General features: G+C 35.3%; 35 protein-coding genes (1 of these 35 running past the window's edge). 10 read left to right on the top strand and 25 right to left on the bottom strand.

Annotated elements, in window-relative coordinates; genetic code table 11:
* The 3 genes in view from PQO00_RS19380 to PQO00_RS19370 are tightly spaced (at most 12 nt apart) and all read right to left on the bottom strand, a layout consistent with a single transcriptional unit that may run on beyond the window.
* Window positions 1–100: the 5' portion of an OmpA family protein gene (locus PQO00_RS19380; protein WP_274186511.1), read on the bottom strand. The gene continues 1,859 nt to the left of window position 1, outside the view; the window shows 100 of its 1,959 coding nt (coding positions 1–100); it begins with the start codon at window positions 98–100; the stop codon falls past the left edge of the window.
* A gap of 11 nt (window positions 101–111) precedes the next feature.
* A complete protein-coding gene (locus PQO00_RS19375; protein WP_274186510.1) occupies window positions 112–1,047 on the bottom strand; it encodes a type IX secretion system membrane protein PorP/SprF in 936 nt (311 codons plus the stop codon).
* Window positions 1,048–1,059: 12 nt separating this feature from the next.
* Window positions 1,060–6,240: a gliding motility-associated C-terminal domain-containing protein gene (locus PQO00_RS19370; RefSeq protein WP_274186509.1), complete on the bottom strand. Its 5,181-nt coding sequence runs from the start codon at window positions 6,238–6,240 to the stop codon at window positions 1,060–1,062.
* A 1,286-nt stretch (window positions 6,241–7,526) separates the two neighbouring features.
* On the opposite strand from PQO00_RS19370, the gene PQO00_RS19365 reads away from it, so the two are divergent.
* Window positions 7,527–9,881: a T9SS type A sorting domain-containing protein gene (locus PQO00_RS19365; protein WP_274186508.1), complete on the top strand. Its 2,355-nt coding sequence runs from the start codon at window positions 7,527–7,529 to the stop codon at window positions 9,879–9,881.
* A gap of 80 nt (window positions 9,882–9,961) precedes the next feature.
* Here the strand turns inward: PQO00_RS19365 and PQO00_RS19360 are convergent, their stop codons facing one another.
* The 10 genes from PQO00_RS19360 to PQO00_RS19315 form a co-directional block, all read right to left on the bottom strand.
* Window positions 9,962–10,273, bottom strand: coding sequence for a hypothetical protein (locus PQO00_RS19360; protein WP_274186507.1), 312 nt, complete (start codon window positions 10,271–10,273; stop codon window positions 9,962–9,964).
* Window positions 10,274–10,606: 333 nt separating this feature from the next.
* Window positions 10,607–12,769: a GH92 family glycosyl hydrolase gene (locus tag PQO00_RS19355; RefSeq protein ID WP_274186506.1), complete on the bottom strand. Its 2,163-nt coding sequence runs from the start codon at window positions 12,767–12,769 to the stop codon at window positions 10,607–10,609.
* A 13-nt stretch (window positions 12,770–12,782) separates the two neighbouring features.
* On the bottom strand, window positions 12,783–14,207 hold the full coding sequence (locus tag PQO00_RS19350; RefSeq protein ID WP_274186505.1) for a glycoside hydrolase family 125 protein: 1,425 nt from the start codon (window positions 14,205–14,207) through the stop codon (window positions 12,783–12,785).
* Between the two features lie 80 nt (window positions 14,208–14,287).
* Complete coding sequence (gene fucP, locus PQO00_RS19345; RefSeq protein ID WP_274186504.1) at window positions 14,288–15,604, bottom strand: L-fucose:H+ symporter permease; 1,317 nt, start codon at window positions 15,602–15,604, stop codon at window positions 14,288–14,290.
* Window positions 15,605–16,269: 665 nt separating this feature from the next.
* On the bottom strand, window positions 16,270–17,250 hold the full coding sequence (locus tag PQO00_RS19340; protein WP_274186503.1) for a LamG-like jellyroll fold domain-containing protein: 981 nt from the start codon (window positions 17,248–17,250) through the stop codon (window positions 16,270–16,272).
* A 358-nt stretch (window positions 17,251–17,608) separates the two neighbouring features.
* Window positions 17,609–18,766: a glycoside hydrolase family 76 protein gene (locus PQO00_RS19335; protein WP_274186502.1), complete on the bottom strand. Its 1,158-nt coding sequence runs from the start codon at window positions 18,764–18,766 to the stop codon at window positions 17,609–17,611.
* Between the two features lie 13 nt (window positions 18,767–18,779).
* A complete protein-coding gene (locus tag PQO00_RS19330) occupies window positions 18,780–19,904 on the bottom strand; it encodes a SusE domain-containing protein (protein ID WP_274186501.1) in 1,125 nt (374 codons plus the stop codon).
* A gap of 28 nt (window positions 19,905–19,932) precedes the next feature.
* Window positions 19,933–21,561: a RagB/SusD family nutrient uptake outer membrane protein gene (locus PQO00_RS19325; RefSeq protein WP_274186500.1), complete on the bottom strand. Its 1,629-nt coding sequence runs from the start codon at window positions 21,559–21,561 to the stop codon at window positions 19,933–19,935.
* Between the two features lie 10 nt (window positions 21,562–21,571).
* Complete coding sequence (locus PQO00_RS19320) at window positions 21,572–24,961, bottom strand: TonB-dependent receptor (RefSeq protein ID WP_274186499.1); 3,390 nt, start codon at window positions 24,959–24,961, stop codon at window positions 21,572–21,574.
* 154 nt (window positions 24,962–25,115) lie between these two features.
* Window positions 25,116–26,267, bottom strand: coding sequence for a FecR family protein (locus PQO00_RS19315; RefSeq protein ID WP_274186498.1), 1,152 nt, complete (start codon window positions 26,265–26,267; stop codon window positions 25,116–25,118).
* 124 nt (window positions 26,268–26,391) lie between these two features.
* On the opposite strand from PQO00_RS19315, the gene PQO00_RS19310 reads away from it, so the two are divergent.
* A complete protein-coding gene (locus tag PQO00_RS19310; protein ID WP_274186497.1) occupies window positions 26,392–26,967 on the top strand; it encodes an RNA polymerase sigma factor in 576 nt (191 codons plus the stop codon).
* Between the two features lie 101 nt (window positions 26,968–27,068).
* Here PQO00_RS19310 and PQO00_RS19305 read toward each other — a convergent pair whose 3' ends face one another.
* The 11 genes from PQO00_RS19305 to PQO00_RS19255 all read right to left on the bottom strand — a co-directional run bounded on the left by PQO00_RS19305 (window position 27,069) and on the right by PQO00_RS19255 (window position 45,915).
* Window positions 27,069–27,665 (bottom strand): TetR/AcrR family transcriptional regulator, encoded by a 597-nt coding sequence (locus PQO00_RS19305; RefSeq protein ID WP_274186496.1) that lies wholly within the window; start codon window positions 27,663–27,665, stop codon window positions 27,069–27,071.
* Between the two features lie 36 nt (window positions 27,666–27,701).
* A complete protein-coding gene (locus PQO00_RS19300; RefSeq protein WP_274186495.1) occupies window positions 27,702–28,517 on the bottom strand; it encodes a universal stress protein in 816 nt (271 codons plus the stop codon).
* Window positions 28,518–28,550: 33 nt separating this feature from the next.
* A complete protein-coding gene (locus PQO00_RS19295; protein WP_274186494.1) occupies window positions 28,551–29,969 on the bottom strand; it encodes an efflux transporter outer membrane subunit in 1,419 nt (472 codons plus the stop codon).
* Complete coding sequence (locus tag PQO00_RS19290) at window positions 29,969–33,106, bottom strand: efflux RND transporter permease subunit (protein ID WP_274186493.1); 3,138 nt, start codon at window positions 33,104–33,106, stop codon at window positions 29,969–29,971. Before PQO00_RS19290 ends, PQO00_RS19295 begins: the two co-directional genes overlap by 1 nt.
* Before the next feature lie 12 nt (window positions 33,107–33,118).
* Window positions 33,119–34,252: an efflux RND transporter periplasmic adaptor subunit gene (locus PQO00_RS19285; protein WP_274186492.1), complete on the bottom strand. Its 1,134-nt coding sequence runs from the start codon at window positions 34,250–34,252 to the stop codon at window positions 33,119–33,121.
* A 9-nt stretch (window positions 34,253–34,261) separates the two neighbouring features.
* Window positions 34,262–34,759, bottom strand: coding sequence for a GbsR/MarR family transcriptional regulator (locus tag PQO00_RS19280; protein WP_274186491.1), 498 nt, complete (start codon window positions 34,757–34,759; stop codon window positions 34,262–34,264).
* Window positions 34,760–35,606: 847 nt separating this feature from the next.
* A complete protein-coding gene (locus PQO00_RS19275; RefSeq protein WP_274186490.1) occupies window positions 35,607–38,417 on the bottom strand; it encodes a pitrilysin family protein in 2,811 nt (936 codons plus the stop codon).
* 41 nt (window positions 38,418–38,458) lie between these two features.
* A complete protein-coding gene (locus tag PQO00_RS19270) occupies window positions 38,459–39,613 on the bottom strand; it encodes a TlpA disulfide reductase family protein (RefSeq protein WP_274186489.1) in 1,155 nt (384 codons plus the stop codon).
* A gap of 95 nt (window positions 39,614–39,708) precedes the next feature.
* The gene (locus PQO00_RS19265; RefSeq protein WP_274186488.1) at window positions 39,709–41,088 is read right to left on the bottom strand and encodes a RagB/SusD family nutrient uptake outer membrane protein; all 1,380 of its coding nucleotides are present in this window, start codon (window positions 41,086–41,088) and stop codon (window positions 39,709–39,711) included.
* 20 nt (window positions 41,089–41,108) lie between these two features.
* Entirely contained in the window at window positions 41,109–44,501 is a 3,393-nt protein-coding gene (locus tag PQO00_RS19260) for a SusC/RagA family TonB-linked outer membrane protein (RefSeq protein WP_274186487.1), read from the bottom strand.
* Window positions 44,502–44,763: 262 nt separating this feature from the next.
* Window positions 44,764–45,915, bottom strand: a complete 1,152-nt coding sequence (locus tag PQO00_RS19255) for a FecR family protein (RefSeq protein ID WP_274186486.1) — start codon at window positions 45,913–45,915, stop codon at window positions 44,764–44,766.
* Between the two features lie 131 nt (window positions 45,916–46,046).
* On the opposite strand from PQO00_RS19255, the gene PQO00_RS19250 reads away from it, so the two are divergent.
* On the top strand, window positions 46,047–46,643 hold the full coding sequence (locus PQO00_RS19250; protein ID WP_274186485.1) for an RNA polymerase sigma factor: 597 nt from the start codon (window positions 46,047–46,049) through the stop codon (window positions 46,641–46,643).
* A 101-nt stretch (window positions 46,644–46,744) separates the two neighbouring features.
* Here PQO00_RS19250 and PQO00_RS19245 read toward each other — a convergent pair whose 3' ends face one another.
* Window positions 46,745–47,719, bottom strand: coding sequence for an AraC family transcriptional regulator (locus tag PQO00_RS19245; protein ID WP_274186484.1), 975 nt, complete (start codon window positions 47,717–47,719; stop codon window positions 46,745–46,747).
* Window positions 47,720–47,867: 148 nt separating this feature from the next.
* Between PQO00_RS19245 and PQO00_RS19240 the strand changes: the two genes are divergently transcribed.
* The 7 genes from PQO00_RS19240 (at window position 47,868) to PQO00_RS19205 (ending at window position 57,440) form a co-directional block, all read left to right on the top strand.
* On the top strand, window positions 47,868–48,212 hold the full coding sequence (locus PQO00_RS19240) for a hypothetical protein (protein WP_274186483.1): 345 nt from the start codon (window positions 47,868–47,870) through the stop codon (window positions 48,210–48,212).
* Between the two features lie 501 nt (window positions 48,213–48,713).
* Window positions 48,714–49,775 (top strand): NAD(P)/FAD-dependent oxidoreductase, encoded by a 1,062-nt coding sequence (locus PQO00_RS19235; RefSeq protein ID WP_274186482.1) that lies wholly within the window; start codon window positions 48,714–48,716, stop codon window positions 49,773–49,775.
* Between the two features lie 356 nt (window positions 49,776–50,131).
* A complete protein-coding gene (locus PQO00_RS19230) occupies window positions 50,132–50,416 on the top strand; it encodes a hypothetical protein (protein WP_274186481.1) in 285 nt (94 codons plus the stop codon).
* Window positions 50,417–50,430: 14 nt separating this feature from the next.
* Window positions 50,431–51,999 carry a PepSY domain-containing protein gene (locus tag PQO00_RS19225; RefSeq protein ID WP_274186480.1) on the top strand — a complete coding sequence of 523 codons (1,569 nt, stop codon included), beginning with the start codon at window positions 50,431–50,433 and terminating at the stop codon, window positions 51,997–51,999.
* 519 nt (window positions 52,000–52,518) lie between these two features.
* A complete protein-coding gene (locus PQO00_RS19215) occupies window positions 52,519–54,885 on the top strand; it encodes a TonB-dependent receptor (RefSeq protein ID WP_274186479.1) in 2,367 nt (788 codons plus the stop codon).
* A gap of 20 nt (window positions 54,886–54,905) precedes the next feature.
* Window positions 54,906–56,141 (top strand): DUF4374 domain-containing protein, encoded by a 1,236-nt coding sequence (locus PQO00_RS19210; protein WP_274186478.1) that lies wholly within the window; start codon window positions 54,906–54,908, stop codon window positions 56,139–56,141.
* Between the two features lie 36 nt (window positions 56,142–56,177).
* Window positions 56,178–57,440, top strand: a complete 1,263-nt coding sequence (locus tag PQO00_RS19205) for a DUF4374 domain-containing protein (protein WP_274186477.1) — start codon at window positions 56,178–56,180, stop codon at window positions 57,438–57,440.
* Window positions 57,441–57,671: the final 231 nt, after the last annotated feature.

Below are 57,671 nucleotides of genomic sequence, written 5' to 3'. Positions count from 1 at the left end.
ACTTAAAGTTCGCCTTTTCCAATTTGCCTACTTGAGCTAAAGTATTTATGTTAATACCAAAACTCAAAAGGCACAATATTATAACTGTATTTTTTTTCATGGTTTTTAAGTTTAGAAAAATCTTGGGGTTAGTATACGTTCGGTTTTATTAAAAACATCAAATCGTAAAATAATTTCGTATGAGCCATTACTTTGCTTCTCAATCTCGGTGGTCTGAAAATCATACCCCATACCAACAAAGAATTGATTGCTAATTTGAAATCCTGCCATGGCACTTACTGCGGCATCCCATCTATAAGCAGCACCAAGGGTAAACTTATCATTAAACAAAAAGTTAGCAGATACATCGGCTTGTAGCGGTGAACCATTAACCCATTTTAACATGGTTGCTGGTTTAAATTTCACATGATCGCTTATATTAAACACATAACCTGCAATGAAAAAATAGTGTAAGCGCTCAATAGCTATAGCGTCTTCATTTGTACTACTAACATCATTAGAGTTATAGTGTTTGGTATTTAAAAAATTTGGTACCGATAACCCTAAATACATTCTATCTGTATTATAATAAATCCCAACGCCTACTTGTGGTTGAATCTTTCTATCAATATTTTCTAAAAATTGCCAATCACTATTATCGTAGATATTTAATTTGTTATAATCTATATTGAAAATATTAATACCTCCTTTTACTCCAAACGATAGCTTTGAAACGTCTGAGAACAGTAAGGAATATGCATAATCTATCACAAAATTCGTCTCAACAGTTGGACCAATTTCATCGTTTACAATAGAAAGCCCGATGGCGCTTCTTTTTAATTCTCCCAATGGTAAATTAAAAGTAAGTGTTCCTGTATTTGGGGCACCTTCAAAACCTGCCCACTGTGTTCTATATAACAACCCAAAACCAAGAGCATCTTTAGACCCTATATAACCTGGGTTTACAACTTGCGTATTATACATGTATTGCGTGTATTGGGGATCTTGTTGTGAAAAACTTAAATTAACACTTACAAAAACTAATAAGAATAATAAATAATATTTCATGTGATTTTAGTTTTAATTTCTTTTTATGTACAAATACCCCTTATTAATCAATGGATCTTGATTAGTAGTGAATCGTGTTAATATGTAAAAATAAGTGCCTGTAGGTAGTGCTTCTTTTTTACTAACTGTTACACGTCCATCAGACATTCCTTTGAACGTTTTACTATTAACACCATAAGCATCTGTTTCATAAATTAAAACTCCCCATCGATTATATATTTTAAGATTATTATCTGGATAATTTTCGATACCATCAATTCTAAAGAAATCATTTAATCCGTCACCGTCTGGAGACATGGCATTGAATATCTCAAAAGGTGCATTCGAACTATCTGGTAGAATTGTTATTGTGGGATCATCAGGTTCTCCATCATTGTTAACATCAACATTATCTGGATTATTGGGATCATCTGATGTATCCGTAACTGGGTTTCCAAGAATATCTTCCGCTATTACAATAGCTTGATTGGTTACCATTCCATCACTAATATCTTGAGCTGTTACTGTATAAGTAGCTGTAAAAGTGGTGCTATCCGTTTCACCAGGTAATAATTCCATAATTGGACCTCCCTGAATTACAATGCCAGGAAGCGCATCTTGAATTGTAATATTATAAAGTATGTTCTCTCCTGTATTATAAACGGTAAACGTATAAGTAATTGTTTCGCCCACTTGAACTGCTCCACTGTTGTTTTCATCATTAAACACGCCTTCTTTTTCAAGTGAAATAGAATTTGAGATACATAAGATAGTTTCTGTTACATCGTCTTCCAATACACTATCATCATCAGATAGATCATTGACATCAACTCCATTAACACCAATCCCCATTACGGTAGCCTGGTTGCTCACCGATCCCCCATCGATATCCGCCTGGGTTATGGCATAGCTTGATGTGTAGGTCCACGTTTCCGTGACATCCAGTTCACTGTCCGAGTCCGTGTCGCCAGATGCCAGTGCGATGGCACCTCCCAACATCGGGTCGGTCAGTACCACATTGGTAATACTGCTGTTCCCCGTGTTGCTCACCGTAAAGGTGTACGTTAGGGTCTCGCCGGCATCGCTGCAGCCATCGGCGTTCTCATCGTTGAATACCCCAACCTTTATCAAAGCGATATCTGCCGATTGGCACAAGGCGGTCTCCGTAACATCGTCCTCCAGGGCACTGTCGTCGTCCGACAGGTCCGATACATCGGTACCGCCCGTGCTCGTTCCTGTTACCGTGGCCTGGTTGCTCACCGATCCCCCATCGATATCCGCCTGGGTTATGGCATAGCTCGATGTGTAGGTCCACGTTTCCGTGACATCCAGTTCACTATCCGAGTCCGTATCGCCAGATGCCAGTGCGATGGCACCTCCCAACATCGGGTCGGTCAATACCACATTGGTAATACTGCTGTTCCCCGTGTTGCTCACCGTAAAGGTGTACGTTAGGGTCTCGCCGGCATCGCTGCAGCCATCGGCGTCTTCATCGTTGAACGCCCCAACCTTTATCAAAGCGATACCTGCCGATTGGCACAAGGCGGTCTCCGTAACATCGTCCTCCAGGGCGCTGTCATCGTCCGACAGGTCCGTTACATCGGTACCGCCCGTGCTCGTCCCTGTTACCGTGGCCTGGTTGCTCACCGATCCCCCGTCGATGTCCGCCTGGGTTATGGCATAGCTCGATGTGTAGGTCCACGTTTCCGTGACATCCAGTTCACTGTCCGAGTCCGTGTCGCCAGATGCCAGTGCGATGGCACCTCCCAACATCGGGTCGGTCAGTACCACATTGGTAATACTGCTGTTCCCCGTGTTGCTCACCGTAAAGGTGTACGTTAGGGTCTCGCCGGCATCGCTACAGCCATCGGCGTCTTCATCGTTGAACACCCCAACCTTTATCAAAGCGATACCTGCAGATTGGCACAAGGCGGTCTCCGTAACATCGTCCTCCAGGGCACTGTCGTCGTCCGACAGGTCCGTTACATCGGTACCGCCCGTGCTCGTTCCTGTTACCGTGGCCTGGTTGCTCACCGATCCCCCATCGATATCCGCCTGGGTTATGGCATAGCTCGACGTGTAGGTCCACGTTTCCGTGACATCCAGTTCACTGTCCGAGTCCGTGTCGCCCGATGCCAGTGCAATGGCACCTCCCAACATCGGGTCGGTCAATACCACATTGGTAATGCTGCTGTTGCCCGTGTTGGTCACCGTAAAGGTGTACGTTAGGGTCTCGCCGGCATCGCTACAGCCATCGGCGTCTTCATCGTTGAACAGGGCTGTTTTTATTAAAGCGATACCTGCCGATTGGCACAAGGCGGTCTCCGTAACATCGTCCTCCAGGGCACTGTCGTCATCCGACAGGTCCGTTACATCGGTACCGCCCGTGCTCGTCCCTGTTACCGTGGCCTGGTTGCTCACCGATCCCCCGTCGATGTCCGCCTGGGTTATGGCATAGCTCGATGTGTAGGTCCACGTTTCCGTGACATCCAGTTCACTGTCCGAGTCCGTGTCGCCAGATGCCAGTGCGATGGCACCTCCCAACATCGGGTCGGTCAGTACCACATTGGTAATACTGCTGTTCCCCGTGTTGCTCACCGTAAAGGTGTACGTTAGGGTCTCGCCGGCATCGCTGCAGCCATCGGCGTCTTCATCGTTGAACGCCCCAACCTTTATCAAAGCGATACCTGCAGATTGGCACAAGGCGGTCTCCGTAACATCGTCCTCCAGGGCACTGTCGTCGTCCGACAGGTCCGTTACATCGGTACCGCCCGTGCTCGTTCCTGTTACCGTGGCCTGGTTGCTCACCGATCCCCCATCGATATCCGCCTGGGTTATGGCATAGCTCGATGTGTAGGTCCACGTTTCCGTGACATCCAGTTCACTGTCCGAGTCCGTGTCGCCAGATGCCAGTGCAATGGCACCTCCCAACATCGGGTCGGTCAGTACCACATTGGTAATGCTGCTGTTCCCCGTGTTGCTCACCGTAAAGGTGTACGTTAGGGTCTCGCCTACATCGCTGCAGCCATCGGCGTCTTCATCGTTGAACACCCCAACCTTTATCAAAGCGATACCTGCAGATTGGCACAAGGCGGTCTCCGTAACATCGTCCTCCAGGGCACTGTCGTCGTCCGACAGGTCCGATACATCGGTACCGCCCGTGCTCGTTCCTGTTACCGTGGCCTGGTTGCTCACCGATCCCCCATCGATATCCGCCTGGGTTATGGCATAGCTCGACGTGTAGGTCCACGTTTCCGTGACATCCAGTTCACTGTCCGAGTCCGTGTCGCCAGATGCCAGTGCAATGGCACCTCCCAACATCGGGTCGGTCAGTACCACATTGGTAATGCTGCTGTTGCCCGTGTTGGTCACCGTAAAGGTGTACGTTAGGGTCTCGCCTACATCACTGCAGCCATCGGCATCTTCATCGTTGAACACCCCGGTCTTTATTAAAGCGATATCTGCGACTTGACAAAAATCACTATTAGTTGCATCAATAAATTCACCGTATACTTCAATTGAATTGAGTACTCCTGCAAGTGATTCAACAGTAATTCTTACTTCATCAAAAGCTAATGTTGTATCAAAGCCAACAGCATAAAAATCGGTTGTAGATGTTGGTATTATATCAACTAAGCCTGATGGATCTATAGCCAATAGGTTTCCCGCTGTTTGTTGCTCTTGTTGAACATCATCTAAATAAGTTGTTATGATTATTGAACTTAACAAATTAATTTCCAATAAATTGTTTGTGTCCCTTAAAACGAATCCAGCAAACGTACCCACAGGATAATCAACAAGTACGTCCTTAACCGAAACAGATGCTGTTTCCGATACACCTACAGCAACATTAATTAATGCAAAATCCGAGTTACTCTCACTAATCACATTCGTAGCATTATCTACTTCACAACCTACACAAGCAATACCCTCTACGCCTGTACGACTGTTATTGATTATTACTGATTGGGAAGGATTGCTCAACACCGTTGGTGTATCACATTCAAGAGGGCCTTCACAAAAAGATTCCAATACTAAACCATAAATGCGCGTACTGCCTAAATTGATTGAGGTTTGCTCAATGCTTATTTGAACTTCGTCAAAAGGTAATGCTGTAACAAAACCGACTTGTGAACGCTCTGTTCCCGTAAACAACAAACCGCTATCAACCGATAATAATTCTGAACTACCTGTTTTACTTTCTTGTAAAACACCATCCAGATACGTTCTTAGCGTGATACCATTTAATAAATCTAGACTTAAAACTGAAGTATTTTCAATATCAAAACCAACATAAGTATTCGCTATATGGTTTGTCAACTCATCTTTTATAGCTAAATTTCCTGTTGCGCCCACTCCTAAATTAAAATTCATACTAGCATACGTATTACTATCTGAATCTATGGCTTCTATAGCATTTACAACACTTCCTGTACTTATTACACCTTCCATTCCTGTGTGTTCATTTACAATACGTGCTGGAAAATTTGGCTTTGCCAACATAGTAGGTGTATTGCACTCTAAAGCTGGTCCAACACAAAAACTATTCGTTACGGCATAATAAATATTAGTAGTAGATAAGGCTGATGCTAAACTTGAAATAGATATTTCAACCGCATCAAAATTTTGAGTCGTATAAAAACCAACATAATAGCTATTAGATCCTAATAGCGTACTATTTACAGCCAACAATGAAGTGCTAGAGTTCGACTCTTGTTCCACGCCATCCAAATAAGTTCTAACAACTATGGCATCTAGTAAATCATTCTGAACAACAGAGCTATTTTCTATTAAAAACCCTGCATAGTTTCCGGAACTATAATATTCATCTAAGGTATTATCTGTAACCCTTAAAGTGTGTGTAACTCCCACTCCTAATAGTGTGGTTGCCGATGCAAAATTTGTATGGTTAGAATCTACTAGGTTTGCAGCATCTTGTATACCGCATCCAATAACACATATTCCAGTTGTGGTAGATGTGGCAGTTAAATCTGTATAATCTGAATTTGTAATAGGTACGGGTAAATCTGTGTTACATGGTACCGTAACTGGAAGAAAATAATTACTTATCCTATTATATATATTATCACTCCAAACAGCAAATACACTAGTGAAAGATAAAAGCACAAACAATAATGTTATACCAAAAAGCTTAGGTTTTGTTCGGATACAAAATTTAGAAACAACTAAATACAAGTAGGTAATTTTTCTCATAATTATTATAGGGTTAAGGTTAAAAAACTCATATATAACTCGGTAAAACCAATGTTTTATTTGCTAACTATAACAACACATTATTTAAAATGATAGGAGTGTATCTCCTAGCTTTAAATATATTTTTTGTGAGAGAAAATCAATGTGTTTAAAGCCACCTCTTATAACAAACTAATAGACTAATTTACAGTATATTAACTGCATTTTTGCAATATAATTTAAAATAAATTTAACGCTTATTAACCTACAAAAACAAATAAATAGAAGTTTTTTCGACGAAATGCATAAAAAAAATCCTACTTATATAGTGTGTAAAATTCTATTAATGGGCTTCAATCTTTATTATATAAAATGATCACTTATACCAATTATTATTTAAAATGAGCTATAAATAATTTGAATTATATTTTGTTCAGATAAGATAGAAAATTCAATCATAGCCTTTGTTCAATGTCATTAAGTTAAGGAAATTTGCCCCTTTTTATCACATTGAGTACTTCGGCTATAGTTTATCTTGAGCGAAGTCGAAAGGCTCAGCATAAACTAAAGTCGAAATGCTAATAAAACTAGATCTCCTATTGGTCTTCGACTGCGCTCAGACTGACATTACTGCCTTAACTTAATGACATTGGCCTTTGTTATGGTGTTATACCCAGTCAAGCTGAGCTCATGTTTTATATTGAAATATGAGCGAAATTGTAATCGAAGATTCATGAACTCCTATTTATCAAATTAGATCTGTGAGCTAAACAAATTATAGGGGTTGTTTTGAGTCATAATTGGTATTAAAGCCATATTGGTTGTAAACTCCTTAAAGTTTATCTAAGTTCTATGACTCGTATTCGGGAAAGTAGATACCACTTACTTGCTTTGTTTTTTTGTAATATGCCCTGAATCGGATAGCACAATAACTTATAGCTAAATCAATATAAAATAACATGAAATATTTAGGTTTCTGGATGTAAAACAATAGTGGTGTCTCTGTTTGTCTGTTAGTTACAATCATGTCTTTGTTCTTGGTTCCAATAGCGAAGCGGTCTTACGTCTTTAGTCGGACACTAATGGTTTTAAATGTGTTATTAAATGATAAAAGTCAATAAACGGTAGCAACTTTATGTCATTATTATATGTTTTCATTTTCAAGTATAATGCTCCATGCCGTTAAAAAAACAAAAAAAATTTGTAAGGTATTTCTTTTTTTATTAAAATTACATAAGATTATTTTTACATTTTAAAATTAAGGTTTTGTCTTAAACACCTTTCCTATAATTAAATTTTAGATATAAATGAATACAATTACTAATTCAAAATGTCTGTTTAATTTTTTAATGATCACAGTACAATGTACTTTTGGCTTTGGGCAAAGCATTTATAATAATCCCATAACGGGTACTAACCCGAACACTTCAAATCCTTACACTATTGGAGAAACATTTGACAGTAACATTACCGTTTCTGGAATTGGTAGAGGTTCTGGTATCTCAGGTGCAAACGCAAATAACAGGTACAATGCTAATAATTGGAATCTCGCAGGGCTTAATACAAATGATTATTTTGAATTTACATTGACCCCAAACGCTTGTTATGAAATTGATTTTATAAGTTTTGTATATTCAGCAGAAAGTACTATTATTTTAGGTCCAGCTTCTTTTGCTTTTAGAAGCAGTATGGATGGCTATTCATCAAACATAGGCACTCCCAATGCTACGGGCACAACAATAGACCTATCGGCCTATCAAAATATTTCTGTACCTATTACGTTTAGGTTTTATGCTTGGGGAGGTCTTAATCTTTTAAACGGACATTTCAGTATTAACGATTTTACTTTTAACGGGCTTGTTTCTGCTATTACAACCACTTGGTCTTCTGGCACATGGTCTAACGGGTTGCCTTCCTTAGGAAAACATGTTATAATTGATGATGACTATGATACAAGTGTTGGAGGCATCCAAACAAGTTTTAGTGCTTGTTCGATAACCCTAAACCCCGGGTATAACTTAAATATAGCTAATGCTACTTATATAGAAGTAGATAATGATTTGGTTGTTGATACTGACTCTCATTTAACTGTACAGCCCTATGGTTCTTTTATACAAAACAATGATGCTGGGGCAATAACCGTTAACGGTGACATTAATGTTATAAAAAGAACCTCTTTTATAAATGCTTGGTATGAATATACCTATTGGAGCTCTCCCGTTTCTGGAGAAACCATTGGAACCGCATTAGCAGAATCTCAACCTGGAAGACGCTATTCATTTAATGCCTCCCAATTTAATGATGCATATGCAGAAACAAACAACAACAACGTTTTTGTGTTGGGACAGGATGATTTTGATGATGAAGGCAATGACTGGCAGTCTGTTGACAGCTCTACCCCTATGGTTCCTGGTGTTGGCTATGCTGCCATGCATAGCAAAACGGGATTTCCCCCGTTATTTCCACCTCCGTATCAATTTGATTATACGTTTGAAGGCCCTTTTAATAATGGTGTTATCAATGTGCCCGTTTATAGAAATGACGTCACTACTTTAGATTTTAACTGGAATTTAATTGGCAACCCATATCCTTCTGCGATTGATATAGATGCTTTTATGACACAAAATATGTATCCCGCTGGGCCTTTGGAGGGCGCTATATATTTTTGGTCTCAATACATGCCCCCTTCTAGTACTGCCAACGGAAATGAAGATCTTAATTTTTCAGCAGCAGATTATGCTGTGTATAATGTTGGTGTTGGTGGCATTCAAGGCGGTGATCCAACTACTCCAAATGGTTTTATTCCTTCTGGGCAAGCATTTTTAGTATCTTTTTCTGATACCTATCCTACCAGCACTGGAACTGTAGTTTTCAATAACTCCATGAGGAGCCTATCTTTGTCGCCTGATAACAGTCAATTCTTCAAAACCGCAAATTCTAAAAGCAAAAATAATTCGACCTCAAACAAACTTTGGATTGATTTAACTTCTGATAATGGTATATTTAATCAAATATTAATTGGCTATGTTGAAGGTGCCACAAATAATGATGATGGCTCTTTTTATGATGCCAATAAGATTGTTGCTCCAAAAACACCTGCTTCTCTTTATTCAACAATAAAAAATTCCGTTAAAAAATTTGTTATTCAAGGTAAGGCCGTAAATAGTTTGGATGCAGATGAAACCATTGCATTAGGTTTTACCACCAATATTGATGTAGCAACTTTATACACCTTATCCATTGCTCAATTACAAGGCGATTTTTTAACCAATAACACCATTTATTTAAAAGATAATGTACTAGATAAAGTGCATAATTTGAGTGAATCTGAGTATACTTTCACCTCAAATCCCGGTGAATTCAATAACCGCTTTACGGTGATGTTCAACAACAATGCCTTGACAACCAAAGAAACTGCTTTGGAAGCCAATGCGCTTAAAATTGTTGATTTAGATAACGAACTTGTAAGATTTACAACGTCTAAAAATTTAAAGATTAGAACCGTTTCTGTTTTTGATTTGTTAGGAAGATTATTATACAAATTTAAAGGACAAAATAGTACTGAAACTTATAACTTATCTAAGTTAAAAAACACCATTTATATTGCTAAAGTAACACTTTCCAATGATATGGTAATTACTAGAAAAAGTGTAAAAAAATAATGGTGTAAAGAAATTATTAACTCTTTTTTAGTTCAGAACTCTATCCAAAAAATATGGTAACGAATCATGATTGAATATATTTAATTAAAGAAAGGTTTCGAAGTATCCACTAATTTTAATACTTCTATACTTGGTAGATTCTCCAAACCACTCTCATCTCGTTGCTTTTGAAAAAACAAAAACGAAGGCACCTGAAGTAGTTCCTTTTGGATTTCTTCATTTATATAATGCGAGAGGTGTATAAATGTTTTACCATCTTCACAGAGGTACGATGTATAATTAAACCCATTCGTTTGCATTTTTTTAAAATCAGCCATAAAAAGATTGATGTTCTTTTGGTTTTCTTCTACGAATTCTGTTTTTGTTGTGTAAGTTACTTTTACTATTATCATTTTATTAGATGTTAAATAAGTTTTTTAAAAAATATAGATACAAAATTTAACATACGCCAGTGTGTTACCCGCTTGCTTTACCCTTAGCGTGCATTGTTAGTTATATATCTTATCATAGCTCCTAAAATGTATAACATATATTCTTTATGATAAATTTAAAAGGACTAACACATAAAATTGACAACCATTTTTTCTAAAAATAAAAGAATTTCTTGAAACTAACAATCCCTACCTAGTCGGTAGACAGGCTCGAGGCTTTACATTGGGTCTGCCTTTGCCGACAGGCAGGACCGACGCAAAGCCTCGAGGTATGCTTTTCGATTAAAAATTCGATTATTGGTTTTCTGTCTCAATATTTAGTACGCCTCCTGTTTCAAAAACCGAATAGGGTACAAAATGATCCTTTAATGTTTTCCCATTGATTTCTATTGATTTCAATTTACGGGACGTTCCTTTTTTTGAAATGGTTAATTCCTTACCATCATTCAATTGCCATTTAATCTCATCAAAAATTGGAATGGTTGTTATATACTCGTTATCTGCTGTAGATAGTGGATATAAGCCTAATGCTGAAAACACATACCATGATGACATTTCTCCTGCGTCATCCATCCCAGACAATGCAAGTCCATAGGCTCCAATACCGTAATAATCCTTTAGAAGTTTATCTATAACTGCTTGTGATTTTTCTGGTTTATCAACAAAATAATAGGCAAATGGCGACTCATGATCTGGTTGGTTTCCATGACAATATTGCCCTAAGAAACCAGACACGTTTCTTGCAATATGATTGGGGTTCCAAGGCATTGAAAATAAAGAATCCAATTTTTTTTCAAACGGTTCTTTGCCTCCGTATAAATTTACTAAGCTGGGCATATCATGAGGAACATAAAAAGACAGTTGCCATGCATTTGCCTCTCGATACATATATTCGTAATACGGGTATTGGGGATCAAAAGGTATTACCCAATCTCCATTATCAAATCGCCCCCTCATAAATTTAGTCTTTTTATCAAACATATACTTATAATTTTCAGACCGCTTCATCAAATCTTTCGCATGTACGGAATCTCCTAACTTTTCGGCCAAAAGACTTAAGGCATAATCATCATGGGCATACTCTAAAGTTTTAGAAACTCCAGCACGGCCTCGTGTTTCTACATGGGGTTTTTCAACAGCTAATTCCGATATATATCCCTTTGCTATATATTCTTCAATATGTGGTCTTGTACCCCCTCCTTTGTAAGCATTATTCAATAAGAGTTCATAAGCTTTCTGAACATCGAAGTTAGTAATCCCTTTAAAATAAGAACCTGCTATAAATGGTGCTGCATGGTCTCCATGAAAAAAAGTGGGTATAAACCCCGTAATCGTTCCCCTATCCACCATACTTTGAATCACATTTCCAGTAAGCTCAGGCCGTAACATTCCTAACAAAACTAATTTGTTCCTATAGGTGTCCCATAAAGAAGGTAAAGTGTAATAATCAAATTTTTCTTTTCTAATTTTTCCTGCCTCATCCGTAAATTCCCCGTTTAAATCGCTTCTTAAAGCTGGCCATAGAAAAGATCTGTATAAGGAACTATAAAAAATTCCTTTTTCTCTTTCAGATCCGCCTTCAACTTTTATTCGAGATAGTAAAGTATCCCATTCCTTAACACCTTCTGCATGAATTTCATCAAAAGACTTCATGCCAATTTCAGCATTTAAATTCTCTTTTGCATTTTTAATACTTACAAATGATAATCCAATCTTTAAAATTAACGGACCAGAATCACCATCTTTAAGACGAATCATCGCATAATTATCCTCTATATCCAACTGCTCAATCTCTTGACTTAAGGTTGCATAAAAGTAAACCTTATCCCTACCCATATTTTGCACACCTTCCAATTCTTTAGTGCCAATTTTATTGATTTCCCAATTAACGACTCTATTATTTGCTTTATTTAGGTCAAAGAGCACTCGCTTGTCATGGTTGTTTTCAAAAGTATATTCATGAATCCCACAACGCAGCGTTGAACTAAGTCTCACATCAACTTTAAAATCTTCTAAGTAAACTTGATAATAGGCAGGTGATGCTTTTTCCTTTTTATGCAAGAACTTTGATTTATAAGGATATGATTTTGATCCAGAGACTGGTAAAATGGGGATATTACAGTAATTCCAATGCCCTTTGTTTGTATGTGTGAAACCTAAAATTTCTGTATCTTCATATTCATAACCTGCTCCCGTACGATACTCGGTTATGGGACTCAACTGAACCATTGCATTAGGCAAGGAAGTCCCCGGAAATACAAGCCCCGCCCAAACTCTCCAATCCTTTGGAGGGGTATATCCAATTATATTAGTATCTGTTAAGGGTGCCGTGCCTAAAAAAGGGTCTACAAATGCTGTGAAGTTTTCATTGGAAACTTCTGCATTTTGGTTTTGACAAGATGAAATAATAAAACAAATTGACAGCAAAAAAATGGGGTAGATAAACTTATTGTTCATTACAAAATATAATTTAAGATAATAATTCAGGTGATTCTTTGTAGGTCTTCCATAAAAATTCACCAAACAAGGTGTTTGCCCATGCAAACCAAGATCTTGTAAAGTTTTTAGGATTATCTTTATGAAAGGTTTCATGCATAAAACCAGTTCCCGCATGGGTCGCTTTTAGCATGGCAATACATTTTTTAATTTCTGCGGGGCTATTGCTTGTTAAACCTTGCATGGTTATGGCCATTGGCCAAATCATATCCACACCTACATGAGGTCCTCCAATACCTTCTGCCGCTTTTCCTTTGTAGAAGAACGGGTTATCTAAAGACAGAACAAATTCCCTGGTATTTTTATATACCCAATCATCTTTATCAATAGCATCTAAATATGGCAAAGACAATAAACTAGGTACATTGGCATCATCCATCAACAAATGATTTCCGTAGCCATCCACTTCGAAAGCATAGATGTTCCCATATTTTGGGTGGTTTACAATGGCATGATCTTGCAAGGCCTGTTTTACCTCAGCACTTAATGCTCTTAATTCTTTAGACAGGGCAGCATCTCCAACAAGTGCATCTATCATTTCGGCTGCTTGGTTTAAACTCACTACAGCAAAAAAGTTTGATGGTACCAAAAATGAAAATACGGTAGAATCGTCACTGGGTCTAAAAGCCGAACAAATCAACCCTACAGGTTTTACTGGGTATCCATAACCTTTTAGATCTCTTGTATCTGTTCCAAATGGTGTGGTACGCTGAAAATGGTATGGGTTTGTACCATCCTTTTCTTGTTGGTCTTTAAAAACCTTTAAAATGGCTCTGATTGATTTTTGCCAATCTGCATCAAAAGGAGCCGTATCTCCAGTTGTTTTCCAATAATTGTAAGCTAATCGAATAGGATAACATAAAGAATCTATTTCATATTTACGTTCATGAACACCAGGTAACATATCTGTATGGTCTGTGGTCCACTCGCCCTTCTTATTAGGGTCGTTATAAAATGCATTCGCATACGGATCTTTTAAAATGTATTGTGTTTGGGTATTAATAACACCTGCAATCAAATCTTTTAAATCTTTATCTTTGTCTACAAATGCCATATAAGGCCATACTTGAGCAGAACTATCGCGCAACCACATGGCATCGATATCACCTGTGATAACATAGGTATGTGGTTTGCCATTTTTCTTGCTAAAGGTTACTGTAGTATCCAAAGTATTTGGGAAACAATTATTGAATAACCATGAAAGCTCTTCGTCTTTTACATTTTTTTTAAATTCCTTAATAGCATCTTCTATAAATTTGCTTTCAAAATGTCTTTTCTCTTTTGGGACACGCACTACTGGGAATTCTCTTGATAGTGTACTTGCCATAATATTGGTAGGTGCTACCATTGCTAAACTTCCAAAAAGTGCTGTGTTTTGAATAAATTTTCTTCTTTGCATGATTTTAATAACTGTTTGTTTGATAATAACAAGAGTAAACATTAATTACATGTTTAGCCCTTTTAAATTTTTATCTATGATTAAATTTTAACTATTTCGTATCTTTTGAAAACCCGAAGGCCATACCATCCTATATAAATAAAACTAATTAGGGGCAATACATAAGAAAAATTGATTTCTGGAACCCCTATAATTGTAGTATCTGCAACGCCATTTCCTCCTATATCAATGATAAGTGCCTGTACTTTTGGTAATAGGGCACCCCCTACAATAGACATAATCAATCCTGCTGAACCTACTTTTGATTGTTCTTCTGTTAAATCGCCCAATGCTATACCATAAATGGTTGGGAACATTAAGGACATACAAAAAGAAATACAAACCAAGCTGTACAGACCTACCATGCCATGTATTAAAATTGCTCCCAATGTAAATACCATTCCCAAAATAGCAAAGTACATTAACAGCTTACCTGAACTAATAAACCTTAATAAATAAGTACCCACAGCGCGACCTATAGTAAACAATATAAAGGCCGCCATTTGATAATAACCTGCTGTAACACTATCCATACCAATGGCTTCTGCATATTGGTAGATGTAAGTCCAACACATAATCAAACACCCTGTATGGAAAATTTGCGCCAAAACCCCTAAAACATATTTCGAGTTTTTACTCAAAACAGCAAAAGTTTCCCCTATTTTTGGCATACCGCCTTCATCTTTGGCTTGTGGCATTTTACTTACAAAGAAAATCACGAAAACTGCCACTAAAACCAATCCTAAAATCACATAAGGGTTTCGAATGACCATCAAATCTGATGTTCTAATCAATACTTTGGACGCTTCATCCAAAACACTAAAATCCTCTACATCATCTGACTTTAAGTTTTTTAAAACAAATTGTTGTGCAACAAACAACCCTACAATCAATCCAACAGGATTAAATGCCTGTGCTAAATTTAAACGTTGGGTAGCAGTTTCTTTATCACCCATTGCCAAGGCATAGGGGTTTGCTGCTGTTTCCAAAAATGCTAAGCCAAAAGTTAAAATATAGAGCCCCAAGCAAAAGAACCAAAATTGCTCGGTAACTGCAGCGGGATAAAATAATAAGGCTCCTGTAGCATACAATCCCAAACCTATTAATATCCCCACTTTATAAGAATACTTTCTCATAAACATGGCTGCGGGCAATGCCATACAAAAATAACCACCGTAAAATGCCATCTGCACCCAAGCGGCTTCTGAGTTTGAAAGTTCTAATACTTTTTTAAAGGCTTGTACCATGGGGTCTGTTACCGCATTGGCAAAGCCCCATAAGGCAAATAATGATGTTACTAAAATAAAAGGTACTAGAACCTTTTTTGATACTACTTTGGGAGCATCTTGATTTTTCATACTAAATTGATTGTTTAACTATAAATAAAAATATTCAGTCAATATATAAATAAAAATGCATACCACATATATCAAATTAACTTTGATTTTCTTTAAATTATTATTCAAAAAAAGATGCTTCAAATTTTATTTAAGGGACACTATATTATAATGATGTTTATAAATTTTGATTCTGCGCACTTTCTTCTTTTAAACAATCAATAAAAAACTGGTTTTCATTTAAAAAAGTACGGTATTATATAGCTTCTTCCTATGAAAAAAGCCTAAGTCCATAAGTTCGTAATTTAATTGACCTATGAACTTAAAAGCTTCTAACAACTAACTATAAACTAACTTTTTTGTTTATATTATTTTATACTTTTTTAATTTACTATCATCCTTTTAACGAAATGTTTTCCTTCTAAAGTTCCTTTTAACATATATAAACATTAGATTTAAATATTAATACTATAATTAGTTTATAAAATTAGGTTCAGCATACTTTCTTCTTTTAAACAATCAATAAAAAACTGGTTTTCATTTTAAAAAAGTACGGTATTATATAGCTTCTCCCCTATGAAAAAAGCTTAAGTCCATAAGTACATAATTTAATTGACCTATGAACTTAAAAGCTTCTATCAACTAACTACAAACTAACTTTTTTGTTTATATCATTTTATACTTTTTTAATTTACTATCATCCTTTTAACGAAATGCTTTCCTTCTAAAGTTCCTTTTAACATATATAAACCATTAGATTTATCAGACAAATCAATTGAATCAACGATTTTAGATAATGAGCCTGTTTTTACCAATTGTCCTGTAATGGTATATATATTATATGATACTATTTCATTAATGGCTGATTTTACCTTAAAGACACCCCTTGATGGATTTGGATAGATACTGAATGACTTTTGAAGTAATTCATCATGGATGCTTAAACTTGTATTTAACTGCCAAGTTGTACCGGCCCCTAATGTGGCACTGGTAAGGTTTACTTGTTCCTCGGCGGTAGTCCCCGATCCTTCGTCTAGTTTCCAATTTGCTACCAAACCAGTTTCCGAGCCTGATAAAAATGCATCCATTGAGGCTTGAATTTCTCCTGCCGTACGGGCCACATTCCAAATACGCACATCACTTAACTGTCCTGATAAGCGTCTATCTGGCCAAGTAGGATGTTCTCCTAAATAAAAATTCAGTTGGGAGACCAATATAGGATTACTTCCATTTTCGGACCCTTCTGATATTCCATTATAAAATATCTCTGCATTACTGCCATCATACACTACGGCCACATGGGTCCATGTATTTAGAGGCAAATCGTTGTTGGCTGTGACTTCAAACCAATTATTACCGGGACCGACTTCCCCTATACCCATATTAAATTGAGCCTTTTGCCCACTTAATCGAATTGTAAAGCCTCTGGAACCGATATTTCCACCAACCCATTCCACATTAGACATAATAGTCCCCTCCCCAGCGTAAATATTTACCCAGGCTTCTGCGGTAAAAACTGCAGGTGAATAACTTGCTGAAGTACCGCAATCTACAAGACTAGCGGCGTTAGTTGCATCAAACTCTAGTGTGTTTCTTGTTTGTGCATTAATAGTTGTGAATCCAGCACTTAATAGGAAACACAAAAATATGTTAGTAATTTTTTTCATAATACTTTAAATTTAAATAGTTAATACCATAACTAGTTTATAAAATGTAGGTTCAGCGCACGCTCTTCTTTTTAACAATCTATAAAAAAGTGGTTTTTATTTTTAAAAAGTGCGGTATTACCAATTTATTAATTGAAATGAGCTACAGAAAACGACATTGCTTATTTGTTTTAGCCTGCTGCAAGTTATTTGCATAGCCTAAGCTATGGAAATGATGAGTAAAGTGATAAAACGAATTAATGAATGTGTTTGAATAGCATATTTCAATTCATAATTGGTATTATATAGCTTCTCCCCCTATGAAAAAAACAGGGAGAGATAGCTTATATATTTTAGTTTTAATGTTTACTCATTTTATCTATAACAGATCTGCTGCTTCTAATCTAGCAGCAGCTTCAATGAGCATAACCCCACTAAGTTGGGTTGTTAAATCAACTTTTCCAGTGGGAGCCACTTTCCAGTTATGACCAGACATCATATTTGGCTTACTCAATCCTTTTGCATGAAATGTTTCTACATTGAATTTAAAAAATTTCAAAAAAGCATTGCGATCGTTTGTATTAAGATCTGGCAACAAAATCAATTCTGTGAAATAACGCACTAAAATACCTTTAAAAAGGCCTCCATCCCCTTCTCCTTCATCTCTCAATAGTCCTTCTGTTGTTAATTTAGAACTTGTCATAAGGCTTTTGGCAGATTTAAGCGCATTAAAAAGATAGTCTTCTTCTCCCGTTTCTTGATAGAGCCTTATTCCTGCACCAATCCATGTACCCATATTATAGGTAAATATCCAATCTTTATTGGTGGTCACAACACCATCGGTTTCTGAAATGTTATCCCATACCAATCCTGTTGCCGGATCAACCAATGTGTTTTTTTGCCATTCATATATATTTTTAGCCCAATCTAGATATTCCGTATTTCCTTCTAAATCATATAAACGCATTGCTAAAACGATAGTTGGGCCATTTGATACGGCGTTTTTCGATTTTGGTGTATCTTTTTTCCAAGTGATACCTCCACCAAACACATCGCTATGGCTTTTTAGAATTTCAGTCCATAAAAATTCTGCAACATCTTTGTATTCAGAGTCATTTGTGGCAACATATGCTCTAACACAAGCATTAGCCAACCACAACATATCATCATTGAAGACATTTACATAGGTGTTACCATTTTTACTTTTAATACCATTTAACAATGCTTTCATTTTTGATACATATGAAGCGTCTCCGGTTCTAACATAGCCATCTACCAAAATATGAAGCGCATGACCGTTTGGCCAATAGTGAAATGTATTATCTCCAGCATTATTTGCTGTAAAAGTACCTTGAGAACCTAAAAATTGGGTATACGTTGCATCTTGGATGGAATCTGCCGTTGCTGACCAATCATATTGAAATTGATCATCGTTATTATTTACATCGCGAAGCGGACGCGGGTCAACAGAACAAGAGACCACAAAAAGCAATCCTAGAATTACAAGTATAGGGTTATCTATTTTTCTTTTATTCATAATATCCTTGTTTTTAAAGTATCGTTACTGAATGCGTGTATGCTGGAGCGGTTGCACTAAAAATAATATCGATATCAGTATTAGCTTCATCTGCATTTCCATTGAACTTAAAGCTATTTGCCCAATAATCATCACTTACAGGAACCATATACCAATATTCAGACCCCGTGTTATCATCGGGCCTTTGATTATCTCCATTGGTACTTCCATACCACTCTTCAACAGTATTTCCTTCATCATTAATCGTAAATTTGAATTTATAGCGCTCATCTCTACCCCAAGATTCTTGTTTAAACTCAACAAACACATTGGCAGCTCTCCACGTGCCATCACCCACATAATCGAAATCAAATAAATATTCACCTAATGGAGGAAACCATAATTCTGTTTTTTCTACTTCTACTATTTTAACCGAAGCATCACTAAAATCTATTCTAATTCTAAATACTTTTTCTGTATCCGAATAGGTAGTGCTGCTATCTGCTTCAAGATTTGCCCCATTAATAAAATACACTTCGGGCGTACCTTCTTTTCTAGTTATAAAATGATAATCTCCTGGTTTTAAAGAAGTGTATATTTCATAAGTTGTGGCTCCTGTCTTTTTTAAGGACATGGCATTTTCAATAGCTTCACCAGCTTCAGTAGCGCTACCAGTTATAAAAAGTTCATCAGGTGTTGGAAATCCAGCTGGTCTTTCAACTTCAATAATTCTAGAAACACCCGATTGTTGAAGGTTAAAACCTTTTGAAGAAAACACAGTCCATTTTAACTTTCCAGTGTTTTTAGCTTGAATACCCGCCATTTCGGCTATCTTGTTTAATTCTGTAAAAGAAAGGTTCAATACATTTTGAAACCCTTTTCCATCAGAAGGTGTCACATAAATAGGATTGGAAAAATCTCCAGATTCTAAATCAAAAGCGACATCATACAACACCACGCCATTGTCTTCTGCTTTGGCATGTTGCCACTCAAAAACAGCAGAACTTTGAGCCCCTAGATTATAAAATTTATTGTCATCGGGCGCATATAAGGTTTCTACGCTTGACACATTCGTGCTTGTTAATTCATTATCATCATCGCAACTTGAAAAAAGAGCTAAAATTGCAATGGCCATTAATTTTATATATGTTGATTTCATAATTATAAATTTTAGTTTAGTTTTTTAATTACCAATTTGGATTTTGAGTTAAATTACTATTTATAAGGCGTTCATCCCTAGGGATTGGCCATAAATAATGTTTACTAGGGTCAAAAGTCCTTTGGTTTACTCTTAAGTACCCGTTATCTTGTGATATGGGACCAAATTGCGCACCATGTGCCCATCCATTCAACACGTCTTCGGCTATTCTCCATCGTCTGATATCAAAGATCCTTAAACCTTCCATCGCCAATTCAATGCGTCTTTCATTTCTTACTAATTCTCTTAAATCACTTTGATTCAACAAAGCATCAAAATTAAGCGCCATAGGATCTGTAAAACCAGCACGCGCTCGCAATGGTTTTATAGTCTCATCCCAAACGCCAGCATCTAATTGTCCCAATTCATTTTTTGCTTCAGCATACATTAAAAGAACATCAGCATAGCGTATCAACATCAAGTTTAATCCTGATGCCAAACCTGATCCATGCGTTGGATCGAAATACTTACGGGTATAGTATCCTGTAGAGGTTGCCGATGATCCTGACACAAACTCATCGGTTGCATTACCTGGTGAAGATCCTGGTTCGATATATATTGTATGAGTGCCACCTCCTGGTTCCTTCCATTGATAACCATGATAAACAACCGTGTTAGTTAACCTAGGATCTCTATTAATATATGGGTTATCTTCATCATACCCTGAACCAGATTCATTTATTCTTTTACCATTGATCATTAAATAGCTATCCACCAACTCTTGGGTAGGAGCCAAAGCGTTTAAACGTGCATCCGCCGATAATGGGGCCATATCAAAAAACTCTCCCCAAGTCCTGAGCTCTGGTACATATTGCAAGCTTAAAATATCCTCATTATTATATTCATTTTCAGGAAGGAACAAACCCTCATAAGAAGGAAACAATCCGTAACTTCCATTGGAGGTAGTGCCTATTAGTTTTTCACACTCGGTAACAACCCCATCCCAATTACTTTCATACAGCTGCACTCTAGCCTTTAAAGCTATGGCAGCGCCTTTTGTTATTTTTCCTCTTTCTGATACGTCATACTGTGTATTATCCGGAAGCTCCAAAGAAGCAGCTTGCAACTCATCTAAAACAAAGGCAATAACATCTGCATGTGACGTTCTTGAAATGGTTTGAGCTTCTTCTATGGATATATCTGAAGAAATCAATGGCACATCCCCAAACCATGTGGTTAATTGAAAATGTTGGAACGCCCTAATAAAACGTGCCTCAGCTTTCATTCTATTCTTAACAGTTTCATCTAAATCAGGCACACGGTCTATATTATCAAGAAGCAGGTTACATGATTTAATTCCAGCATATCTATCACCCCATTCAGATTTAAGCCTTCCCAAGGAAGGATCATAAGTGCCTGCTGCCAAAGAAGCAACGCCTTCGTTATCACCTCTACCATTATACGCATTATCTGACGCACCTTCGTTATAAAAAAACCGGCTACTAATTTGCATTTGTGAATAGGCCGTGTTCAACATGGTTTGCGCTTCATTTACGCTTTTCCAATAGGTGAGGTCTGTAAACTGGTTTTCAGGAGCCAACTCCAGTTGTTCGCAGCTTACAAACAAAACGACCAAGACTGTTATAAACTTGAATTTATATGTTATTATATTTTTCATAGTATCTAATTTAAAAAGTTATATCTACCCCTAACCCGTAATAAGACAATGAAGGGTAAGCTCTACCGCTATTAGCTCCATTAGGACTCAGATTACTGTTGAATTCTGAAAGTTCAGGATCCACAAAATCAACTTTTGAAAGTGTTAACAAGTTCTGACCGGACACATAAAAATGAAGGTTTTTCATACCCAATTTTTCTGTTATATTGTCTGGCAATGTATAACCCAACTGAATGTTTTTAAGTCTTAAATAAGCACCATTGTATAAATACATATCAGACCCTCTTCTAAAATTGTTTGTATTGGACTGAGAGCCTGCATTTGCCAAGCGTGGGTATTTAGCATCCGGATTCATGGGCGACCAAAAATCCAATTGATGGGTGTACATCGTAGCACCATAATTAAAATGGAACGGCTCTACCAACTCACCACGAAGCATCATGGTCCTTTTACCAACACCTTGCACAAATAAACTGAAGTCAAAATTCTTAAAACCCAAATTATAAGTTACACCATAGGTATATCTTGGAAAAGAATTATCAAAAATAAATTTATCGTCGTCATTGATAACGCCATCGTTATTGGCATCTACATATCTGTTATCACCAGGGACCACTGTTAAACCTTCTGGCACGGCGGCACCTTCAATTTCTTCCATATTCTGAAAAATACCATCTCTTTTCAAGCCAACATACGAGTTAAAGGCCTCGCCTTCTCTTAATAATAATTGCAGTTCCTCAATACCTGTAAGTCTTTCTTCTCCTTGAAAATCCAACACTTTATTTTTTGTATCACTAATCGATACATTTAAGCTGTGTTTAAACAACTTACCATAATGCCTGTAAGTAGCACTTACTTCCCAGCCTCGGTTTCCAACTTTACCAGCATTAAAATCCGGTAAATTGGTTCCGTAAACTCCTGGAACTGCTGGAGGCACCAATATATCTGATGTAACGGTATCAAAATAATCCAAAGACATGGTCAAAGCCCCTTTTAAAAAGTCTAAATCTGCTCCTAAATTTAAAGTCGCTGATTTTTCCCATTGTATATCTGGGTTTGCGAAATTATATCCTGTACCACTAACACCTTCATTGTTGTACCCATACGCATTTTGAAACGTAAAAAAAGTGGTTTGATACTGATAATTACCTACATTTTGGTTACCCAAAACACCATAGGATCCTCTAAATTTTATGTTACCAAATTTTTCACGATAGCTATCCATAAATGCCTCATCAGTGACCTTATAACCTAGAGATAGGGATGGAAAAAAGCCCCATCTTTTTTCTTTTCTGAATTTTGAAGAACCATCGTAACGGAAGTTGAATTCTGCATAATACTTTTGATTAAGATTGTATGAAAGTCTTCCAAATAAGGAATTCAAGCTATTTTTTGATGAACTTTGGTTTGAATTATACGAATCTTCACTTATTTCTGTATCTGTGATTGGTGTGCCCAAATCTATATCTGTATACTTTTTGAAGATTCCAGTACCTCTATCAGAATGGTTTTCATTGGAAACCCCTACCAGGGCACTTACATCATGTTTTTCATTAAAAGTTTTGGAATATTGTACCATCAATTGCGTATTCAAATCCAAACTTTTACGACTTTCATCATCTGTATTGTTATCTGCTCCATAAACACCTTTAGGTAAAAAATCTACTTGTGTCCGTCTTGCGTAAAGTGTATTAGAATAAAGTCTACCGCCAAAAACGCCTCTAACTTTTAAGGCATCGGTAATTTGAAACTCTGCATCAAAATTTCCGAAGATATCATCGTTGTCATATTTTCTAAAGCCACCTTGCTCTAAAATCCCCAGTGAATTAAATTGATTCAGAACATCGTTTGTTAAATAATTCCCTTCCTCATCAACTTGCTTATAATACAATGGTACCCTAAACGCATCTACCATTAAAGTAGCGGTACTAGAAGAGTGATCTGTAATTTTCTGTTTTGAATAGGAAATATTTGAAGTAATTTTTAATTTACCATATTCATTGGTCGTATTGATTCTGTAATTGTAACGTTCCATGCCTTTACGAGGCCCTACAAAATTACTGCCCTGATTTAAATACCCCAATGACACTAAATAGGATGAATTTTCACTACCACCAGAGATAGATAGATTTTGATTTTGCTGCAGAGCAGCCGTGACAATTTCTTCTGCAAACCATTCATTATCTCCTTCTGCCCTAAATTGGCTTATTTGATCTGATGTAAATACCGCTGTACTTTCATTAGAATTGTAAGCCGCTTGGTTTCTTAAAATGGCGTTTTCGTAACCATGTACCGGTTGCGTGAAAAAACGAGGTGAATTATATCCAACCAAACCACTATATTGAACGGTCATTGGCGTATTTTTACGTCCCTTTTTTGTTGAAATAAGTATCACCCCATTACTTGCCCTAGATCCATAAATGGCCGCACTACCTGCATCTTTTAATACAGAAACATTTTCTATATCGGCAGGGTTTAATGAATTGATGTCGCCACCAACAATACCGTCAATAACCACTAATGGACTATTATTACCTAATGTCCCTATACCACGTATATTAACGTTAAGCCCAGCTCCAGGCTCGGAGTTTGTTTGTTGTATGGTTAAACTTGGAGATTTTCCTTGCAACGCTTGGGTAGTATTAACTGTTGCACGCCCCTCAAAGCTTTCACTCCCCACTTGATCAACCGCTCCAACAACTTGAGATCTTTTTTGAGTGCCATAACCTACAATGACAACCTCTTCAAGTGCTTGGTTACTTTCATTTAAAACAACATCTATAATATTTGAATCATTTACCACAACCTCTTTTGTGATAAAACCTAAATAAGAAATGACCAATACGTCATTGACTTCTACGGTCAAAGCATAGTTTCCGTCAAAATCCGTAACCGTTCCTCTTACCGAGCCTTTAATGAGCACGGAAGCTCCTGGCAAGGGACTACCGTTCACATCTTTAACACTTCCAGTAATGTTTAGTTTCTGTTGCTTTGCTTTTTCAATAACAGCTGAATCATCTTTGGGCAATCGATCTAGTTTGCCCTGCTTTAAAATAATTTGCTCTCCTTTTACTTTGAAGATAACATTGGAATCTGCAAATAAGCGCTTCAATACAGAAGAAAGTGCCTCATTGTTTGCCTTAATCGAAACTTCTCTTTGATAGTTGACCTGTTTATCTTTATAGAGAAATTTAAATTCAGTAAGTGATTCAACTTCATCCAGCACTTTTTCCAAGCTTACGTTTTGGAAGTCTATACTTATCTTGATCTTTTGTGAATGACCGTCATTAGCTTGAAGTTGAAATAAAGAAACTATAAAAACGAGGGTAGTGAGTTTCATTTTTAAATCAAATTTTCTTGGTAAAGAGGCATACCTCTCTAACCTAAATAGTTTTTTCATATTTTTGTAATGAATTTATACGGTTAATTTAGTTTAATCGTTATTTTAATCGGAAGATGCTGCAAACATCTTTCGATTTTTTTTTGTAATAACGATGATTATTTATCTAGTTTTAGTTTAGTCTTTAAATCATAGGCGTTATTGTTTTAATTGGTTAATTAATTGTAATTTGATCGTTTACTATAGTGTATTCTATAGGATGTATTTCGTGTATGACCTTAAACACCTCTTCTATGGTCTCAATATCAAAAGTGGCTGTTACAAAATCTTCACCAAAGGGTTCATTATGATTGATTATTTTCACATTATAATGACGTTCCAATTTTTTAATGATTTTATTAAAGGGCAAGTGCTTAAATATAATTCTACCTTCAATCCAAGCGAGGCTCATTTCTATATCGGCTTTTGCTACCGCAATTTGGTTTTTGTTTTTATCCCAAGCTGCTTTAAACCCTGGGGTTAATAGCGTAGCTGTTTCTTCGCTATAAGCAGATTCACTGTTATATACACTTACAGAACCTTCTACTAAAACCGTATTAACATCTACATCCTCATCATAAGAACTCACATTAAATTGCGTTCCTAAAACCCGAACATTAACTTCGTGAGTATTTACAATAAATGGATGTTCGGCATCTTTTGCTACATTAAAATAAGCCTCTCCATTTAAAAAGACCTCACGATTTTTACCTTCAATAAACTTTATTGGGAATTTTAAAGATGTTCCTGCATTCAAATTAACAACAGTACCATCAGACAATTGAACTTCAAACCTTTTACCATAAGGTACCATTAATGTATTGTATGTTAAAGTTTCCTTTGTCGTTTCATTGTCATATATTAATTGATTTCCACTTTGACTTCCAACAACATGGCCTTCCGCATCAAATATTTGTTTAACACCGTTTTCACTTATCACTTCAATATTGCCATTTTCAAGCTGAAGCGTTACACTTTCAATTGGGGCTCTTAATTCTGATTCGCTTACAAAATAACCCTGTACAAAATAATACCCGATGGCTAAAAATAGAATTATGACAGCGGCATATTTCATCAGGTTTCGTATTATTAGCAATCTATGTACTTTCTTTTCTTTATCGATTAACTCTAGTAATTGTTTTTTTGAGTCATCAACATCAAACATATCCATATTTAAATCAATTAAATAATTAATTTTTATGTAACCTTTAAATAACTCAAAGTTCTTTGGGTTTTCAAGCCATGATTCTAGTGCCTCTCTTTCTAAAAGAGTAGCTTGTTTATTAAGATATTGAACTATTAGTCTTAGTATTTTTTGAGAAATCATTTTCAGGTCTTATATTACTAAAACACAATAATTTTGCAAAACCCTAACTTTTTATGACATTTTTTTTTATTTTCGCAAAAATCAACCCTCATTATTATCAAAATCCCTAAACTCCTTTTATTATATGGATAATATAGAGCTAATATGCAAACTTAAAAAAGGTGATTCCAAAGCATATTCATTTTTGGTAGACACTTACCACAATGCACTATGTAGCTATGCTTTTCAACTTACAAATGATCGTGATTTAGCTAAAGATATTGTTCAAAATGTATTTATTAATATTTGGAGGATCCGCTTAAAACTTAAAGACGACTTTGCTGTTAAAAGTTATTTATATAGATCTGTTTATAATGAATTCCTTAACCAAAATAGAACTTTAAAATCCGTTGTTCCTTTAGATAAAAAATATATTGATGCGCTTAGTTCAGTTGTTGAAGAAGAAGATGAAAAATCATTAGAAAAATTAATGGCCCTAATAAGGCGTGAAATTGAAAACCTACCTCCTAAATGTAAACGAACATTTTTGCTAAGTAGACAAGATGGACTTAGTAATATAGAAATTGCTGAGTATTTAAATGTTTCTGTTAAATCTGTTGAAGCACATATCACTAAGGCATTTACTACATTACGTAAAACTGTTAGAGGTAAAGCGGAAAGTGTTTTATTTTTGTTGTTTGGAGAAAAACACACAGGTTAAAGCTTCATATTTTACCTATTAAATAATTGCTTTGGGAATGGCAAGGTATTCTGCTTTCCTATCTAATTTTATATATGGGTATTAGTCAACATTAAAAAAAATTATTCAAAAAAACTATTGTTATAACCCAAAACCGTAATACCCCTTAAATTGTAGATTACAAAGTGGTTGAGCAATTCTTTATTGGTGTACTTTTCAATAAGAAGATGGTCCTTTTTAAATGCTATTTCAGCAAAACGATTAAAATATAGGTCACAAAACAATTGTATGTTGATTTCGGGCTTTACAATGCCCTGCTTTTTGGCATCTTCCAATAGGCCATAAACTATTTTGTAAACCACAAAATCCCTGAAATCGTCAAAAATAACATTGGCTTTGGGATAGTATTTTTTAAGTCCGAAAATAAACGACGGCCTAAAATGCTTTAAATGCTCAAAAGCTTTTTCATAAATTAAAATGATGTTCGTAATGGCATCGTTTTCAGGAGATGATATAATAGCTTCCAGTTCTTTCCTGTAATCTTCAATTAAAAATGTGACACTTTCCACGACCAATTCTTCCTTGCTGTCAAAATACTTGTAGATGGTCTTTTTGGAAATGCCTAATGTGGCCGCCAAATTGTCCATAGTAAAGCGTTTACTGCCAAACTTGGTAAAATTGGCGACCGCATATTTTATTAAGTCGCATTTCCGTATCATTTAATTTTAATAGGATTTCCGTTTTATTCTGAAACGCTATTCAACTGGAATGGACAATAGCGGAATGTTCAATCCAGAGGCCATTACCCTGGTTTTGCTTTTATGGACTATGGATCCCCAAAAACCGTATTTTTTGGGAACCATTACCAATAGATTGGCATTGGATTTTTTTATCTCTTTTTCTATCTCTTCAATGACAGTATCAGACTTTACATTCTTGTACAAATAGGTAACGCCTTCCAATTCCTTGTCAATTTTATCAAGAGCATTATTTTTTAGGGCTAGTTCACCTATCTTTTTTTCTACATAGAACACGGTAACTTCAGTCTTTAATTTTAGGGCTATTTGCCTTAACCTTGCCAATGTTTTTAAAGGGATACCCTGCATTAAATCACACGCAAAAAGCGTGTTTTGTATCCCGGTAAACTGTGCATTGACAGGAATGGCCAACACTGGGAATTTTTTCATACTGATTAAGGTGGTAGTAGGATTTCCCAGTAAATTTTGTTCTATGGATTTAGGGGACATTCCCATAACCAAAAACCGTACGTTGTGGGTTTCCATTAAAGAATCTATCTCACGTTCCAAATCAACATAGCTACACTTATGCTCAACTTCAATACCAAATTCTTTGGTAAGGCCCAAAGCTGTTTCCTTTAACCTGTCCTTATTTATCTTTATCAGATTTTCTATGGTAGCTGCCGATAAATAGGTATTTGATGCGTGTACAGGCAATTTAAAGGCATTGAAAAGTATTAGTTTTGTGTTGAAAAGCTGGGCCAATGATGCCGAATAGCGTACGGCATTATCAGCTGTTTTGGAAAAGTTTGTCGCCACTAAAATAGTCCTCATAATTTTAATTGATTGGGTTTATCCAACAAGTTATTACTTCCAACCGCCCCCAAGGGCTTCATATAGATAGACCACACTCAATAACTGTTGCAACTTATTGTCTATCACGTTCAGTTCAGCATTCAAGGCACTTTGTCTCGCCGTTAAAAGGTCTAAATACGTGCCATAGCCATTGACCAACAGCGCTTCCGAGTTATTTTCGGCATTGCGCAGGGCTTCCACTTCTTTTTGTCGGTATTCAAATTTTTCGGTTTCGGCATTGTAAGCGTACAGAGCGTTAGATACTTCGTTTCCTGCCACTAAAAGCGATTTTTTAAAATTGAGCAAAGCTTGTTCCTGTTGTGCTTTTGCCACTTCGTGTTGGGTTTTTATTCTTCTTTGGTTGAAAATGGGCTGTGTTAATCCGCCCACAATATTGGCAAACAATGAATTGGCACTTAACAGCTCATCCAATTCCAGGCTTTGAAACCCTCCTGAAGCCGTTAAGGTCAATGATGGATAAAAATGACTCCGAGCCACATTGGTCATTTCAAAAGTATTGATCAAGCCATATTCTGAAGCCATCACATCTGGACGATTACTTAACAAACTTGCTGGAACGCCCAATTTTATATCGGATTCCAAACTTTGGTCTTCCAAAACACCTCGTTCTATATACTGTGAAGGTTTTCCCAATAAGAAGTTCAGTGTGTTTTCAGTCCTAAAAATGGCAGCTTCAATATCCACCTGTAATGCTTTGGCGTTATGGTATTGGGCAATATTTTGGTCCACAGCCACTTGTGTAACCTGTCCGGCATCCTTTAATGCTTTAATGGTAAAAACACTACTGTCTCTTGCTACAACTGTTTCTTGGGTTACTTTTAACTGCGCATCTAATGCCAATAGCTGGTAATAGGTGGAAGCAATAAGTGACACCAATTGCGTTTTTACAGCTTGATGGGCAGCTACACTCTGTAAATAGCCTGCTTCTCCAGCACGTTTGTTACTGCGTATCTTGCCCCAAATATCTGCTTCCCAAGAAAGGTTTCCAGTAAGTTCATATTGGTCTGTTGATGTATTTGACAAGAACGACCCAAATTGGCTGTTTTTGGACAATTCCTGATGCGTCCACGTTGCTCCAGCACCCAAACTTGGCAAATATCCTGCCTTTCCCTGTTTCATATACGCCTCGGCAACCGCCATTTGCTGCATCGCCACACGGATGTCCAAATTGTTCTGTAAACCTTCCTGGATGTACTGTTTCAAATAAGTATCAGAAAATAAATCGTTCCATGAAATAGCTGCCATCGACAGGCTATCGGTGGGCAGATTATCGGTTCGGTACAGGCTATCGGTTTCCTGCAATTCCGGTCTTGTATAGTCCTTGGCCACAAAACAACTTTGTAATGTGAATGCCACCAATACCAAAAGGATGGCTTTATGTAGATATGGATTTTTTATAAATTTCATCATCACTGTTCTTTTGTTTCAATTATAGGTTTGCTCGATACTTTTTCCTGTAACCACTGGAACAACATAAATAGGATGGGGATAATGAATACCCCTAAAAGGGTTCCTATCAACATGCCTCCGGCGGCACCTGTCCCTATGGAATTGTTTCCTTCTGCACCCACTCCTTTTGCCAGTACCAAAGGCATCAATCCTAAAATAAAGGCGAAAGAGGTCATTAAAATGGGGCGCAGACGTGCTTTGGCTCCATTAATGGCGGCATTTACAATGGAATCGCCCGCTTTTCGCCTTTGCAGTGCAAACTCCACAATCAATATGGCATTTTTAGCGAGCAGCCCCACCAGCATAATCAAGGCAATCTGGAAATAGATGTTATTTTCCAAGCCAAAAAACTTCGTACTTATATAGGCTCCAAAAACACCAAAAGGCAACGAAAATACCACGGCCAAGGGCAATAGATAACTTTCGTATTGGGCACTTAACAAGAAGTACACAAACAAAATACTTAAGATGAAGATGAAGGTGGTCTGGTTTCCTGCATTTACCTCTTCCCGTGTTAGACCAGAATAGGCAACCGTATAGTTACTGGGTAGCTTGGCAGCTTCTTCTTCTATAATCCTAATGGCATCCCCCGTACTAAACCCTGGGTTAGTGGCACCAGTGATATTGGTAGAGTTGTATAGGTTGAAACGGGTCACGGATTGTGGTCCGTACACGCGGTCAAGGCTTACAAACTGTGTAATGGGCGTCATTTCTCCAGTATCTGTTCGTACATACATACTGTTTAGGTCGTCCACTTTGGCACGGTCTTCTGGCAAGGATTGAATGTACACACGGTACTGTTTCCCAAAACGTGTAAAATCTGAAGCATAAATACCGCCTATATACCCTTGTAATGTTGAAAAAATACTGTTTATAGGCACTCCCTTTTCTTTTGCCAAGGGTACATTGATGTCCATTTCGTATTGTGGATACTTTGTATTGAAAGCAGATTGTGCATACTGAATTTCCGGATGCTGCATCAACGCCAGTGCAAATTCTTGGTTGGCCTTATCAAGGTCTGTAAATTCGCCTCCAAATTTATCCAATAAGTTCACATCAAAACCAGCAGAGTTACCAAACCCCCTAATACTTGGCGGTGAAAAGAAAATAATGTTGGCTTCAGGTATAGTGGCAGCAATACCGAACAATTTACCAATGATAGCCTGGGAAGACAATGAAGGGGCTTTACGTTTACCCCAATCATCAAGTTTAAAAAACCCAATGGCATAGTTACTACCAGAACCACTAATTAAACTTCGTCCTTTTATAAAAGACAACCCTACGACGCCTTCCAAATCATTTGTTCTGGCATATAAATCTTTGGTAACCGCGTCTGTTCTATCTAAGGATGATCCAGCTGGCAGTTCTATATTCACAAAAATAATTCCTCTGTCTTCATTGGGCACAAATCCCGTTGGGGTTGTTTTGGATGCCCAAAAAATGCCAATTGTTGCCAATACTAAAAGCAATACAGGTACCCACTTCCTTTTGTACAAAAACTGAAGGGCCTTTCCATATCTATCCACCGTAGCACTAAATCCACGGTTAAAAAGGGCATAGAAACGTTGTAACGGATTTTTATCTTTTAGTTCTTCATCGTGCTTGTGCTCCTTCAACAGTAAGGCACATAACGCTGGACTTAAGGTCAAGGCATTTACTGCAGAAATTAAAATGGCGATAATCAAGGTAACACCAAATTGCTCATAAAATACTCCTGTTGGACCAGACACAAAGGTGACGGGGATAAATACGGCAGACATTACCAAAGTAATGGAAATAATGGCCCCAGATATTTCGTTCATCGCCTTTAATGTGGCACTTTTGGGATTCTTTTCGCCTTGGTCCATTTTGGCATGTACAGCTTCTACCACCACAATGGCATCATCTACCACAATACCAATAGCGAGCACTAATGCGAACAATGTCAATAGGTTAATGGAGTAACCAAAGACATTCAGGAAAAAGAACGTACCGATAATGGATACTGGAACAGCAATGGCCGGAATTAAAGTGGAACGGAAATCCTGCAAAAAGAGAAAAACCACTAAAAACACCAATAAAAAGGCTTCTATCAAAGTACTTATTACTTTTTCGATAGAGGCATTTAAGAACAAACTGGTATCGTAAGGCACAAAAAGGTGCAATCCATCTGGCAGGTCTTTTTCAATATCGTTTAAGGTCGTTTTGACCCCTTCAATAATTTCTTGGGCATTGGAACCTTTGGTCTGGAAAATACCCATAAATACGGCATTATGACCCAAACTTTCCGCATTGGATGCATACGATTGTGCATCCAACTCAATGGTTGCCACATCGTTTAACCGTAAAAATTCACCATTTCCTAAAGCTTTTACAACAATATCCCCATACTGTTGCGCTTCCTTAAAACGTCCGCTATAGGTCAATACATAAGAAAAAGCTTCTCCATTATTTTCTCCCAAAGCACCGGCCGCCGATTCCAAGTTCTGTTCTTGTAAAACAGCGGAAATATCGGATGGGATTAAGTTGTATGCCGCTAACTTTTCAGGCTTTAACCAAATACGCATGGCGTAATCCTGTTGGGAAAACACATTCACATTTCCAACGCCATTTATTCTTTGTATGGCAGGAATCACATTGATTTTTAAGTAGTTTTGAATATAGGTGGCATCATAATCTTCGCTATCGGTGTACAAAGACAAGAACATCAAGGCACTGGTTTCTTGTTTTTGAGTGGTGACACCGGTCTGCCGCACTTCTTGTGGCAATAACGGATTGGCCCGTGCCACACGGTTCTGCACGTTTACCGCTGCGATATCCGCATCCATTTCTTGGTCAAAAAATACGGTGATTTCTGCACTCCCATTATTGGATGCGGTAGAGGTAATATAGGTCATCCCTTCCACCCCGTTAATCTGTTCTTCAATAGGGGTTACCACGCTTTCCAGCACCGTTTTGGCATTGGCTCCAGGATAGGACGCCGTAACCATAATGGTAGGTGGTGCAATATCCGGATATTCCTCAATGGGCAAACTGGTGATACTAATAACACCGAGCATTACTATGATAATTGATATAACGGTTGAAAGAACGGGTCTTTCAATAAATGTTTTTAGCATAATTATGGGGTTCTAATTTTTAAACAATGTTGATATAGGTTTTGTAACCTCATCAAAAGATACTTCTTGTGGGGTGATGGGCATCTCGTTTTTAAGTTTCCCCACACCTGTTGTTATGATTTTGTCATTGGTATCTACCCCAGATTCCAGAACATATAAATTATCTATTGTCGCTTTCACTTTTACAATGGTATTCACAGCTTTATTGCCTTCTCCCAAAGTAAAAAGCATAATTTTTCCCTGTTGTTCATAAGTGGCTTCCTGAGGCACCACAATAGCATTTTCATACACTGTGGGAACCTGTATTTTTCCACTGTTACCGTTGGTTAAGAGTTGGTTGGGATTGTTAAAAACCGCCCTTAGGCTTACGGTTCCGGTATTTTGGTTCACCTGTCCCGTACTTGTCTGTATTTTTCCTTTTTCGGGATACATGCTACCATTGGCCAGTATGAGGTTTACATCTGGATAGTTTGCCAGTTTTTCCTTCAAACTTTTCCCTTCGGCATTTTGTAGGAAGTCCAGATATTGGGTTTCGTTCAAACTGAAAAACGCATAGACCTTGCTAATATCGCTAACAGTGGTCAAAGGCATAGAGTCGCCAGGGCTTACCAGTGTGCCTTCCCTAAAATTAATGGCACCTACATAGCCATCTACCGGACTTTTAATGGTTGCATACCCAATATTGGCAGTCACGCTGCTATAATTGGCCTGTGCCTGTGCCAGATTTGCTTTTGCGGTTTCCAACTGCACTGGGCTGATAATATTTTTCTCCACAAGCGGAATTAATTTATCTACTTCTACCTGTGCAACATTGACACGTGCTTTTGCTGCTCCTGCATCTTGGCTCAACGATTGTGTTTCCAGTCTAAATAGGGTTTGTCCTTTACGTACCTTTTGACCTTCGTCCACCAATACCTGCTGGATATATCCAGAGGATTTGGCACGTACACCGCTATTTACAATCCCCTCAATGTTAGTTGGATATTCATTGAAACTTGTTATTGTCTTAGGCTGCAATTTTGTTACTGGGAATGGAGCTGGGGGCATTTGGGCTGCTGCTGGGCTGTTTTCTTGTTTGTTCCCACAGCTTGATAGCCATACAATGGCAAGCATTCCCACTATTGAATATAGGTTATTTTTTTTCATTACTACAGATTATGGTTTATCGTTATTTTGTATGATTCTATTTCTTAATTTTTGTAGGGATTTTATTCCTTCATCTAAATATTGGATATAATCATCGTGAAAATCCAAATCAAATTTTGAGGCTTCATCTACTATTTCATTTTTGTTTTGGTATTCTTTATACTCTTTTATTTCAATATGCAGTTCTTTTTGATTGAAGCAAGATTCTATCATCTCATCAAAACTTTGAACAATACTGTCCTTATTGATTATAAAGTATTTTTTTCTGTCGCCAAGTTTGGTGAAATACACCAATTTCTTTAAGTCCAGCAAATGGTTCAAATGTGTGGAAATGGTACTTTTGCTGGCACATAAATCGGTCACCAAATCATCAAAAGTGGCTCCAAGTTTTCCGTTGAGAATCACATAGGCAATAATACGGGCAGCTACAGGAGCCAATTGGTCTTTGTTTTCGAAAAAAACCCCTAATTTTTCGATTAAGATTTTTTTTTGATTGCAAGTAATCATTTTTATGAAATTTTCAACAAAAATATATTTAGTTCGAAACAAACCGAACTAAAAGAAGTTAAAAAAACGTTAAATATGATTCGACTATTTATTTAAAATTTCAAACGTAGAACTCATCTTCACTTTTTGTGTTTAACCGAAATCGAAGATTCATGAACTCCGATTTATGATAATAAGAATTTAGTGAACTAAAATGAGATAAAATTTGTCCAAATAAGGCCCTTTTTGAAAGGCATAGCATTGCTATGGATAATAAAAGTAACGAAATATGAGTGGATTTTAGCCATTCCTGCCGGCCAGGCAGGTTTTAGGAAATAGAAAAAGTCAAGATGAGCTCGTATAGTTATTTTAATAACATACCATTCAGATTACGAAAAAAAAACTTCAAAGTAATTTACAAGTAATAAAATTATAAGTCTACTGGAATTCCTATATTACAAATAAGTCGTTTATACAGAAATTTTGTTGTGGATTAATAAAGGTTTTTTTTTTTCATTTTAGAAGAGGATGTCTAAAAAAGTCTTTAATTTCCCTTGTCAGGTTGAGTACTTCGATAAACTCAGCACAGGCTCTGTCGAAACCTATTGGTGATTATCAGTGATTTAATACATTTCGACTTTAGTTTATGCTGAGCCTTTCGGACTGCGCTCAAGATAAACTATAGCCGAAGTACTCAATGTGACATAGCCTCTACTTTTTAGACACCCTCTTTTCATCTTTCACTTTAACTTTAACTTACTAACTCAATTGATTTTAAACAAAAAAAGTTTAGTAAAAGATGTTTTAGCGGTTTAAAAATTCAACACTATTTTTTTAATTATTTTACGGATTTTGTGATGGGTTTTCCTTATTCTACTTTTGGCTTAAAAACAACCTCAAAAAACGCTCCTCCATCGCGTGCTTGTTTTGCCATATTTTGAATATCTTCTTTGGACATACTGTTTACAACATCTACAAAATTCTTGGGGTCATTTATATTATATCCGTATCTAAAGAAATTTATAAGCAATTTCATATCATAACTATTTCTGTCTTTTGATTGCTGTCTTTCTTTTATAAAGTTTGCCTTTATTTTATTTAAGTCTTCTTCCTTAATATTTCCATCAGCAATATTTTGTAACTCGCCTTTAACTATTTCCGTAAGTTTATTAACTAGATTGGGGTTACAATCAAACTGAAAGGATATGTATGCTAAAGACTTTGGTTCACGATAAAAATTAGCTGATGCCCTCGGGCTATAAGCGCCTCCTTCATTTTCTCTTACGGTTTCAGTAACCCGCAACTGTAAAATATCACCTAAAGCATTTGTATAAATATTATTTTTTATTGAATATGGCATTTCTTTTTTATAGGAAATATTAACTGTTGCTTTAGGGTTCTCCATGATTAAATAGATGTTCTTATCAATCTTGTTGGAGACCCATTCTGCACCATTATCCTTAAATTGTTCCACGATACCTTTTGTAGGGATACTGGCTAAATATTTTTCTAAAAGTAGCTTTAACTGACTCTCTTTAACATCACCTACAATAAAAAACTCAAAATCTGATGCATCTTGAAATCGCTCTTTATAAATACTTTTGATTTTTTCAAATGAAATCTTACTTGCATAATCCTGATTGAAAATTGGTTTTTTGGGATTGTTTTTTCCATATAACACAACCGTCAAACTATCTTTCATTTTTTCTCTTATATCTTGACTTCTTTTAGTTATATGGTTATTTATATTACTAACTAGAACCTGGTAGGCTTGCTCATCGAACCGTGGTTTTACAAAATACAGATAAACCATTTGCAGCATGGTTTCAATATCTTTCGTATTTGAAGTACCAGAAACACTTTCATTGATATTTCCCAAGTTAACTCTAACATTCGCCGTTTTACCTGCCAAAACCTTTCTTAAATCTGTAGCTGAAAAATTTCCTAGTCCCGACATCTGGATAAAACTTCCCAATAAATTGGCTGATGGTAAATCCCCTTCATTTAAAAGTGATTTACCACCATAGCTAATACCTCTTAAAACCACTTTATCCTTATCTTTATCAACAAATTTATAATGTACTTTAACACCATTGCTCAACACATATGTTGTTGATTCTAGATCTGGATTGGTAATCGTATTTGTTATGATTCCTTCTTTGATAGGAGTATTAGAAGGTATTAAGTTTTTTCCTTCAAGCGATTCTGTATAGGGCAGAATGGTCGAGTCATTTTCTGCCGTTTTAATGATTTGTTTGGCTTGGGCTTCTGTTAAATTATTCTGTCCTTCAACACCTGTAACGTTTAAGTATCTATTGTTTTTTGTGTATAACCGTTTTATTGTGCCGTGGAGTTCTTCTGCGCTAATTCCGTCTAACAGAATTTTAGATATTTCGTACACTTCTTCTATATCCGAAATGGTCTTGTTCTCCAAATAATTATTTTGAATAGTACGCTCAATTTGCTTGTGGCTGATATCATTTTTTTTGGTAATCTGGTTTTCGTAAGAACTTTTTATTTTGGCTATTGTCCGGTCTATTTCAGGTTGGATATAACCAAATTTTATGGCTCTCTCTACTTCTTTCAATACTGCTTTAAAAGCCTCTATTTGTTGATTTTCTTTAGGAATAATCGATATACTAAAAGTCTTAGAAGTTCTTGACAAAGACCTATATCCTGCAGCAGCAGATAAAAAGGTTACATCTGGTTTTTGAGCCTGTTCGGAAAGTCTTGCAGATAGCATTCTGGTTACCATTGATTCTAAAAGCTGCTCTTTTAAATCGGCAACCGTTTCTGTTTCTAATGACTTTTTGTGACGGATACCAAAATTGATACTTGCAGCTGAAATTTCAGAATCCATCCCTAAACTGTAAAGCATCTCTTTATTGTCTGGAATATCTACCATAAAACGCTTTCTCGGGTTTTTAACAGCTGGGATTTTCGAGAATTTCTCTATAATTTTTTGTTCAACTTTGTCAACATTTATATCTCCTATTATTGCTATGGCCTGTAAATCTGTTCTATACCAATCGTGGTAAAAATCGCGTAGCGCTTTATGTTCAAAACCTTCAACCACAGACATTAACCCTATGGGTAATCTATCCGAATATTTTGAATGGTTATATGTAACTGGCAAACTGGTTTGAAACAAGCGCATTTTTCCGTTTTGACGAGTACGCCATTCCTCTTTTATCACTCCTCGTTCTGCATCGATCTCTTCATCGGTCAACAACAGATAATTGGACCAGTCTTTTAAAACGGCCAAACAGGTATCTACCAAACCATCTTTAGTAGGGATATTACTTAAATTATATACGGTTTCATCAAATCCAGTATAGGCATTGATATCCTTTCCAAATACCGCTCCGTGTTTTTGGAGCGTATTCAGTACACCTTTTTCTGGGAAGTGCCGAGTGCCATTAAATGCCATGTGCTCTAAAAAATGGGCCAAACCTCGTTGGTTCTCATTCTCTAAAATTGAGCCCACATTCTGGATAATGTAATAACTTGCAGCATCCTTTACCACATCAGTGCTTTTTATATAATAGGTCATCCCATTGGGCAATACTCCTTTTTTTATAGTTTTATCTATTGGTAATGTATTATTTAAATTTACCTTTTGTGCTGTTGCACTAAAAGAGAAAGCAGTGATTAATATATAAAATACTATACGATTCATTTATCAAAGGGATTTTTATTGAAACAAAGACCAAGAATTAATTATTTGAATATTTTGTACAGTTCCTCTTCCAATCTATATCCTCTTAAATCCATTGCTATAACTTTTCCATTAGGATCAATCAATAAGCTTTTAGGAATGGCGTGAACATCATATAAAACAGCCGCTTTGTTTTCAAACCCTTTTAAATCAGACACATGAACCCAAGGAAGATTTTCTTGCTTGATTGCCTTTTCCCAAGCCTCTTTTTTGGTATCTAATGAAACAGACAAAATATCAAAGCCTTTATCATGATATTTTGCATAAGCTTTGATTAAATTTGGGTTTTCTGCCCTACAAGGCCCACACCACGAAGCCCAAAAATCAAGTAGTAGATATTTACCTCTAAAATCAGATAATTTTATAGGCTTTCCGGTTTCATCATTTTGAGTAAAATCTAACGCCAATTTTCCTATATCAGCACGTTTTTTATTTAATTTTTTTAAAAACTCTAAACCTCGCTTGCCAGTTCGCAATTCCTCGTTAAGGTTTTCAAAAATGGCACGCAATACACTTACATCATAGCCTTTTTGTATAAATATATTTAAACCTTCTAAACTAAAATAGGAATCTGGATGCTGTTTCGCATATTCCAGTATCGTAGAGTCTCTATACTTTGCCCTATTATTAATTATATCCAATTCTTCCTTTTTTAAAAGTTCCTTTTTTTCTGCAGAAACTTCGTCTTTTATAGCTTTTTTTAAACGCGCATATTCATCATTAAACTTTGTTGGGTAAAGTAATTTATTGTAGGCCTTATATTCTGTATTTAATTTTGAACCAGTAATAACAGCATTTTTAACCGCATCCTTAATAGCTACATTAATGTTTCCTTTTTCAAGATACATAGGCAAAATACCGCTAAAGTTCTTGGAATCCTTAAAACCAGTTCCTTCTTTATTAAGAATTAAAAAAACTTGCTTTGGCTCGGACACCTCCCCTTTAAAGTGAAACATGCCATTTTTTAAGCTAGCCGAATCCAAGAGGGTTTGTGCATTAAGCTTTATTAACGTATTAAATAAATACATCTTTGCTTTTGGACTATTTGTATTATTTACCTTTACTGTTAAGCTATAATTTTCATCTTTATTTTTTTTGTTACAGCCCCACATAGTCAATAACATGAGTACACATACTATATATTTTTTTATCATCATATTTTAATTGTTTAAAATTATCTTTTGTGCTATGTCCATACTATTTTATCAAAATATTTTGATAAAATAGTATGGACATTTTTTAATTTATATTATTAATACTCTGGGTTTTGTGTTAAGTTGGGGTTACGCTGTATATCCTCAAAAGGAATAGGATAAAGAGCAGCTTGAGAGACCCATTCTGCTTTATTAGTTCCAAAAACAGCATCTGCTTGTCCAATTCTTTTAACATCTAACCAACGATGGCCCCATTCCCCAAAAAATTCTCTCGTTCGTTCTATATAAATATCTTGTAACATGGTAGCTTTAGTGGTTGCGGCTGTACCTTGCAAACCAGCTCTTGAACGAATTACATTCAAATCAGATTCTGCACTATTCAATCCAGTAATGTTAGCTTGCTGTGCCCGAGCTTCAGCTCTTATGAGATACATTTCTGCCAATCTTAATACGCTAACGGCTTCCGGGTCCTCTGGACCTCTTGTGTTTGAATAAGCCTTATATTTATAAGAACCATTTAAATTAGGTGTTAACCATTCAGATCTTCTTTCGTCATCGTCTGAAATATTATTAGATATAAATGAGGTTAATCTATATCTTGGGTTCGTTACTGAAGATCCTGTTAAATTTGCGAAAGTATATCTATTGTTACCAGAACTAGCAAATTGCATGATGTTCTCACGAGAGGTAGCAAAAAATACGTCAGTTAAAGATTCTAATTGATAGAAACCTGAATTGATAACTGCACTTGCTTGCGTTTCTGCATCAGTCCAATTTTCTTGATATAGCATCACCCTTGCCAATAAGGCAGTTGCCGCCCACTTATTGGCTCGGATTCTTTCTCCAGCCAGTGTATAAAGCTCACTGCTTAATTTACTTTGTGCGTCTAGTAAATCTGCTTCAATTTGCTCATAAACTTCAGCAACCGATGCACGTGGCAGTAATCTAATAACATCATAATCTGTAATTAGGTTAATAGGAACATCACCCCATAGATTTACTAAATAAAAATAAATAAACGCTCTTATGAATTTGGCTTCACCTACCAGTTGATCTTTTGTATCTTCTGACAACTCGGTTGATTCAGGTATATTTAAAATGGCATTATTACATTGGTAGATTATATTATAAAAACCCCGCCACATATTTAAAATAGTACTACTATTTGAAGCAATTGTATTTGTTGCAAACATGGTTTCTTCTACAGTATAACTAATTTTTTCTAACTCATCTGAAGATAATCCAACAATTGTGAACATATAACTTGTTGCATTACTTTGGTTTGTATAGGCATAAATACCTCTCATGGCAGATTGTGCAGAACCTTCATTCTTAAATACTGCATCAGTGTTAATTAAATCTGGTGGTAAATCTACTTCTACAAAGTCATCACAACTATTAAAACCAAATAATAAGGCACTAAAAACTAGTATATTTTTGATCGAATAAAACGATATTCTATTGTTTTTTAATTTCATAACGAATAAATTTTTAGATGTTAAAAGCTTATTTGAGCACCTATAATAATGGTACGTAATGGTGGTAAACGTGTTAATGATGCCGATTCAGGATCTCCAGTCTTATAGGGTGTAAAAGTTAATAGGTTTTGCCCTTGGGCATAAACACGCAAAGAACTAACACCAATCTCATTCAATAATTTTTCGGGAAGATCATATGATAAAGACACATTTTTTAAACGTACAAAAGAGACATCTGTATATTGAAGATCTGAAAAATAAGCTGGCACGTGACCTCCATTTAGGTCAGAAAGATCAAAAAAGGAAGCAGATGTTGTAAACTTTTGAATCCCCGTAATGTCTCCAGGGTTTTGCCAACGGTCTAAAACCACATCAGGATAATTTATTCCCACAGCGCCCACTGGGCTAGTAAAAGATGTATAGGACGAAAGCCAGTTTTTACCAATTTGTTTTCTAAATTGAAATAAAAAGTCTAACGTAATTCCTTTATACGAAAGCGAATTTTGAAGGCCGCCGTAAAAATCGGGATCGGTATCAAATTGCGGTTTAAAATCACCTTCATCCTCAGACGGATCATAGACGCCATTATCATTATAATCCTCTAAGAAATATAACCCCGTTTCAGGATCAACACCTACTACATGTCCTGCAATAACTGTATTAAGTGATTGCCCAATGACATAATAGCTCGTAAAGGGAGAGTCCTCAAAGTTTGGATATTCCAATAATTTATTGCTTGGAATTGTAATATTAAAATTAGTACGCCAGCTGAAATTCTTATTCTGAAAATTTGTAGTAGTCAATTGTAATTCTACTCCCTGATTTTGTACAATAACGCCATTTAGATTATTAACAACACTATTATAGCCTGTCATTCTAGGTAGAGGAAAGCTAACCAAAGGATCTGACGAATTATTTCGATACCATGTTGCCAAAAATTGTAAACGGTCTTTAAATACATTCAAATCCATTGACACCTCTGTTTTAACATTCCTTTCCCAATGCAGGTCAGAATTAAATAACGAAGCGGGCGTAAGAGCAGTAGCACCGTTATAACTGTTAAGAGAGAAGCCAGACTCATAGACATCTTGATATTTATAGTTTCCAATTTTATCATTTCCTGTAACACCATAACTAGCTCGAAGTTTTGCAAAGCTTATAAAGGGAATTCCTTTCATAAAAGACTCATTGCTCAATATCCAAGCTGCACCAATAGCTCCAAAATTTGAAAACCTAAAATCTGGCCCGAAACGGCTAGAGCCATCCCGTCTTCCCGTTAAATTCAAAATATATTTATCGTCATAGTTATAATTGGCCCTTCCAAAAAAAGCGGCATATTTATATTCTGAAAAATTGCTTGATGGGGCACTGTTTAGCATCTCAGGAGTAACAACAGATAGCGTTCCTATTTGATCATCATTTTCGTAACCAGTTATTCGAATGTTATAACTCTTTTGTTCTTGGCTTTGGAAAGACCCTCCAATTAATACATTTAATGTTCCTTTCCCAATAGGTTTAAGGTAGTCTAATTGAGGTTCTAAAATCCAACTTTTAAAGGTTCTGTGCCCAAATAGATAAGTACCATCAGCTCCAGTTCTATCCAAAGGATTTACAGCTGTTGAAGGCCTAATTCTATTTTCATCTGTGGTTATAAAGTTATATCCTATACTATTTTTTAAAGTTACACTTGGTAATATTTTATAGGATAATACTGCATTTGCATTAAGTGTTGTTGATATAGCTTCGTATTTTTGTAAAGTGTAGGCTAATGGGTTATCAGATTCATACCCTCCTTCATTCCAAGCTAGGTCTCCATTATCTTCATACAGTTTATAATTAGGTGGTAAAGACAAAGCAAATGAAAGATCTGTTGAGGTACTTGTATTTAGGGTAGACGCATAACTTGTAGAAAATACCCCTGTAAATTTTTTATTAGGTGTTGTAGTGGTTACATTAAATCTACCTGAAGCTCTACTATTTGGAAAGTCTCCAGGAATTACCATTGTTTCTTTATGGTAACTTCCTCCAAGAATAAATTGTGTTAAATCACTCCCCCCAGAAAATGAGGCCTGGACATCTGTTGTATATGCTGTCCCTCCTATCAACTGTTCGGCCAGGTTGTTATCCCTTATAGTATCGTATTGAGCTAAATCATAAACCTTGTTCCTGTTAGAGAGACTCGTGCTATTTGCAAGGGTTTCCAAATCCAGACCATCATTTTTTAAAGCCTCTTTGCGCATGGCCACATATTCTTTAGTAGTAAGCATATCTGGTAAAGGAGCTGTACTAACGCCATTGGAAACACTTAAGCTAAATTTTGGTTTCCCTTTTTTCCCTTTTTTTGTAGTGATCAAGATGACACCACTGGCTCCGCGACTCCCATAAATAGCTGTAGCATCTGCATCCTTTAATACTTCTACACTTTCAATATCTCCTAAATTCAAGCTATACAATGGGCTTAATCCACTTAGTGAAGATGCACTTATGGCTGAACCAATTTGATTAATATATTCATTTCCACTAGCGATTGGAACATTATCGATAATGTACAACGGCTCATCTGAAGCTCCATTGATATTATCAATTTGCGTTCTTCCTCGAATTTCAACTTCAAAAGCGGCACCAGGATTACCGCTGGATTGTGTAATTACTACACCTGGTAACCGTCCTTGAAGGGCTGCCATAGGGTCTGTAACGGGAGACAAACTCAACTCTTTACTGTCTACCTTACTAATGTTTCCTGTTTTTAAACGCTCTGTAGTTGAATAATAGCCAGCATTAATTGTTACCTCATCCAATGCACTAATATTTTCTTTAAGAATGACATTAATTGTATTTTTGTTTCCTACAGTAATTTCTTGAGACTCAAAGCCTAGAGACGAAAATACTAATACATTCTCTGGGTTTGCTACTGTAATGGTATAAGAGCCATCAAAATCTGTAGCCGTTCCCTTAAAAGTGCCTTTTATTAATACAGTAGCTCCTATTACTGGGATACCAGCTTCATCTGTAACTTTACCAGAAACCTTAATTTGTTGTTGGGTTGTGGCTTCTTTAATAAGGATTGTGTTGTCTTTTCCTAAAACGATATTTAAATTACCGCCTGCAAGACATTCTTTTATGAGTTTATCCATGCTAATGACCCCTTTTTTTAGATGTGCTTTTGGGAAGTCTTTGAATAAGTCTGCTTGATACATAAACGCATATTTGGTTTGGTTTGTAATCAAATCGAATACCTCATCGATCGTTACTTCTTTATCTGCATCAATGGTCACTTTTGTGTTTTGAGAAATGAGTTCCTTTGGCGTTAAACTAAACACCGTTGTGCAAAACAAGATTATAAAGGTTCTCATCATCAGCAGTAGTAGTACTTTTCCTTTTGAGAAAAATACCGTTGTTAATTTAATTTCCATAAATTTGCTTGTTATTAGTTAGTTAATGATTTAATTAATTAATACGTTTTAGGGGGATTATCAGTTTGTTACTTTCCAAGGTCCGAACTGTTTTCCTCCTTTTATTTTACTTTTTGAATAGTTTTATGTCATAATTTTTAATTTAAGTTATACTTTGTTTAATTATTATTTTCATATGTTTTTTTTATTGTTTTAGAGGTCATATGGAACGCCCTGATAATCATCCTCGTGTGTACGAAAACAATTCTCATGGACGTTTCTATCACTTTAATGTTATGGTTTTATTATTAATTTCATAGGTTTTGATGCTGTTTTGTAAGAAGCTCAGTATGTCCTCGACAGACTGGGTTTTATAAAGTGTTCCGTTAAAACTGACCTTTTTCAACTCTTTGTTTTCGAACACGACATCCATGTCATACCAACGCGATAATGTTGTCATAATCTCTTTTAGCGATTTGTTCTTAAAACTAAAGATCCCGTCCTTCCAAGCTACTTCCCTAAAGGTATCAACTGCGATAACTTGTATAGTTTTGGTGTTTATATTAAAATTGGATTGCTCCCCTGGTTTTAAAACCGAGTTTGTGCCTTCAGCATTTATTACGACACTACCTTCTACCAAGGTCGTGTAAATATTATTCTCGTCCTTATAGGCTTTGATATTAAACTCGGTACCTAATACTTCTACTTCCTGATCGTTATTATAAACTTTAAACTTTGACCCTTTATGATTGATACTTGGTGATACATCGAAATAAGCCTCTCCATACACGAGCTCTACCTGACGGCTCTCGCCATCGGTGAAACTTACTGGGTATTTTAGTTGGGTTTCTGAATTCAACCATACCTGTGTGCCATCTGCTAGGGTGATCTGGTATTGTTCCCCTCTTGCTGTTGTTAGATAGTTGTTGACTAATTCTCGGGAAGTACTGTTGTTATATATAATTTGTTCGCCGTTACTGGTAGCGTTTTGTGTTTTATAGGTTTGACCTTTTATAAGGGTTACATCTGTACCGTCTTCTAATGTTAGGGTCGCCTTATCGGTGCCTATTTCGATTTGGTTGTTTACTATGATTGGTTCGGTAAACTGTTCAGTATTGCTTGTTTTGAAAAACCAAATACCAGCTGTGATTAGTATTGCTATTGAAGCTGCAGCTGTGTATTTATATACGGCATTCGTTTTAAGTCGGTGAACAAAAGATTTTTCTTTACGAATAGTACGCAGTAATTGTTCTATGGTTTTTTGATGGTCAGAATTATTCATACTACAGATGATGGCATAATAGGTTTTTACATACTCTTTAAATAGTCTTTCATTCGCCGGATTACTTATCCAGTTTGTCAGCACACCTAATTCGGATACCGTTGCCGAATTAGTTAAATACTTTACTATAAGTTTCTCAATTTTATTTGTCATTTTGAGACATTTATTTTACATATAAGCAAAGCAAAATTTAAAAACCCTTGTTTTTTGATACTTTTTTTTACTTTTTATTGTTTTTTTTATAACCTTTACATAATAATTGTCGGTTTTTAATAAATAACGTCATGTCTTCTAAATTTGAAAATGAGTCTGTTTTAATCTCCCATTTAATGAATGGAGATGAGCAAGCTTATGTTTATTTGGTAAAAACATATCATCGCCCACTTTCTGATTATGCCTTTAGTTTAACCAAAGATAGAGCTATGGCTCAAGATATAGTACAGGAGTTATTTCTGTATATATGGAAGCGCCGGAAGAAACTTGCCAACATATATTCTTTGAAGAATTATTTGTACAAAATGGCCTATCATCAATTTTCTAATGAGTATCGTAAAAGCAATGCTATTACTGCCCTAGAGCGTAGCTATATGGAAGCTCTTGATGAGGCTGTTAATGATAATAATGCTGAATTGTTAAATCGTAAGATCGCCATTGTTACTGAAGGTATAGCTAATTTGCCGAAACGGTGTAAAGAGACCTTTTTATTAAGCAAAAAGGAAGGGCTTACAAATATTGAAATTGCCGAGTATTTGGATATATCGGTGAAGACTGTTGAAGGACATATTACTAAAGCGTTTCATATATTACGTAAAACAGTTGGTGAGCAGTTAAAGGGTGTTTTGTTTTTGATGTTTGGAAAGATTAAAACATTGAAATACTAGATATTGAAAGGGCCATATTCTACTTTAACGCTTTCTAAATCCTTATACAATTCTATGTATATACTCCATATAAAGTTTCAATTTTTTTCTTCACTAGCCAATTAATTAAAACTCACAAACTTACTCGGAGTCATTCCAAATTTTTTTTTGAAAGCCGTTGAAAAATGCTGAGGGTTTTTGTATCCTACTATTTCAGATACCTCACCAACTGGCAATCGTTTTTCAATAAGTAAATCTCTAGCTTTATTCATTTTTAAATGAGCAATATAACCAAAAACAGTAATGCTATAAAGAGTTTTAAAACCCTTTTTCAATGCAAATTCATTGGTTCCGAATTTTTTAGATAAAAACTGAAGTGTCATTGGTTGCGTAAAATTTTTTCCAATATAATTTTTTACCTCAATAATTTTCTCTTCTTCGTAGACCAGAGGTCCTTTTTGTTTGCTTTTATTAAACTGATCTAATTGCAGTAATAACAATTCTAGAACTACTGCATTAATATGAATTTTTCGAAAAAAACCTTTTCTTTTCGAATTTAGCATTTCATTAATTAACAGTTGTATTTTAGGGGTTATAATACAGTTTTCTATTTTAAGCTTACCTGTATTGTTTTTTTTAATTTGTTTCCTGAAGTCTTCAAATTTACTTTCTTCCGGTAAAAATTGATTAAAAAAACTCAAATCGAGATTGATACGAATAATAGAAGTCGTACCACTAGGAATCTCTATATAACCCGTAATATCTGTATAATAAAATATATTGTGTTCATTTGCCGAAAAATGATTGTTGAATATTTTTTCAGAAATACTCACATCAAATGAACCTTCTATAATGAAGAGCATTTCAATAGTTTGTCCTTTAAAATCGAAATTTATTCTATCCATTTCAGTATAGAATGTTCCATAACCCACCTTAAAACTTGCAAAAACCTGCTCTTTATACCAGCCTTTGAGTTTTTTCCCTTTAAATTTTGTACAAATTTCCAAAGTTCCACATCCATCTATTTCAAGAGTGTCTGGATCTTTATTAAAAACTATTTCCTTATTGTCTTTTATAGATATATTATAATTGGTCATTAATTCCGTTTTACGTAATTTTTTATCCGTTTCACGTATTTGCTACTTCTCTTAAATGTATATTTTTGGTAAAAATATATTATTTTTATTTAATCTAAATAAAAGTAATATGCATTTTTGTCTCATTTAATAAATTTTAACAACGGATATGGAATTAATACATAAAAATGACTACGGTGTTTGCTATAAAATTGATAAATATTGCCATCCTAGATTTGATGTTCAATTAGTAATAAATTCAATTGGTATATATATGTCCGAAGCAGAATTACACAATTTATTAAAAATTGTAAGAGATTCAGATAAACCTTGCTTTTGTGATGAATGTGCAGGAGAAAAATGTAACAAAATTTGGTGCACTAATCCATTAATAGACATTTGTTTGAAAATGGATGAATACAAACTCGAACTTATAGAAGATTTAATATTAAGGGCATTATTTTTTTTAGAAATGAATAGCACTTTGGTACAACTTCATATAGGCTATAAATAAATATAATTTAGAAAAATGGAGAAAATGGATTTACCTAATTTGAACGAAAACTTATTACAGGTAACGGGATATACATCCTATTGGTTTCAACTCTCAATATTTTCAAAAAATCTGAACAAACTTTTATAATTAACGAAGCTCACAACGCTGGTTTTCAACTTATAAAATCAAATATTTTTCTTGATGATTTTCAAGAGATGTCAATAGAAAACAATTACAAAATGCAAGAAGCATTGGTAATATTAAAAAAGCATTATTATTAAATAACAACCTAAAAAGCTGTAATTAACAGATAATATTCCGTTTCGCGTAGATTATACTCCGCTTTACGTAACCTTTATCTTCATATTGTCAATATTTTTGCTGCAATTATTTGGACTAAATCTAAATAATCCTGTTTAGTCATTAATTAAAAATATTAACAACAATGAAATCATTAAAATATTTATTAACGGGAACTACTGCAAACTTTAAATAACCAAAAACTTTAAGACAAAGCAAATGATTAAAACCGATATGCTTATTATAGGAGCAGGACCTACAGGATTGTTTACCGTTTTTGAAGCTGGTTTATTAAAAATAAAAACGCATTTAATAGATGCGCTTCCAAAACCAGGTGGACAATGTTATGAAATCTATCCTAAAAAACCTATTTACGATATTCCTGGTTTTCCTGAAATTTTAGCAGGTGATTTAGTAACTAATTTAATGGAACAAATAAAACCATTTGAGCCAGGATTTACCCTAGGCGAACGTGCTGAAACTTTAAAAAAACAAGAAGATGGTTCTTTTATTGTAACAACAAACAATGGTACCAAACATCATGCTCCTGTAGTGGTTATTGCAGGAGGATTGGGTTCATTTGAACCTAGAAAACCATTAATTCCAAATATTCTTGATTTTGAAGGTAAAGGCGTTAATTATTTTATAAAAAACCCGGAAATTTATCGAAATAAAAGGGTCGTAATTTCTGGCGGTGGAGATTCTGCCTTAGATTGGGCTATCTTTTTAGCTAATGTAGCATCTGAAGTGTCTTTAGTTCACAGAAGAAATGAATTTAGAGGTGCTCTTGATTCTGTTGAAAAAGCTTCAGAATTAGCTAAAGTTGGAAAAATAAAATTATTTACCGAAGCAGAAGTCACTAATTTATATGGAGAAACAGATTTAAAAGCTATACTTATAAAACACAATGACGTCACGAAAGCTGACTCCTATATTGAAACCGACCATTTTATTCCCTTATTTGGATTATCTCCAAAACTTGGCCCGATAGGCAATTGGGGGTTAGAAATTGAAAAAAATGCTATTAAGGTAAATAATGCCAAAGATTACCAAACAAACATTTCTGGTGTTTTTGCCATAGGAGATGTAAACACTTATGAAGGTAAACTAAAACTTATTCTTTCTGGTTTTCATGAAGCTGCTATAATGTGCCAATATGCATATCAGCTTATAAACCCTGGGAAACGCTATATTATGAAATATACCACTGTTGGTGGTGTTGAAGGTTTTGATGGCTCTAAAAAAGAAGCCAAAAAAGAAATAGTTAAGTCTATTTTATAAAATATTAAAAAAGTATCATGATAACTTTAATATGTAGTCTGGCTTTTCTAGGATTTTATATGTTATATAGCACGAGTAAGCGTGCAGAATTAACGCTTACATATAAACTTCAAAATTGGACAAAGGAAAACCAACAAATCGGGAAATACATAGGAATCAGCTTATTGCTTATTAGCTTTATACTCTGTATAGTAACCTTAGGTTTTGGAGTTGGCTTTTTCTATTTTCTAGTTATTATAATGACTATTGGTAGTTTAGTTGTTCTAGTATCTCCTCTTCGCTTTTTTAATCTATTTACTCTACTTATAGTAACTATATTATCCTTTGGAGTCGAAATTTACCTTACTTAAATTGGTATGCCTGCAAATAAAAAACACTTATCGTCTCCCGTACAACGTATAGCTAAAATAACTGCCGGTTTTATTGGTGGGTATATGGTTACACTAGCTATACATATGTTTTTAATAGTTTGGTGGGATGCAGGAAATGCTATAATGACTTTAAGATTTGGTGGTTTTATACTTTGGGCAATTTTAATGATTTTGGCATTTTTAGCAAAAAATGGGTACAAAATTTGGGGTATATATCTTTTAACATGCATTGTGTTTTTTGCTCTTATCTATATTAAAAATAATTTCTAACAATTTAAATATCTATGTCAAATAGAGTATATAATATTATGTTTCATACACATACTATTAGTGGTATCATTATTAGTGCCGCTTTGTATGTTATATTTTTTACAGGATCTATAACTTTTTTAAGAGACGAAATTATAGCTTGGGAACGTAACGAACCTGTTAGCGACAATTATTTTAGTAGTGTTGATTTTGATTCTGTAATAAGCAACATTAAAACCGAACATAATTTAAATAATCGTGATGTTACATTTTTTCAACGTGTTGAAGGGCAAAGTGCCATTACCATTTTATCTGCATCTAAAGATTCTACAGCATCAAAACAAGATCTTCGCCGAAATTTTTTTTCTACAAATTTAACTTCGCATAAAATAGAAAAGTATAGTGACTCTTACACTTTAGGAGAGTTTTTTTATAGACTACATTTTTTTGCTCAATTAAATTTCTTTGGTAGATCAGGTTACTTTTTATCTGGATTGGTTGCCTTTTTCTTTCTATTTGCTATACTAACAGGAGTTATTGTACATTGGAAAAAAATAATTTCTAGTTTTTACGTATTCAGACCTAAAAGCAAATGGAAAACCATTTGGACTGATGCCCATGTCGCTTTAGGAATTATAGGACTACCCTATCAGTTTATGTTTGCTGTAACTGGAGCTTATTTAATTATTGGGTATTCAGTTATGCTACCTCCTGTTCAATCTCTTTTATTTGATAATAATTCTGAAAAATTTGAAAAGGCTTTAAAAAACGAAGAAGTCACAGATTATGCTTTTTGGGGCGAAGAATTAGAAAAAACAATATCCATAAACCAATTTGTTAGTAAAACAAAAAGTATATGGCCTAATTTAAAAGTAAACAGGCTACAAATATATAACTATGGTGATGCTAATATGCATGTAAAGGTTTCAGGGCATCCGCATTTTAAAAATAGATTATTAGGATCTGGGCATTTAACATTTAAAGCTATTGATGGGCAGATTATAGATAAAAAAAATCCTTATACAAACTCTTCTTATGTAGAGGGAACAACCAATATTTTAAAAAGATTACATTATGGGGATTATGGTGGTTATGGCATGAAACTCATTTATTTTTTACTTGGTTTGATAACCTGTTTTGTTATTATATCTGGAGTCCTTATTTGGTTGGTGGCTCGCGATAAAAAGAATGTTCCAGAATATAAAAGAAAATTTAACAGTTGGTTAGTCAATATTTATATGGCTATTTGTTTAAGCATATACCCTATGACTGCGCTAATTTTTTTAGTGGTTAAATGCTTTTCTTATAATTATGAAGACGGGAAAAGGGCTTTGATTTATAATGTGTTTTTCTGGGGATGGCTAGCTTTAAGCACGTTTTTTATCATAAAACGGGATAACTATTTTACAAATAAAATATCACTCTTATTAGGGAGCATACTTGGCTTTTTAGTACCAATATCGAATGGTGTAGTTACCGGTAACTGGCCTTGGGTAACCTGGCAAAAAGGATACTCTCAAATTTTTGTAATGGATATCTTTTGGGTATTACTATCTATAACAGCACTTGCTGTAGTTTTTAAACTTAAACCTAAAACAAATTAATTACTTCATTTATAATTATAAATCTATTTTTAAATAAAAAACACAACAAGGATTAGGTTTTGGTTTTGGTGGTAATTCTGTAGGTAAAGTTTATAGGTTTAGTGATAATATTTTCTATTCCCCTTCATACTCTACTTTTAATGCTACCATATTTTATGATCAACCTACATGGCGTTTCGGTTTAAAAATCAATAACTTTACGAACCAAAAATACTGGGATGCTTATGGAGTGGCACAAACCCCTAGCAACTTTGCAGCCAACTTAACACTAAAGTTTTAGTCTTCTTATTTAGTTTTTTTACCACGCCTCTTTTTTACTGTTGGAAAGAGGTGCTTTTTTATCAAATCTCTAAAAAATCACGCCCTTTTTATTATAAAAAAACAATTCAAGTTATTCCGTTTTGCGTAGGTTATTCTCCGTTTTACGTAGGTTTTAAAGTAAACAATAAATATATATTTGCGCTTTATTTATATTTATTCTAAATAAAACAATCACTAATAAATAACCTAAAATTTATAATGCAAAAAAGGAGCATTTACTTTACAATAATATACTGTTTATTTTCACTTCTTAGCTTTTCCCAAGTAAAAGAAAGCAAAATTAATGGTGTTGTATTAGATCAAACAAAAAAACCAGTCTTAGGTGCAACTGTAATTAATAAAGAAAGTAATAGAGGCGTTATTACAGATAGTAATGGACAATTCACATTTTCAGGGAATTATGATGGGGCTTACACCATAGTAGTTTCCTACTTAGGTTATAAAACCACAAACCAATCTGTTAATATAAATTTAGGAGAAAGTAAATCACTTTCATTTGTTTTAGAAGAATCGAATACCGAGTTAGATGAAGTTGTTGTAACTGGTAAAAGTATGGTACAGCATGTAAAAGAACGCGCTTATAACGTAAGCGTAGTTGATGCTAAAAAATTACACACAACATCACTAGATATGGGACATGCTTTGGATCGTGTTTCTGGGGTCCGTGTACGCGAGAGCGGTGGAGTTGGCTCTCAAATGAGCTTTTCGCTTAATGGTTTTAAAGGAAACCAAGTTCGATTTTTTATTGATGGTGTGCCTATGGATAATTTTGGGTCTTCATTTCAAATTAATAATATTCCTATAAATCTAGCTGAACGTATAGAGGTTTACAAAGGTGTAGTACCTGTTGGTTTAGGATCGGATGCCTTAGGCGGTGCTGTAAACATAATAACGAACACCTATAAAAAAAATCATTTAGAAGCCTCGTACTCCTATGGTTCGTTTAATACGCATCGGTCTTCTGTAAATGCTATTTATGTCGCTAAATCTGGTTTTACAGCTCAAATAAATGCTTTTCAAAATTACTCTGATAATAATTATAAAGTTAATGTAGATGTAGCAGACCTCAATACTGGTGAGTATTTTCCCGATCAAACGGTAAAACGTTTTCATGACACTTACCACAACGAATCTGTAATTATCAATATGGGGGTGGTAAACAAAAGTTTTGCCGATCAATTACTGTTTGGTATTACGTTAGGACAAAATTACCGAGAAATACAAACTGGCGCCAGAATTGTTAGTGTTTTTGGAACATGGCATAGAAAAGGCAATATCATTATGCCAAGTATTAAATACAAAAAAGAAGATTTTATCGTAAAAGATTTAGACTTTAGGTTTAATGCCAACATTAATTTAGGTCAAGAAAAAAACATAGATACCATTAATAGGCGATACAATTGGTTTGGTGATTATAAAGAATATGACACTCCTGGAGGAGAACGCTCCTACTCTTTATATAAATACAAAAATAACGCAGGCATTTCCACAACTAATTTAAGTTATAAAATTGCTGAACATCACAATATCGTACTCAGTAATACATTTAATACATTTAATAGGATTGGACATAACGAATTAAACCCAAATAACGAAACTTACGAGCATCCTAAAAAAACAATTAAAAACATTACAGGTTTAGGCTACGATTATAAAAAAAATAATTGGAACGCATCTGTTTTCTTAAAACAATATTTTCAACAAAACAAATTCGCGCAATCATATAATCCATCTGGTAATTATGGTGATGTTGCCTATAGAAATCATATTAATAAATTTAATTCTACAGGCTATGGTTTAGCTGTTACTCATTTTTTAAATGAAAACTTACAACTAAAAGCTTCTTACGAAAAAAGTTATCGTTTACCAGAATCCAATGAACTATTCGGCGATGTCATTAACCTTCAAGGGAATATTGATTTAAAACCTGAAAGTAGTGATAATTACAATTTAGGAGCTAGTTTTTGGTTCCTACTAAATAAAAAACATCAATTTAATATTAACACTAGCGGTTTTTATAGAAAGGCTAAAGATTTTATCCGTCCTCGACTTAATAGTAACCAGACCATGCAAGTTATGGATAATTTAGGAAGTGTTACTAGCGCAGGCATTGAAGCTGAAATTAGATATCAATTAGATAATCGTCTCTCAGCTGGTGCAAATCTTACCTATCAAGATTTACGCAATAACACAAAATACGAAGACGGACAAACAGTAGTAAGTGTTGTTTACAGAGATCGCATTCCTAATATGCCATACCTATATGGCAATGCAGATGTTAGTTACACGTTTTCAAACCTTTGGAAAAAATCGCACCAATTAAGTATAGGATATAATACATTGTATGTACACGCTTTTTACTTGTACTGGCCTAGTTTGGGAAGTAATAAGCTCGATGTTCCAGAACAAATCTCACACGACATAAGCTTAACCTACTCATTTAATAAAAATTTCCAGTTAACACTAGAATGCAGAAACTTATTGGACAAAAAATTATATGACAATTTCAGCCTTCAAAAACCAGGACGCAGCTTTACTAGTAAAATTAAGTACACATTTTTTTAATCAATTAATACAACTCTATAATGAAAAATACAAATTTATATTCAACTCTACTTCTAGCTGTATCTCTAATTAGTTGCAGCAATGATAATTCTCCTGTAAAAGATTCAGAAGAAGAAACTACTACATTTAAATATTTAATTACAGCAACCCCAAGAGCTTCAGAAGGTGTCGCGGATTATATACTAACTACAGACGACCTTACTCAAGGAACAATTAGTACTGTGGGTAATGGCATAGAACAAGATGGAACTTGGCGCTATTATGCCACAAGCAATAACAAATTTTTCAGCTTTGCTTATGATGATACTGGTGCTGTTACTACTTACCAACTAAATAGTGAAGGGGAATTAGTAGTAAAATCAGATTTCCAATTAGAAGCCGTACATACTTATGGCCCTGTTAGTAATGACATGCTTATGCTACAAGTTTCTAGAAATATTGACACCCCTTATGCTAAATGGTTTCGTTTAGATATGGAAATCTTACAAATAGTTGGTGAAGGACAAATAAACACAGCTGAATTGGCAGGCAATGGAGAATTGGCCTTTTTTACTGGAGTTACACAAGTTGGCAGCAAAGTTTACCTCCCTTATATGTATTGGAAAAGCTGCTGTAACGATGTGTATGGAACAAATTATCCAGATGAAGCAAACATAGCCGTGTATTCTTATCCTGAAATGGAACTGGAAACGATAATACATGACGATAGAACCAGCCAAATTGGACGCTATTTTTGGAACGGACTTACAGAAGATGAAAAAGGTGATACTTATGCTTTTTCTTCTGCTATAACAAAAAATAATGGAGAATCCAACGGCACAAAACCTTCTGCTATTTTGAAAATAAATAAAGGCCAAACAACTTTTGATGAAAACTATTTTTTCAATCTAGAAGAGGCTTCTAATGGTTACTATCTAGGCTCTCATATATATATAGGCAACGGAAAATTTATTGGAATCATGTCCGAAAAAACCAGTGATGCTTCTGCATGGGCTTCTGGAAGTAAATATGCTATACTAGATGTTTCTACAAAAGCTTTTACTTGGGTTTCTGGCATGCCAGAACCAAGCACAATTGAGAGAGAAACGCTTCGAAATAATTATGTGATTGAAGATAATATAGCCTACGTTGGAGTTACCACAAATGGAGATAGCTATGTTTATGTAATAGATGTAGACAAAGCAACAGCAACACAAGGACTAAAAGTAGAAGGAGGTGGAATAACTACAATAAGTAAGCTTGAAGTTTCAAAATAAAAAAATATACACTTATAAATTAATAAACTACAAAAAATGAAAAACAGACATTTATACCTAAGTTTCCTTGCAGGAGTAACATTATTTGCTTCTTGTAGCAATGATGATAGCCCACCTAAAGAAGAACAAGAAGAACCCCAAAGTGAATCTAAATACATTGTTACTGCAACTCCTACAGCATCTGAAGGCGTAGCAGATTACATTCTTACTACCGACGACCTAAGCCAAGGCACTATTAGTACCATTGGTAACGGTATTGAACAAGATGGAACCTATAGATATTATGTAACTAGCAACAATAAGTTTTTTAGTATGCTATATGGCCAAGGAAATCCAGGTGCCGTAACAACATATCAATTAAACGAAAATGGAGCCTTAAATAAATTATCTGATTTTCAATCAGAAACCGTGCAAGCATTTGCTCCTGTTGATAATGATATTTTATTAATAAAAATTTCTAGAAATTCTGATGAACCAATTGCTTATTGGTATCGCTTAGATACCAATACATCGCAATTTGTAGATGAAGGACAAATCAATACTCAAGAATTAGCCAATAAAGAAAATGGAGAACTTGCATTTTTTTCTTGGATAACTCAAGTTGAAAATAAGGTTTATTTACCTTATTTTACGATAAAAGGTATTTCTTCGGATAGATTTGGGACCGCATATCCAGATGAAGCTAACATTGCTGTTTACTCTTATCCAGAAATGGAATTAGAAAAAGTAATTCATGATGACCGTACAAGTTTTATAGGGCGCTATTTTATAAATGGCCTTACTTTAGATGAAAAAGGCGATGCCTACGCTTTTTCTTCTTCAGTAGCTACAAATAATGGAGAAGTGACTTCTACAAAACCATCTGCTATTACTAGAATAAAAAATGGAACTACCGAATTTGATAATACATTTCTATATAATATAGAAGAAGCTTCTGGAGGCAAGTATGCAACTACACATATCTATTTAGGCAATGGTAAATTTTTGGTATACCTAATAGACGTAGCGGATAAAGACGAACGTTCATATAATACTACAGGTAAAGAATTTGCTATTATTGATGTTTACACAGAAAGTTTTACAATGGTAACTGGCACACCTGCTAAAGAAAACATTGTAAGTGTAACAGCAAGAAGCAATTATGTATCTGAAGATGGTAGTACAGCTTATATTGGTATAACAACTGAGACAGGAAGTTTTATCTATAATATTGATGTTTCAACTGCAACAGCTACTCAAGGATTAGAGGTAGAAGGGGGGAAAATTACTGCAATTAGTAAATTAGATCCAGCAAATTAATTATTACAACAATTGGTCATTATTTAAGCCACTATTATTCTAAAAGATATATTAGTGGCTTATTTGATTAGAATGCTCTCTTTGTTCATTTTATATTTATAGCCAGGCGCATTCAGAAAATAGCATCCTTAATTAAATTTTGATGCTATTTTTTGTTTTTAATTCTTCCATTTGATAATTTTCATTTGATTAGCGAGGAAAAAGAGAATTAAAAACACAAAAGACATGCGT

Origin of the sequence: Flavivirga sp. 57AJ16 (genome assembly GCF_028736925.1) — a bacterium.
Classification (GTDB): Bacteria; Bacteroidota; Bacteroidia; order Flavobacteriales; family Flavobacteriaceae; genus Flavivirga.
The sequence above is the reverse complement of the archived record's forward strand: the minus strand, read 5'-3'. Positions and strand labels throughout refer to the sequence as shown.

Excerpts from the sequence above, each read along its gene's own strand:
- PQO00_RS19375 (WP_274186510.1), bottom strand. The coding sequence starts at position 1,047 with ATGAAATATTATTTATTATTCTTATTAGTTTTTGTAAGTGTTAATTTA.
- PQO00_RS19370 (WP_274186509.1), bottom strand. The coding sequence starts at position 6,240 with ATGAGAAAAATTACCTACTTGTATTTAGTTGTTTCTAAATTTTGTATC.
- PQO00_RS19365 (WP_274186508.1), top strand. The coding sequence starts at position 7,527 with ATGAATACAATTACTAATTCAAAATGTCTGTTTAATTTTTTAATGATC.
- PQO00_RS19360 (WP_274186507.1), bottom strand. The coding sequence starts at position 10,273 with ATGATAATAGTAAAAGTAACTTACACAACAAAAACAGAATTCGTAGAA.
- PQO00_RS19355 (WP_274186506.1), bottom strand. The coding sequence starts at position 12,769 with ATGAACAATAAGTTTATCTACCCCATTTTTTTGCTGTCAATTTGTTTT.
- PQO00_RS19350 (WP_274186505.1), bottom strand. The coding sequence starts at position 14,207 with ATGCAAAGAAGAAAATTTATTCAAAACACAGCACTTTTTGGAAGTTTA.
- fucP (WP_274186504.1), bottom strand. The coding sequence starts at position 15,604 with ATGAAAAATCAAGATGCTCCCAAAGTAGTATCAAAAAAGGTTCTAGTA.
- PQO00_RS19340 (WP_274186503.1), bottom strand. The coding sequence starts at position 17,250 with ATGAAAAAAATTACTAACATATTTTTGTGTTTCCTATTAAGTGCTGGA.
- PQO00_RS19335 (WP_274186502.1), bottom strand. The coding sequence starts at position 18,766 with ATGAATAAAAGAAAAATAGATAACCCTATACTTGTAATTCTAGGATTG.
- PQO00_RS19330 (WP_274186501.1), bottom strand. The coding sequence starts at position 19,904 with ATGAAATCAACATATATAAAATTAATGGCCATTGCAATTTTAGCTCTT.
- PQO00_RS19325 (WP_274186500.1), bottom strand. The coding sequence starts at position 21,561 with ATGAAAAATATAATAACATATAAATTCAAGTTTATAACAGTCTTGGTC.
- PQO00_RS19320 (WP_274186499.1), bottom strand. The coding sequence starts at position 24,961 with ATGAAAAAACTATTTAGGTTAGAGAGGTATGCCTCTTTACCAAGAAAA.
- PQO00_RS19315 (WP_274186498.1), bottom strand. The coding sequence starts at position 26,267 with ATGATTTCTCAAAAAATACTAAGACTAATAGTTCAATATCTTAATAAA.
- PQO00_RS19310 (WP_274186497.1), top strand. The coding sequence starts at position 26,392 with ATGGATAATATAGAGCTAATATGCAAACTTAAAAAAGGTGATTCCAAA.
- PQO00_RS19305 (WP_274186496.1), bottom strand. The coding sequence starts at position 27,665 with ATGATACGGAAATGCGACTTAATAAAATATGCGGTCGCCAATTTTACC.
- PQO00_RS19300 (WP_274186495.1), bottom strand. The coding sequence starts at position 28,517 with ATGAGGACTATTTTAGTGGCGACAAACTTTTCCAAAACAGCTGATAAT.
- PQO00_RS19295 (WP_274186494.1), bottom strand. The coding sequence starts at position 29,969 with ATGATGAAATTTATAAAAAATCCATATCTACATAAAGCCATCCTTTTG.
- PQO00_RS19290 (WP_274186493.1), bottom strand. The coding sequence starts at position 33,106 with ATGCTAAAAACATTTATTGAAAGACCCGTTCTTTCAACCGTTATATCA.
- PQO00_RS19285 (WP_274186492.1), bottom strand. The coding sequence starts at position 34,252 with ATGAAAAAAAATAACCTATATTCAATAGTGGGAATGCTTGCCATTGTA.
- PQO00_RS19280 (WP_274186491.1), bottom strand. The coding sequence starts at position 34,759 with ATGATTACTTGCAATCAAAAAAAAATCTTAATCGAAAAATTAGGGGTT.
- PQO00_RS19275 (WP_274186490.1), bottom strand. The coding sequence starts at position 38,417 with ATGAATCGTATAGTATTTTATATATTAATCACTGCTTTCTCTTTTAGT.
- PQO00_RS19270 (WP_274186489.1), bottom strand. The coding sequence starts at position 39,613 with ATGATGATAAAAAAATATATAGTATGTGTACTCATGTTATTGACTATG.
- PQO00_RS19265 (WP_274186488.1), bottom strand. The coding sequence starts at position 41,088 with ATGAAATTAAAAAACAATAGAATATCGTTTTATTCGATCAAAAATATA.
- PQO00_RS19260 (WP_274186487.1), bottom strand. The coding sequence starts at position 44,501 with ATGGAAATTAAATTAACAACGGTATTTTTCTCAAAAGGAAAAGTACTA.
- PQO00_RS19255 (WP_274186486.1), bottom strand. The coding sequence starts at position 45,915 with ATGACAAATAAAATTGAGAAACTTATAGTAAAGTATTTAACTAATTCG.
- PQO00_RS19250 (WP_274186485.1), top strand. The coding sequence starts at position 46,047 with ATGTCTTCTAAATTTGAAAATGAGTCTGTTTTAATCTCCCATTTAATG.
- PQO00_RS19245 (WP_274186484.1), bottom strand. The coding sequence starts at position 47,719 with ATGACCAATTATAATATATCTATAAAAGACAATAAGGAAATAGTTTTT.
- PQO00_RS19240 (WP_274186483.1), top strand. The coding sequence starts at position 47,868 with ATGGAATTAATACATAAAAATGACTACGGTGTTTGCTATAAAATTGAT.
- PQO00_RS19235 (WP_274186482.1), top strand. The coding sequence starts at position 48,714 with ATGATTAAAACCGATATGCTTATTATAGGAGCAGGACCTACAGGATTG.
- PQO00_RS19230 (WP_274186481.1), top strand. The coding sequence starts at position 50,132 with ATGCCTGCAAATAAAAAACACTTATCGTCTCCCGTACAACGTATAGCT.
- PQO00_RS19225 (WP_274186480.1), top strand. The coding sequence starts at position 50,431 with ATGTCAAATAGAGTATATAATATTATGTTTCATACACATACTATTAGT.
- PQO00_RS19215 (WP_274186479.1), top strand. The coding sequence starts at position 52,519 with ATGCAAAAAAGGAGCATTTACTTTACAATAATATACTGTTTATTTTCA.
- PQO00_RS19210 (WP_274186478.1), top strand. The coding sequence starts at position 54,906 with ATGAAAAATACAAATTTATATTCAACTCTACTTCTAGCTGTATCTCTA.
- PQO00_RS19205 (WP_274186477.1), top strand. The coding sequence starts at position 56,178 with ATGAAAAACAGACATTTATACCTAAGTTTCCTTGCAGGAGTAACATTA.